This window comes from Mycobacterium attenuatum, from assembly GCF_900566085.1.
GTDB classification, from domain to species: domain Bacteria; phylum Actinomycetota; class Actinomycetes; order Mycobacteriales; family Mycobacteriaceae; genus Mycobacterium; species Mycobacterium attenuatum.
Genome location: NZ_UPHT01000026.1, coordinates 1 through 52,987, shown reverse-complemented (window position 1 = coordinate 52,987; position 52,987 = coordinate 1). Strand labels below are relative to the sequence as shown.

Sequence of the window (52,987 nt, the reverse complement as noted above, 5' to 3'; positions counted from 1 at the left end):
TGTCTCGCCCACTATCCGGCGGCTGACCAAACCCTCCTGGCCAACTTCGCCGCCCCTGGCTAGGTTGACCGCACATACACCCACGGCTTTCACAGCAAAACACGCTGAGCGCGCACCCCCGTGCACCCAGGTCGTCGAGCGTGCGCTCAGGGCGCACGAGCGTGCACCGAGGCAGCCGAGCGTGCCATCAGGACGGCCCAATCACGAATACTCCACCCTGCATGCACCCTCAAAGCCGCCACCGCACACTCGATACGGCGGCATCACAGCCCACCCGGTGCGGACGTGAGACATGCCCGGACACCCATCGCCGAAGAGAAGATACGGCGCCTGAAAACGCAAGTGGCCATCACTGACCAGCAGCTCCAAGTCACCGTGAATTTCGAGGAGGTGGGAAAACCGCATGCCCGTAGACCGGTGCGACCACACCCTAGGTCGGCTCGGCGAGCACCCGCATGCGCGGGCGGGGGCCAGAACCCAGCCTGGCACCAGCCGACATCGGCCGATTCATCGGTAACGGTTAAGTTGTCGACAGGACGAGCACGGCTCAGCGGACACCACCCGAAGGATCGTCGGGAACAACATGCGAGTTGACGGGCGCGACATCGCCGTTTCCGGCGGCTTGCTGCCCCCGGTAATCCGGCGCACGAACGACATCATCCGGCTCACCCTGGCGGCGATATTCCTGCCCGCGGTGATCGCGAGTTCACTGTTCACCCGCCCCCAGTGGATCGCGCTGGAGAAGTCCATCTCCGAGATCGTCGGCGTGCTGTCGCCGACCCAGTCGGATCTGGTGTACCTGGTCTACGGCATCGCGATTCTGGCGTTACCGTTCATGATCCTCATCGGCCTGATCGTCTCCCGCCAATGGAAGCTGCTGGGCGCCTACGCGGCCGCCGCCTTCATGGCCTTTCTGCCGTTGTCGATCAACAGCAACCGCATCGCGGCACCCCGTTGGCACTTCGACCTGTCGGAAAAGCTCACCACGCTGCCGGCCCAGTTCCTCGACGACCCGCGGTGGATCGCCATGCTCGCGGCGGTGCTCACCGTCTCGGGACCGTGGCTGCCCGCCCGGTGGCGACATTGGTGGTGGGCGCTGCTATTGGCGTTCGTGCCGATCCACCTCGTCATCAGTGCCATCGTGCCGGCAAGATCGCTGCTCGGATTGGCGGTCGGATGGTTCGTCGGCGCCCTAGTGGTTCTGGTCGTCGGCACTCCCGCGCTCGAGGTGCCGCTGGACGGAGCGGTGCGCGCGCTGTCCAAACGCGGATTTGTCGTCGCCATGCTCACAGTCGTCCGGCCGGGCGGACCCGGGCCGCTGGTGCTGTCGGCCACCTCGACGGACCCCGAGTCCCGGGCAGCAGTGGAGTTGTACGGCCCCCATCAACGCAGCGGCGGCGCGCTGCGGCAACTGTGGTGGAAGTTGCGGCTGCGCGGCTCTGAAACCGCGCCCCTGCAGCCTTCCATGCGTCGCGCTGTCGAGCATCGCGCACTGATGGCTATCGCGATCGGGCAAGCGGGCGTTGCCAACACGTCGACGATCGCGCTGGCCGACCTCGACCGCGGTTGGACCTTGTACGCACACCAGCCGGTTCGAGGGATTCCGCTCGACGAGTGGACGAACCAGACTCCGGTTGCCCAGGTGTGGAAATCGCTGCGCACTCTGCACAACCACCAGATCTCCCACGGAGACCTGCGCTGCAATGCGATCACTGTCGACGACGGCACGGTGTTGTTCGGCGGATTCGGCGCCGCCGAATACGGGGCCACCGACGCTCAACTCCAATCCGACATCGCCCACCTTCTGGTGACCACGACGGCACTTTACGACGCGGAGTCCACGGTGGCGGCGGCAATCGAAGCATTCGGCGCCGACACCATCTTGACGGCCTCGCGCCGGCTCACCAAAACCGCAGTGCCCAAGCGGATCCGTGAATCAGTGGCCAACGCCAAGACCGCCATCGCCAACGCCCGCTCGGAGGTCATGCGCCAAACCGGCGCCGACCAGATCGAAACCCAGACGATCACCCGGTTCAGCCGCAGCCAGGTCATCCAGCTGGTGCTCATCGGCGCGCTGGTCTATGTCGCCTACCCGTTCATCAGCACCGTGCCGACCTTCTTCTCTCAGCTCAGACATGCCAACTGGTCGTGGGCGCTGCTGGGCCTGGCGGTGTCGGCGCTGACCTACGTGGGCGCGGCAGCGGCATTGTGGACCTGCGCCGACGGACAGGTGAGCTTCACCAAACTGTCGATTGTCCAGGTGGCCAACACCTTTGCGGCAACCACCACGCCGGCCGGGGTGGGCGGGCTCGCGCTGAGCACCCGCTTCCTGCAGAAGAGCGGCCTGACCGCGTTGCGCGCCACCGCGGCGGTGGCGCTTCAGCAATCGGTCCAAGTGATCGTCCACCTGGCATTGCTGATCCTGTTCAGCGCAGTCGCGGGCACCTCGGCCGACCTCTCCCACTTCGTCCCGACCGCCACCGTGCTGTATCTGATCGGCGGTGTGGCGCTGGGCATCATCGGCACCTTTCTGTTCGTGCCCAACCTGCGACGGTGGCTCTCGACGGAACTGCGCCCCAAGCTCAAGGAGGTGTCAAACGACCTGGCCGCCCTCGCGCGGGAACCGCGACGCTTGGCGATCATTCTGTTGGGTTGTGCCGGAACGACTCTGGGCGCGGCGCTAGCGTTGTGGGCTAGCGTCGAAGCTTTCGGCGGCGGTACGACGTTCGTCACCGTCACCGTGGTGACCATGGTCGGCGGCACCCTCGCCTCGGCCGCGCCGACCCCGGGCGGCGTCGGCGCGGTCGAAGCGGCGCTGATCGGTGGGCTGGCCGCGTTCGGGGTACCGGCGGCCATCGGCGTCCCCTCGGTGCTGCTCTATCGGGTGCTCACCTGCTGGCTGCCGGTCTTCCTCGGCTGGCCGATCATGCGCTGGCTCACCAAGAACGAGATGATCTAGGTGTGTTGCCAACCTCACTACCGCGCGGCGGCTTGGTATCCCCGGATGCCGAATGCGCACGCGCACAGACAAGTTCGCGCAGTGCTGTTCAACCTGCTCCCGCCGCCACCAAGTGCCCCCGCGGTCACCGCGATCGCAAACCCCAGCATCAGCTCCAGCCGATCGGTGACACCATGTACGCCCGCCACCGACAACAGGGCACCGGTGCGAATCCAGCATTGTCACCCGGTAACTGCCGGGCGGCGGCCCTGGCAAGGACGAGCCGAATCGCGATGAGATGCTTTGTGCGGCTGACCGGTCCCGCTTGCTTATTCGGAAGACTCCACTTCCATGACGACGACGAGCACCACCGATCTCCGGCTGCTTTCACCCACTGTGGTGGTCAGATACACCAGGTAGTACTCGTCGGGCACCGCCTGTGACACCTTGATCGCCACATTCACCGACGCCGCCCCGTCGTCGGTGAACCGCCCGGACACCGGCGCCACGGTGATTCCATCAACCATGGACATGCCGGTAATGGTGTAGTCGCCGGCGCCTTCGATCATTTGTTGCGCGTCGAGGGTGACGGTTCCCGTCGTCCCCGGCGCGATCGCGACGACAGGACGCGGAACATTAACCGTCACTGCCGAACTGCCCGCGCCGAACGATGGCGGCGCGGCGGACGGCGCGGCGCCCCAGACCTTGTTGGGTTTGGCAGCAAGCGAGAATGCGACGTCTCCGCCGGTGTGGATGATCGATTCCGGCAGAAACGTCTTGTCGGTGGGCCGCCCGTCGATGGTCATGCCGTTGATGTACTTCATTCGGCCGGGCGCCGAAGCTCCGGGCGCGGTGATCCGGATGGATCTGCCTGCCGGAAGCGCGATTACGGCGCGATCGAACAACGGTGTGTTCACGGTGAGAATCGATGTTCCCGGAGTGCTCGGATACAGCCCGAGCGACGCCCAGACGTACCAACTGGACATCGCGCCGAGGTCGTCGTTGCCCGGCGCCCCGTCGGGTGTGGCCGAGAACAGCCCGCGGACCCGGTCGACGGTGCGCTGCGTCTTCCACGGTTGCCCGATGTAGTTGTACAGCCACGGCACCCCGAAACTCGGTTCGTTACCGGCCCACAGGTAGGGCTGGTTGGGGCCCACGTTCAGCTTCTTGGTGAAGCGGTCAAGGCGGTCGGCCACCGCCTTCCGCCCACCCAGGGCGGTTACCAGGCCGGCAACGTTGTGTGGCACCCACCACAGGTATTGCTCGGCGTTGCCCTCGTCGAATCCGTCCTGGCCGAAGCCATCCGGGGTCTCGACGAACCCCGGCCCGTAACGGAAAAAGCCGGTCGGGCTGCGCGGCGAGATGTAGCGGGTGCTGGGGTTGAACAGGTTCTGCCAGTATTGCGCCCGGCTCTGGAAGTCGGCGGCGGTGGCCGTGTCGCCCAGCGCCGCGGCAAACCGCGAGATGGTGAAATCGTCGACCGACCATTCCAGCGTGATCGACGCGCCGGCGATCCGGCCGTCGGTGCGGAACTCCGCCGTCTGGGGTCCGTAGCCCAGCTCCAGGTAGGTGGCGATTCCCGGACGCTCCACATAGCCGCCCAGCCCGGCACCACCCTCGGTCGCGCCCCGCACCATGAAGCGAAGTGCCGTGTCGACATCAAAGTCCTTGCCGCCGAATGTATACAAGCTAACGATCAGCGGCACCACGCTGTCCCCGGTCATCATGCCTGTTGCCGAATTCGCCAGTGCCCAGCGCGGATACGACCCGCTCTGCTCGGCATCGTTGACCAGCGATTGCGCCATGTCGCCGGCGCGCTCGGGAAACAACAGACCCTGCAGGGCCGCCAAACTGCGGTAGGTGTCCCAGTCGGAGAAGTTGGCGTATTGGGTATGTCCTTGGGCAACAGTGTGGATGAGACCGTCGAACCCGATGTAGCGACCGTCCGCGTCATTGAATGTGTTGGGGTGCAACAGTGACCGATATAGGCATGTATAAAAGGTCGTCACATCACCGGAATCGCGCCCGGCCACCGCGATGCGCGACAGGGCTTTGTTCCATTCGGCGGCTGCGGCCGTGCGAACGTTGTCGAAGCTCGCGCCGCCCTCGGCGGCGAGATTGGCCCGGGCTCCGTCGATGCTCACATAGGAGATCGCGGTCCGCACTTCGAGCACCGAGCCGGCCGGAAAGTCCACGTACGCCCCGCTGTACCGCGATTGCGCGCGGCGGACACCGGCATAGACCGCATAGCCGTCCCAGGTGCCGTAAGAGGTGAACGGCCGGTTGAACTGCATGGCGAAGTACACCGTGTAGGTGTTCTTCTTGCCGCAGAACCCTCCGCTGGTGGCCCAGCCAGTGATGGTGGTGTTGTCCTCGTCGATCGCGATGGCAGCGCGGGAGTTTCCGGCCAGCGACGCCCCCGAGCGCACCCGGAACGACGCCGGACGGCCATCGCGCGGATAGCTGAACCGGCCAAAACCGGTGCGCGTGGTGGCGGTGAGTTCGGCGGTCACCCCCGTGGTGGGGAACCGCACCGTGTAATAGCCGGGCACGCCAAACTCGGTGTCGTCGTGGGCGATCCGCTCCGTAGCGCGCCAGGGTTGCGCGCCGAGAGCAGACGTGGTCGGCAGCATCGAAATGTCCCCGAAGGCAGCGCAACCCACCGAGGCGTGGGTCATGCTGAACCCGGTGGAACGCGAATTCTGGTACTGGTAGCCGGCGTAGGTGCGCGAAGTGTCCGGTGAGTACTGCACCATGCCGAACGGCACGGACGCACCGGGAAAGTTGTTGATCTCCCCGACGATCTCCCCGCCAGATCCGGTGCCGACGAGAGTATCGACGTGGTCGACCGGATTGGCGGTGAAAGCCGGTTCACCGTCATAAGCCGTCGGCGAGGCGGCAAGCAACGGCACGAAAAGACCCAGCACCGCGACGAGCGCCACCACTGCCCGCAGCGACCTCCGTGACCGCATAGCTGTCTATTACTGCACGCAATGGGCTCCCGTGGCTATTTCGAGGCGATTGATACCGGCGACCGGCGGGAGTTTTGCGCCGGGGCAAACGGTATGCGTCAAAGTCGTGCGTCCATACCGGCTGCGTTTCGTGCGGGTTCGGCTAGTCTCAGTGCCGATGTCGCCGGTGCAGGTACCGGGACCCAGATTCGGGAGATGCAATTGATGAAGGACCTGACCGCGGTAATCGCAGTCGTAGCGGTGAGCCTGGCGCTGGCTGGTTGCGGCTCTAAGACCGAAACCAAGACCTCCACGTCGACGTCGTCGACGACGTCGAGCTCCAAGTCGACGACATCTGCGTCCTCGACCAGCCCGACGCCGGGAGCGCAGGCCAAGAAGACCATCGCCGACTATGTCACCGAGAGCCACATCACCGAAACACCGGTCCACCTGGGCGATCCCGGTTCGCCCACCATCAATTTGCCGATGCCCAACGGCTGGCAGACGGCCAACGACAGCAGCACCTCATACGGCGCCATCGTCTACAGCCAGCCCGCCGATCCCAAAGACCCGCCCACCATCTCCGCACTGGTGTCCAAACTCACCGGCAACGTGGACCCGGCGAAGGTCATCGAGTACGCCCCCGGCGAGCTGCAGAACCTGCCCGGGTACCAGGGTTCGGGCAACGGGATCGCATCCACGCTCAGCGGCTTTAACGCCTGGCAGCTGAACGGCACCTACGTCCGCGACGGCAAGACCCGCGCTGTCGCACAGAAGACGGTAGTCATCCCCGGTCAGGACGCCGTTTATGTGCTTCAGCTCAACGCCGACTCGCTGGAAGGTGAACAGGGTCCGTTGATGGATGCGACCAACGTCATCGACGAGCAGACCACGATCACGCAATAGCGCAGGTAACTCAGCCATCGCCCGGCCAACCGGCGGTAGCCGGTTGGCCGGGCGATGGTGCGTCGAGGATCCGGCGGTGGCGGCCCAACCATCCCCGCACCTCGACGATTTGGTGGACCGCGTGCAACAGGACCCGCGGGCCGCTTGTGACAACATGCCGGCTTGCGCCAAATCGGCGGCGGAGGCAGCCCGCGTATCCGCGAAAGTGGTTGGGCGTCAAGTTCATCCAGAGCGCCCGAATGGAAATCACCCAGATTTGAGCTACGGCGAACGCCGTGGGCGCGATTCCGAATCGCGATCAGCTCACGATCTCAGCAGCCGTCGCAAATAGACCAAGTACCGCAATTACGGGCGGGAAAGACTTCACGTTTTCCGCCGTTATCGCCGGCACGCCATTAAGCTGACAGTCGCCTTGAAGACCGTCAGGCGACCGTGATGATAAGTCGATGGGAGGCAGAAATGTCATTTGTGCTCGCGGCGCCGGAGATGGTAACCACGGCAGCACAAGAGTTGGCGGCAATGCATTCCACATTGGGTGAGGCGAGCGCGTCCGCCGCCGGCCCGACGACGGCATTGCTGGCTGCGGCCGAGGACGAGGTATCGACCGGGATTGCGGCGCTGTTCGGCGCCTTCGGCCGGGAGTATCAATTAATCAGCTCGCAAGTGCAGGCATTTCATGAGCAATTCGTCAATTTGTTGACCGCGAGCGCCGTCGCCTACCAAAGCACCGAGGCTGCCAACGCAGGGCAAATTCTGGTTAACGCGGTGAATACGCCCGCCGAGGCACTACTCGGGCAGCCGCTGATCGCAACCGGCACCGGAGCGGCCGCTGCATCCAGCGCTATGACCGGCTCGCTCATCACGGACACCGCCACCAGCCTGCAAACCATCGCCAACACCTGGACCAACAAGACGGCACCTGCCCTATATCAGGCAGTCAGCCGCTACCCGCAGCTGATCTCCACGTCGCTGGCGACCGGAAACCCGCTGCCATTGTTGGCCCTACCCGTGCAGCTTGCGCAGAGTGGCAACGCGTTGTATCAGGCCTTCACGAGCCCGATATCGCTGTCGACGGCGTCTGTGAGTATGTCGGGCCTTTCACTCGGCTTTGATCTCGGTGTGCCGGAACTGCTGGCAATCAATGCTTTAGGAGCACCGGTCAACGCAGCGATGGCGGCGGGGACCAGCGCCACCTCGTTCATGGGCGCGTTGTCCGCGGGGAACGTCGCGGGAGCTACCAGCGCGCTCTTCGGCGCCCCCCACGATATCGTCAACGCCTTCCTCAACGGCCACCAGGCGCTGTCGATGCAGTTACCCCTGCCGGGACTGACCGTGACGGCCAACATTGCGGTAAGTGGACTTCTCGGTCCGCTGGAACCGTTTACCGCGACGGTGACCCTGCCAGCTCTCCCGCTGCTCAACACCCTGACCGTCACCGGCCCGCGCCTCGGCGGCCTCGTTCCCACCTTGGTGGAATACGTGCCGGAACTGCTTGTGACCGCACTGGGTCCTTAATCCGCTGCGACGCTTGACTTCTCGTCGCTTTCTGTGCTGCGCAAGAAGCCTGCGATTCTCACCCGCGGCGAGATTACGGGCGGCACGTTTCGCTGCCACCGCTCATGTCGCCGCCAACGGACCCAGCCACCGGCGAAGTGCCGGCAGATCCTGGCGAACTCCCCCGAGAAGCGCTGATTGCCCTACGGTATTGGCATGACAGAACAGAGGTATGCGGTAGACGTCGGGCACCCGCCTTCGGCCCTTCTTCGTGCCGTCAACCCAGTACTTGGCTTCCTGCTGGGCACTCCGCTGGCGGGCCCACTGCGCACACAGCTGATGGTGCTGAATTTCACGGGGCGAAAGACGGGACGGCAGTTCTCACTTCCATTGAGCGCCCATGTGATCGACGGCGACCTGTACGCGCTGACCGGCGCCGGGTGGAAGCAGAACTTCCGCGGCGGCGCCCCCGCGCAGGTGGTCTACGGCGGTAAGACGACCGCCATGCGGGGCGAACTCATCCGGGACCGCGAGGTGGTATCCGATCTTTTCCTACGCTGCGCCCAGTCCTACGGCCCCAAACGCGCCCAACGGATGATGGGGTTGAAATTCCGTGAGCCCCGCATCCCAACCCTCGACGAGTTCACCGAGGCGGTCGACCGGCTGAAGCTGGTAGCGGTCAAATTGACTCCGGCCAGCTAGTACGGAATCAGTTGGGCGCCAGTGTCTTCGGTGTCAGGTCGCTGTCGGTTCAGCGGGCATCGCCGGACAGCTGGTCGAGCAGCTGTTCGACGAGGGCGGCCATTCTCGCGTGATGTGATCTGGCCCAGTAGATCCGCCCGCAATCCCGACAACGCCTGAACTGGTCGTAGTAGCGCCGGGTCAGCGGCTCGAGGCGGCCCAGCACCTCGTCTTTGGAGACGGTGGCCAACATGCCATTACAGCGCAGACAGCGGGTGAACGGCGCCAGCCGCTGCCGCAGATTCAAGCGGCGTATCACCTCGAGCGCCTGTTCCCCGGGATGCTGCGAGTGGACGAACAGCCCGGGGTGATCGCGCGGCGCTTCAGCAGCCCGCGGTCGCGGGTGAGCAAAATCCGCTGCCCGCCCAGGCTGATGCCAACCAGCGCCGGGTCGTCGGCGGCGCTCGACCACCACACATCCAGGCCGAGCAACCGCAGCAACCACGCGAGCCGGCCCAGGTTCACGTCGACCACGAATCGCGGATGACGTAACGGCACCGGACGCAGCCTCGTCGTCGACTCGATATCCAGGAATCGACGAAGTCGTTGAGTTCCGCGTAGGCCCGCACGTCCACATAACCGACCACTGCTGCCGTTCTACCGCACCGCGACCTCCGGCAGCACGGCCAGAGTCGCAGGTTCGACGACGAGCTCACGGCCTTCGGTGTCCGTGCCGCGTGCCCGGTGTTCAATACCGGAGTGCGATTCCGGTCGACAGGTCCGCCATGGTGACGGTGCTGCTGGGCGGTGACGTCATGCTCGGCCGGGGTGTCGATCAGATCCTGACCCGGCCCGGTCAACCGGAACTACGTGAGCGCTACCTGCGCGATGCGCGCGGGTACGTGCGCCTGGCCGAGCGGGCCAACGGACCGATTCCACGTCCCGTGGAGTGGCGATGGCCCTGGGGCGAGGCGCTGGAGGTCCTCGACAATGCCTGCGTCGACGTGCGTTTGGTCAATCTGGAGACGACGATCACCACCGGCAATGAGTTCGCGCACGGCAAGCCCGTGTGCTACCGGATGCACCCGGAGAACCTGCCGGCGCTGACGGCGCTGCGGCCGGATGTGTGCGCGCTGGCCAACAACCACATCCTGGATTTCGGCTACCCGGGCCTGACCGACACCGTCGCAGCCCTTACCGCGGTGGGTATTCGAGCCGCCGGGGCAGGACCAGACTTGACCGCCGCACGCCGTCCGGTGACGGTGGCGGTCCGCGATGGGCACCGGGTGATCATCGGCTCGGTGGCGACCCCGTCCAGTGGTGTCCCCGAATCCTGGGCCGCACAACGCGATCGGCCCGGGGTGTGGTTGGTTCGGGATCCCGCGCAGCGCGAGGCCGCTGACGACGTCGCCGCACAGGTACTGGCCGGCAAGGGCGACCACGACCTTGCCATCGTCTCCGTGCATTGGGGATCCAATTGGGGCTACGCGGTCGAGCCAAGTGAGATCGCGTTCGCGCACCGGTTGATCGAAGCCGGCGTCGACGTCGTTCACGGACACTCCTCGCACCATCCCCGGCCCATCGAGATTTATCGCGGCAAGCCGATCCTGTACGGGTGCGGTGATGTCATCGACGATTACGAAGGCATCGGCGGGCACGAGTCGTTCCGCGGCCACCTCAGGCTGCTGTATGTGGCATCAACCGATCCCGCCACCGCCGAATTGATGTCGCTGCGTATGATTCCGCTGCGGGTGCGCCGGATGCGACTCGAGCGCGCCGCCGCAACCGACGCGGAATGGTTGCGCAGGACCATCGAGCACGTCAGCCGGCGCTTCGGAATTCGGGTGGCGGCTTGCGCTGACGACCTACTCGAAGTTTCGCCGCGCAGCAATACCGTTACGACAGAAGACCTCAGCTAGGAGCCCCATGAGAGTCGGCATACCGACCGAGACGAAGAACAACGAGTTCCGGGTGGCCATCACCCCGGCCGGCGTCAGAGAGCTGGTCCGTCGCGGCCATCAGGTCACCATCCAAACCGGCGCCGGTGAGGGGTCGTCTATTCCCGACACCGACTACGTCGCTGCCGGTGCCGAGATCGCCCGCAGCGCCGAACAAGTGTGGGCCGACGCCGAGCTGCTGCTGAAGGTCAAGGAGCCCATCGACATTGAGTATGGGCTGCTGCGCCGCGGGCAGGTCCTGTTCACCTATCTGCACCTCGCCGCGTCGTTGCCGTGCACCGAAGCGCTGCTGCGTTCGGGGGTGACATCGATCGCCTACGAGACCGTCCAGACTGTCGAGGGCGAGCTGCCGTTGCTGGCCCCGATGAGTGAGGTCGCCGGCCGGCTGGGCACCCAGGTTGGGGCCTACCATCTGATGAAGCCGGCCGGCGGCCGCGGCATCCTGATGGGCGGAGTGCCCGGCACCGGGCCGGCCGACGTCGTAGTGATCGGCGCCGGCACCGTGGGCTACAACGCGGCACGAGTGGCCAGCGGGATGGGCGCCCATGTGACCGTGCTGGACGTGAATATCGAACGGCTGCGCCAGCTCGACGCCGAGTTCGGCGGCCGGATCCGCACCCGCTACTCGACCGGTCTCGAGCTCGAGGGTGCGGTCAAGCGGGCCGACCTGGTGATCGGCGCGGTCTTGGTGCCCGGGCACAAGGCGCCCAGGCTGGTATCGAATTCGCTTGTGGCGCAGATGAAACCGGGAGCGGTGTTACTCGACATCTCCATCGACCAAGGCGGCTGCTTCGAGGATTCCCGGCCCACCACTCACGACCAACCCACCTTTCACGTGCACGACACCGTGTTCTACTGCGTGGCCAACATGCCCGGCGCGGTGCCACGGACATCCACCTTCGCATTGACCAACGCCACCATGCCCTATGTGCTCAAGCTCGCGGACCAGGGCTGGCGGGCCGCATGTCAGTCCGACATGGCGCTGGCTAACGGCCTTTCCACCCACGAGGGTTTGCTGCTCAGCGACGAAGTGGGCGCCGACCTGGACCTGCCGTTCACCGATCCGGTGCCGCTCTTGAAGTAACCGACCGTGACGAATTCAGCCGATAGAAGCCGGCGGTGTCCTTGGGCCCATGTTGATAGGCCTTACGACCCTGCCGGTCCCGGGGCCGACCTCGCGAGTATCAACAGCATCGCAGACAAGGGAGCCCACGGTGGAACTACCACAAATCGACCACGCGCGGGGTGCTCGCCGCGGTGGCCAGCGAAGGCTCGGCGCCGCCGAGGGCGTCCTGGTTGCCCTGCGCCATTGCAGCCTAGACGAGGCCTTCACCGACATCGTGCACACAGCCAAGCAGCACAACGTGGCGCCGATGGAATTGGCTCACGCGCTGGTGGCGATCGCCGAGAACGACGCGACGTACGACCTTGACGACGCCGTCGTCGCCGCCGTGAGCCGCGCCTGGGGCGACCTGTTGGCCAGGGGCGGGCACGACAGGTACGGCGAACCCGCGCCGCAATCGCACTAGCCAGACTTGTCGGGCGCCAACGATGAACGGCGTCGATCGGGTTCCCGCCCTGGGGCGTTGGTGTTGCCAGTGATGAGCAAGGGATAACCGGCAGCGATGGCCATCCGCCAGCACATCTCGGCCCTGTTCGCAGACCCGTTCGAAGTGGCGATCGCGCAGGCCTACTCGTCCCTCGGAAAGTCAGGCCCAACGGCCCTAGAACGGCGCGATCGGCGTGCCTAGATTTCAGACTGCCGCAACGTCGAAAACCCGAGCGTTGCCGAAGCTACAGCTACGGCAGGAACACCATGACCATCGCCAAAGACCCCAAGAAGGCGGCGACCAAAAAGACCGCCAACGCCGTAAAGCCTTCTGCAGTAACAACGGCCGCGCCGCACCCAGTAGCCGCGAAGGCGGGGCGAAAGGCAGTGGCGAAGACAGCGGCGGAACGCGGGACCCGGATTCTGGTCCTTACCGACGACCCCCGCAGAAGCGTCGTGATCGTGCCCGGTTGCCACATCGATTCCATGCGCCCCGAAGACAACGCGTACTTCTTCGAGGACGGCGATGCGTTGATCGGGATGGTCGTCGAGGGCGGCACGGTCGAGTATCAGGCCGCTGACCGGACCTATGTTGTGCGCCTCACCGACGGAAGGCATCGGGCTGCGTCACCGCGGTTAGCAGATCAATGATGAAGTGCGCGGCCCAGATTTGCGGCACATTCGAGGGTGTACCCGCCTACGCCCCATAAGCCGGCGCGTTCCACTTCACCGGGACGGCGCCGCGATGTCCAGGGATGCCCAGCCCCGGTAGCGGGCATCGATGAGTGTGCAGCTATGCGCGAAGCACCCATGAGGCGGGCTGGCGGTCATCGGTCGCCCGGGAGTTAGCTCCCGCCAATATCGCGGCCGCGTTGCGCACATTCGACAAGCGCAGGTCTGTGAGACATGTGGTGAGACAGTTGTTGCGTGACACACATGATGATACAGTCGTCTCATCGATGACACATGTGGTGACACAATTGTCTCGCCTTGAGCGGAGGGTGCGGTGGGCGTTAACCAGATCGTGGCGGATGTACTGCCGCCAACCGTCCATGCAACAGCCGGCATAGCAAAGTTCGCCAGACTCGCCGAGACCCAGCGTGACGGACCATATACCTGGTGGACGGCATTTGTAACGGTGACCGCCGGATATCGCCAACTCACCCCAGCGAATTGTCACAACAACGGTTGCCACGAGCATTGGTACCTCAACCGCGGACGGGACGATGTCGCGGAGAACATCTGAGAAGGGCCGAACCCGCGGACCGGCGAGCGGTTATCGCAGCCACCCCTTCCGGCGGGATTGTGCCGGCCATGGGGTGGCACGTTCAGCCCCGTGCCGATCCCTTTTCCCTGCCGCTCACGGGGCTTCGCCCGTAGGTCGGCTTGACCTGTCCTGGTCAACGTTGGTCTTGGGGCTCCCGGCAAGGGGTGGTTACCGTGACCGGTGCGCAGGTGCCCTCGGGGACGGCGAGGTCGACAAACTGTCCGGTGGGGCCGAGCATCACCAGCCGAGGCCAGTTGGCGCTGAGAAAGGTTGGATCAGCCACGACGAGACGGCGATGCTGTTGATGGCGCGGGCCTGATCCGAGGGCACACCGTCGGCGGGGACGGCGGTAGCCGTCGCCAGGATGGCCGCCCGGTTTGGCTCCGATGAGCGGCTCGCGCCGATGGTTCGCTGCCGCATCAGCGCAGGGGTCGGAAAACCTCAAGCCAAGGGACCTAATTCCATTCCGCTAAGCGCTTCATCGCGACACACTCTGCACATGAGGCTATGTGACGAGGTGGCGGAACCGCTTGATTGCGCGCGGGACGACTTTGCCTCGGTGGCGGTGCGTGCCGCCGGGAATCGCAAAAGGATGACCACACAAGGAGGGGACAGGACATATGCGAACCGTCTACCATGAACAACTCGCGGAGTTGGCTGATCAGCTGGGCAGGCTATGCGGTGTGACCGCGGTGGCGATGCAGCGTGCAACCCATGCGCTGCTGCGAGCCGACGACACCGCGGCGGAGGAGGTCATCAACGACCACGACCAGGTCGTGGCGCTGCGAAAACATGCCGAAGAGAACGCCTTCGCCCTGGTGGCCCTGCAACAACCGGTCGCCGGCGAGTTGCGTCGAATAGTCGGCTCCATCCAGATTGCCGCCGACCTGGACCGGATGGGCGCGTTGGCGGTACACGTCGCCAAGATCGTTCGCCGCCGACTGCCAAACCACGTGCTGCCCAACGAAGTTGAGCATCACTTTGCCGAAATGGGCCGGGTTGCGGTGGAATTGGCGCGTTGCGCACAAGAAGTCTTGATGACCCGCAATGCCGACAAGGCCGCCTACATCCGCCAGCAAGACGACGAAATGGATGAGCTGCATCGACAGCTCCTCACCACGCTGATGGACCGCGCCTGGAAGCACGGGGTCCCGGCCGCTGTCGATATCGCTTTGCTGGGCCGCTTCTACGAGCGCTTCGCCGACCACGCCGTCGAGATCGGCCGGCGGGTGGTCTTCGAAGCGACCGGTGCCGTTCTGCCCGAACAGGAAATCGGGACGTATTAGGCCCTTAGCCCGCCGGGGTGATCAACCCGTAGTGACCGTCGTAGCGGTGATACAAGACGCTCGCACGACCCTGGGCGGCGTCGATGAAGAACAGGAACGGCAGCCCGAGCAGGCCCAGCCGCTCGGTGGCCTCGTCGAGGCTCAGACACGGCGCCGGTTGCGAGCTGATGGTCAGGTCGAGTTCGAACGGACTGAGCTGATCCGCGGGAACGGGCGCTACCAGTGCGAGGCGGTAGCCCGTCGGACCACCACGGTAGAGGACGCCCGCGGTCGCGGTGGACTTCTCGGTGAACAGGTGAAAGTCGTAGTCGAGCATGTTCATTTCGAGCGCGGCCTCATCGACCGCGCACGGTGCCATGGTGAATGACTTGCGCCGGATGACGCGGCGTTCGTCGGCGGGACGGGGAAAGTGGCTCGGCCGCTGGCTGGGTTCGGAAACGTGGCGCCACTCGTGCGAACCGGCTGCCGGTTCGCACGAGTGGCGCCACGTTTCCGAACCCAGCCAGCGGCCGAGCCACTTTCCCCGTCCCGCCGTGACTCCCAATGTTCGGCGATCCGTTCCAGCCGATGGCGCAACCGCGATTCGAGCAAGTCGATCGCCTCCTGCGCGGTTTCCCCCTGAGCTTGGGCCCGCACCAGCCGGCCGTCGACGTCGAGGTTGCCCTGCGCGACGACGGGCTGCTCTACCGCCGGATCGCGATGTTCGGTAATCCGAACACGGGCGTGCAGCACCGGCCGGTGCGCGAGACGCCCGAGCTGGCCGATCTTGGTGCGTGCGTAATCGACCGCGCCGGGAAGCTCGCCGCGCGTGGTCACGTCGACCTCGATAGCTGGTGGCAATTCTGTTTCGTGGCGCATGATCTCTTACTACGCCGCGAATCTGTGTGCGGGCCAGGGCCAAAGGTCACCGCGCAGCCGGCGCAACGTCAGAATTCGCACGATCGCCCGGCACAGCCGCCGCTGAACCCGCTGTCGACGCGAGCCAATACCGGTTCCGGCGCGGCGTAGGACAACACCTGCCCTTCCCGGCTGCCATAGCGATAGACAGTGATGCCCTTGACCTTGGCCTGCCACGCTGCGAGATAGACGGCCCGGATGTCGTCGACCGTTGCGGCGGCCGGCAGATTGACCGTCTTGGATACCGCCGCGTCGACGTGGCGCTGCACCGCGGCCTGCATGCGCAGGTGCCACTGCGGCGCAATCTCGGTCGCGGTCGGAAACGCTGCACGCACCTCGGCAGGCAGCCGGGGATAGCCGCGCACTCCGCCGCGCTGGGCGATCTCGGCGACCAGTTCGTCACGGTAGAAGCCCCGATCACGGGCCAGCCGGTCGAAGCACGGGTTGACCTCCAGCAGCTGCCTGCCGACGATGGCGCGGGTGAAGGCGATGGCGAACATCGGTTCGATCCCGGCGGTGGTGCCGGCGATCAGTGAAATGGTGCCGGTCGGGGCGACCGAGGTGACCTGCGCGTTGCGCCGCGGACCAAACCGGACCAACCGGCTCTCGGCGAACGCTGGGAATGAACCCCGGTCTTCTGCCAGCCGCCTCGACGCCAGGTGCGCGTGCCGCTGGATGCGGCGCATGACCTGGCCAGCCAGCCGCACACCCTCGGTACTGTCATATGGAATGCCCAGTGTGGCAAGCAGTTCCGCCAAACCCATGACCCCCAGCCCGATCTTGCGGGTGGCGCGGGCTGCCTCGGCAAGCTCCGGAAAGGGATAGCGGCTGACATCGATGACGTCGTCGAGGAACCGCACCCCGACTTCGGTGACCGCCCCGAGCCGGTCCCAGTCGACGTGGCCATTGGTGATCATCCGGGCCAGGTTGATCGAGCCGAGGTTGCAGGACTCGTTCGGCAGCAGCGGTACCTCTCCGCACGGATTGGTCGCCTCGATCCGGCCGCGCGCCGGCACCGGATTCGCCCGATTGATCGTGTCGAGAAACACCAGCCCGGGGTCGCCGCAGGCGTGCGCGGCGTGGCAGATCGCGTCGAACAGTTCGGCCGCGGGCATGCGTGCGGCCGTCTGGCCGGTGCGCGGGTTGACCAGTCGGTGTGTGCCGCCGCGTTCGACGGCGCGCAGGAATGCGTCGCCGACGGCCACCGACAGGTTGAAATGCGTGAGCTGACTGGTTGATTCGGTCTTGGCGGTAATGAAGCCGCAGATATCGGGGTGGGACGCATCGAGCACTGCCATGCAGGCGCCGCGGCGCCGACCGCCCATCGAGACGACACCGGCGGCGGTGTCGTACAGCCGCAGAAACGACACCGGCCCGCTGGCCGCGCCGCCGGTGCTGGCCACCCGGTCCCCGGCGGGCCGTATGCGGCTGAACGTGTATCCGGTGCCGCCGCCGGCCCGCTGCACCTCGGCGGCCTTTCCCAGGGACGCAAAGATCGACCGCAACGAGTCTTCAACCGGCAGAACGAAACAGCCGGCGAGCAGCCCCAGGTCGGTGCCGGCGTTCATCAGGGTGGGCGAATTCGGCAGGAACTCGAGGTTGCGCAACACCGTGGCAAACCGCTCGGCCCACTGCGCCGACGAACCGGTCCGATACTCGTCCTCGGCGGCGGCGACACAACGCGCCGCGCGATCCATCATCTCGCCCGTCGACTCGATGGGCCGGCCGTGCGCGTCGCACAGCAGATAGCGTTCCCTCAACACCGTCACCGCCGCCAAACTCAGCTTCAGCTCGTCGCGAACCCCTAGCAAGGCCTTGCCCGCGCGCAGTTCGGCGCGCCGTCGCCGGTAGATGATGTAGGCGCGGGCGACGTCGTCGAGACCTGCCTCGCCCAGCCGCGCCTCGACGAAATCCTGGATGCGTTCGACGGGTGCGGTTCGGGGACCTAATGTTTCGGCGACTGCCCTCGCTATGGTGGCCGGCATGTCGGGGTCGTCGTAAGCCACCTCACGGGCGGCCCGCGCCACCGCGGCTTCGATCCGCGCGATATCGAACGGCACTACAGTTCCGTCTCGACGCCGCGCTTGTGCAGGCCATCGGGCCGCCATGGCCGAGTCCACTGCCCATACTGCCTACGTGCGCTTAGCGTGCAGAATCGCCGACTGTATTGCCCCGAACCGATTCCGGGCGCGCTCGTCGGCCGCCCGCTGCTCGACTGCGGTGACCACGACGGCGTCCGGACCGGGAACCACCGTCGACACGTGATCGGTGTCGAGCCATCGCACGACATACGGCGGTGAACCATCGGCTGAGTGCACTTCGGTGATCAGCCCGCGCTGGTCCGGTCGATCGATCGTGGCGCCCTTGATCACCAGCCAGTCTCCGACATTTGCCCTCATCAACGTCCCCTTATCTGTGTTGAGGACCCCGTAAAGGTGAGTCCGTACGGTCATTTCTTGCGTTGTTGGCCTGATCGTCACCCGTGCTAGCGGCGGTGGACCGCAATCGGGGTCAAGGTGGAGCGCCCGCAAGCGCAGCGAGGACGGACGACCTTGACGCCGGCGAGGGTTCGCCGCATGCTGACACCCGGGTCGACGAGGCGAAAATGTTGTGACTCAAGTCATGTGAGATTCCTCCTGTACTGCCGAGGAGAGTGTGTCACGCGGCGTGTGATAACAGCGGCGCAAGATCTGTGCTCGACGGCCAGGGTCGGGTTCATACGGTTGTGACCGTCATGTTTGGCCGCCAGCGTGTGGTAATCGGCGTAATCAGGAGAACTGCGCCGAACCGCGCACTTGGCCGCTTCAACCGCTGCCCACCGCAACTCGGGCGAGCCTTGGCGCGACAGGTGCCCCGGTTCGCGTTTACGGTCCGAGGAGTAGACGGTGACATCGAGCCTGGCGAAGCGCACCAGCTGATCCGAGCTGGAAAACCGGCGCGCATCACCATCCCCGGCCCACATGATCGCCGCGCACAACCAGCCGATGCCGTAATGGGCCTGCAGCGCCCGACACCTCGGCTGGCGGCGCGCGAAACTCTCCAATTGCATTCGCAGCGGATCGATCTCGATAGTCAGTTCTTCGATGCGCCGTAATGCGGTGTCCACACACTGGCGCCCGGCCGCCGACAACTGCGCGCCCGCGAGCGCCTCGCGGCCCGCTTCGGATAACAACGCCTTCACCGGTGGACGACCCTGATGCAACAAGTGGGCGTGGATCCGCTGCTGCCAGCCCCGCCGCTCCTCCATCAACGCGCAGTACAACCGGCCCAGCGTGCGGATCTCCACTACATGCGCGGGCGGGACCCACGACTTCGGGAACCCGCCCGCCAACTGCAGCGTGCGCACCAGCCGCGCATCAGCGAGGTCGGTCTTCGCGCGCTTCTTCGGCCCCCGCAACGCCGCGATCTCGGCCAGATCCCCCAAATGCACCCCCAGACCGACCGCCGCCAGCTCCTCGCTGACATACCGCCACCCCGTGCAGCCCTCGAGCACGAACTCGCCATCCCCATCCGGGCAATGCTCAGCCAGCCAACCCCGCAACGTTTTCCGTGTCGCCGGCCGGGTCTGACCCCAGTGCACCAACCCGTCGTTATCCAGGTAATCGAAGGTGATCTGCTGCCGATGCACGTCCAACCCGCCTACGATTGTCATCGGGACCTCCTCGAGTTCCTAAAAAATTTCTCTGACGCCCATATAACGAGCGTCTGAGCCGAGGGGGTCCTGCCAACATGTCATCTTTTTTTGCCCAGGTTCAATCGTCCGCTCATCCAGCGCGCCTGCGGAAGGGCAGTAGGCCACCAGCTTGGTTGCCCAAAAGTCCCTTTAAGGCCTACACCGCCGCCTTTAACGAGACGGCGGTTCGGTCGCGGCTGGGTCGAGGCATCTCGCGGCATTCACTGCAATCGCCGTCGTCGTCCAGTTCCCGGGCCTTCGTCGCGTTGGTCGGGCGGGCCGATGTCAATCGCGACTTCCTGCCAGTACGACGGACTGTAGAGATGAATATCGTTGCCGCTGAGCACCTTGAGCACGCCGCCGGTGCGCACTTCATAGGTGGCGCCGTCCGGAAACTCGGCATCGTCGTGCTCACACGCTGAATACGGCGCCCGGTGGATCGGCCAAGACGGCCGAGCGTCCGTATGTCGAAGCGGTGCTGCAATCACCGGGAGGTCCATTGCCATCGTGGTGTCAGTCACACCGCGCCGAAAAAACCTGACTGGCCAACGCCCTTGTTGAAAGCGCCCGAGCTCATACTGCCCGTGTTCCAGAGGCCCGAACTAGCTGTGCCGCTGTTAGCGAACCCTGCATTGGATTGGCCGCCAAAATTGAAGAAGCCTTGGTTGAGAACGCCGTCGCCCCCGTTGGCGAAGCCCACCAAGCCGTAGCCGGTGCCGCTGTTGAAGAAACCGATCACGGTATTGCCGCTGCCAAAGTTCAACACGCCCACCTGCGGATTGCCGCTCCCTAGGTTCAACACACCAACTTGGTAGGCGCCGTCGCCGATGTTTAAAAAGCCTGCTGCATTGCCACCGCTGCTGGCGTTGAAAAAGCCGCTGTTATCGAAGGAGCCGCTCTGCAGGCGAGAGCTGGCGACACCGGAGTTGAATATGCCTGTGTTGAAGAAGCCCGAATTATTCGTGCCAATATTCCCGTAGCCCGAGTTGCCGGTGTGACTGGCCGTGTTGCCAATGCCCGTGGTGATATTGCCGGCGTTCGAAAAACCGGTGTTGATGTCACCCGAGTTCGACCACCCAGTGTTGGCGATACCAGAGTTCCAGAAACCCGTGTTTAACTCACCCGAGTTGCCGAAGCCGGTGCTGCCACCCCCCTGCGGGGTCCCGCCTGAATTGGCCCAACCGGCGTTGACGTCGCCCGAGTTGGCAATGCCGGCATTGAGCAATCCGGCGTTGAAATAGCCAACGTTTAAGTTACCCGCGTTGGATGCACCTACGTTGAATTGTCCCGTATTAAAATGGCCCACGTTGCCGGGGCCCGGGTTCCCCAAGCCCACATTCTGATAGCCGGGGTTCAATACACCGGTGTTGTTATCGCCGGAATTCAGCCAGCCAGTGTTGGTATTACCGGTGTTGCCGATGCCGGTATCCACATCGCCCGCGTTGAGGGCACCCCAGCTTCCGTTGCCGGTGTTGAACAAGCCGGTGTTGTGACTGCCGGTGTTGAAAATACCGATATTGTCGACGCCAGAGTTACCGAAGCCAATGTTTCCACTACCCGAGTTCAGCGCGGGATTTATGCCAATCTGGCCGTGGCCGGTGAGCCCGATGCCGATATTGCCTATGCCGGTATTGCCGAAGCCGATGTTGCCGGTGCCGGTGTTGCCGAATCCCCAGTTTCCGGTCCCGTCGTTGCCCAAACCGACGTTCCAACCACTGGTGTTGGAGTTCAGCCCGCCAATGCCAATCTGGTTGTCCCCGTATAGGCCGATGCCGATGTTGTGGTTGCCACGATTGCCGAAGCCGATGTTGTCGGAGCCCGCGTTGCTCACTCCGAAATTATTTTGACCGCCATTCGCAAGGCCGCGGTTATAGGCACCGTAATTGCCAACTCCGATGTTGTCGTTGCCGTCGTTGCCGACACCGAGGTTGCCCCGGCCGGTGGTGAGGGAGTGCCCGTTGCCGAGCCCGATGTTCCCGTCGCCGTTGTTACCGCTGCCGAAGTTGAGAGAGCCCCTGTTGCCGAAGCCCAGATTTCCAAAACCGTTGTCGGAACCGAGAGTTCGATGGTTGCCGCCGCCGATGTTTGCATTGCCTTGGTTTCCGCTGCCCAAGTTGAAATCGCCGGTGTTGCCGTTGCCTATGTTGCCGCTGCCGATGTTTCCGATGCCCAGATTGAGACCGGCCAAGCTGTTGAGCCCCGCCAAGTTTTGCAGCCCCGGTTGCCACGGCGTCAGCTGCGCGACCGCCGCCGACGCCGCGCTGTAATAGCCCGTCATCACGGCCGCATTCTGTGCCCACATCTCCAAGTACTCGCTCTCGAGAGCTGCGATCGCCGGGGCGTTGAAGCCGAACAGATTCAACTTGATCGCTGACGCCAGCGCAGACCGGTTAGCCGCCACCAGCAATGGGTGCACCGTGGCCGCCTGCGCCGCCTCAAACGCCCCGGCCACGGACTTGGCGCAACCGGCTGCTCCGACGGCGCGGACCGCGGCCTGATGCAGCATTCCCGAATACAGTGCAGCAGCGTCTGCCATCGCCGCAGACGCCGCGCCCTGCCACGCTCCGCCGGCCAGCCCCGAGGTCAGCGACGAGAACGAGGTCGCCGCCGAGCCAAGGTCGTTGGCCAACTCATCCCAGGCCGCGGCCGCGGCCAGCATCGGAGCCGAGCCCACACCGGTAAAGATCCGACCCGAATTGATCTCGGGCGGCAACACCGAGAAATTCATCTACCGCTCCCGTCCGCGCACCTTCCCGGCGTACGATGCCCGTCAACACTAATGTTCGGCGGCGAAATTGTCCTGAACTTTGACAAATCCCCGCAATTTCGAAAATCGGTTGCTCTGGCACAGAACCGGCGCATCTCCGTCGAAAGGCCTCAACCAGGGCCCGCCCCCGCCCCGGCATGGGTCCGGCTGACCAGCGGCAGTTGGTAGCCGGCGTCGCGCGCCGCATTTCGCACCGCCTGCCCGACGGCCGCTACCCGGTCATCAGGCACCAGGGCGATGACACAGCCGCCGAAACCGCCGCCGGTCATCCGAGCGCCCAGCGCTCCGCTGCGCACCGCGGTGTCGGCGATCACATCGAGGTGGTCGGTGGTGATGGCGAAGTCGTCGCGCATGGACGCGTGCGAAGCGGTGAGGATGCGACCGGCCTCGGAAAAATTCGAATCACGAAGCGTGGCAACAAAATCCAGCACCCGCTGGTTCTCGGTGAGCACATGTCGGGCGCGCCGGGCATCGACCGGGTCACCGATCACGGCCAGCGATGAGACATCGTCGACGTCGCGCAACGACGCAACGCCCAAAGCCGCGGCTGCCCGCTCACACGATGCGCGCCGCTGAGCGTATTCGCCGCCGGCGTGCCGGTGCCGGGCCCGGGAGTCGATCAGCAGCAGCGCGACTCCCCGAGCGGCGGGGTCGAACGGCACCGGCCGCACGGAGAGGTCGCGGAAGTCGATCAGCAGCGCCGTCGACGGTGCCCCAAACAATGCCGCCAACTGGTCCAGCAAACCCGTTGGGGCGCCTACGTATTCGTTCTCGGCGCGCTGAGCCAGCCTGGCCTGCTCGATCCGGTCGATGCGGATATCCGCGGCGGACAGGATCGCGCCCAGCACCGCGCATTCCAATGCCGCCGACGACGACAGCCCGGAGCCGATCTGGACATCGCTGGTGATCGACATCGCGCCGCCGGGCACCGGGCGGCCGGCGGCGCGCAGCGCCCATATCACCCCGGCGACATAGCCGGCCCAGCCGCTGACCCCGCCGGGCACGGTGTCCAGCGGTATGCACACCGGCGCGTCCATGCGGTCGCTGCGCACCGTGACCGCGTCGCTGCCGTCGGGTGTGAACGTCGCCATCGTGCGCTGCGGCAGCGCGATCGGCAACGCCCAGCCGAGGTTGTAGTCGGTGTGCTCGCCGATCAGGTTGATCCGCCCCGGCGCGGCGTAGCGGACCGTCACGCCAGATCTCGCAGCCGCTCGGCCACGCTTTCCGGCGTCACGTCGCTGATGAAGGCGTCCATGGCCGACTCGGAGCCCGCGAGGTATTTCAGCGCGGTAGCGCTGCGGCGGATTGACATCAACTCGACGTGAAAGTAGCCCTCCGGCTGCGTGTCGCTGTATTGATGCAGTGCCGAAATGTATGGCAGCGGGCTGGAATACATGCGGTCAAAGCGCCGCAGCACATCGAGATAGAGCTGTGTGAACCCGTCCAGTTCGGCGGCGTCGAGTTCGATGAGGTTGGACACCAACCGATTCGGGTAGATATGCACCTCCACCGGCCACCGCGCGGCGAACGGCACGAACGCCGTAAAGAGCTCGTTGCAGGCGATAACACGACTGCTGTCGGCCACCTCACGGTCCAGCAGGTCACTAAAGAGGTTGGTGCCGTGACGATTTCGATGTTCGCGTGCCTGATGCAGCATGATCGCCGTCCGCGGGGTCGGATACGGGTAGCCGTAAATCTGACCGTGCGGATGGGTCAGCGTCACGCCGATCTCCTCGCCGCGGTTCTCGAAGCAGAACACCTGCTCGATGCCCGGCTGAGCGAGAAGGTCGGCGGTGCGATGCCGCCACGCCTCGACGACAAGGCGGGCATGCGGCGGCTCCAGGCCGGCGAACGACCCGGTGTGGTTGGCCGAGAAGCAGATCACCTCGCAGCGGCCATGGCCCGGCGCCGAGGTGAAGGGGGTGCCGGCCGGTGACAGCCCGCCGGCGCCGGACAGGCTGGGGAACCGGTTCTCGAAGACCACGACGTCGTAGTCGCTGGCCGGCACCTCGCTGGTCAGCCCCGTCGGTCCCGGACACAGCGGGCACTCATCGGGCGGCGGCTTGTAGGTGCGGTCTTGGCGCAATGCCGCGATGATCACCCACTGCCCGGTTGACCGGTCGAAACGCAACTGCGAGTGCTGACCGTCGCGCGGCGGCAGCGGCCGGCGATCGGGCACCGGCTCCGCGCGGTGACCCGGCAAGGCGAAAAACAAGATGTCACGACCATCGGCCAGCTTCGCCCGCGTCGGCGCCGTCACGATTCGAACAGTACCCAGCCCCGACAACGAAAGCATCGATCGGCTGCGGGTACCCGCGCAGATTCAGCGAGCGCCGCGGTGCCGTTGCGGTGAGTTCATCAGCCACTCCCGAAGCGACGATCAATTCACCACTGCCGGCGTGCTGCTGCATCCGCGCGCCGGCGTTGACCGGATCACCCAGGGCGGTGAAGTCGACCACCGCGCCGCCGACGTTGCCCACATATGCGACGCCCGCATTGACCGCCACACCCAACTGCAGCCACGGTCCCCCGTCGGCGCCGTAACCGACCGCTTTGAGCAGCTCGGCCCCCGCCTGGACCGCGCGGCGCCGGTATTGCGGGCCGCTGATACCGCGGACGAAGAACGCCATGACTTCGTCGCCGATGAGCTTGTCGATCACCGCATCATGGCGCAGCAGGGTCTGGGTGGCTGCCGCATAGAAGCGGTTCAGGATCGCGGCGAAGTCCGTGGCGACGCCGCGCCGGCCCAGCGCCGTGGACCCGCGGATGTCGGCGAACAGGACCGCGACGTCGACCTCCGCGCCGCCGGCGGGCAGCGCATCACAGCACCGGCCGCACAGGGTGGGGTTCTTGCGCGACGGACTGAACCCCGCGGCGGCCAAGACCCGCCCGGCCGGCCCGCCGAATGGGTTGTTGCAGACCTTGCAGCGCGGCGCCGACGGCAGGTAGCGAAACACCCGTCGCGCCCGCACCAACGGCGCATGCCCTTCAGTAAGCACCCTTTCCCATCGATGATGCGAATCCGGGGAACCGGATCCGGGTGCGACGTCGACCATTGTCATAGGGACATAGTTGAGCTTCGGCGCGTTGAACGCATGGGGCAACTGCCTCAATCGGCTGGTGGCGACGGGCGCCTGTGGTCCGCGTCGCGCTGCGCGGCAGAATCGATGCATGCGGATAGCGATCAACGGCGCCGGCATCGCGGGAGTCGCCCTCGCGCACTGGCTGCACCGCATCGGCCACACTCCCACGGTGATCGAGCAGGCGCCACGATTCCGGACCGGCGGCTACCTGATCGACTTTTGGGGTGTCGGCTATCAGGTGGCCAAGCGGATGGGCATCGAAGAGGCGGTCCGTGCCGCCGGATACCAGGTTGAGTGCCTACGCTCGGTCGGCCCCGGCGCAGAGATCAAAGCCGACGTGAACGTCGCCGTTTTTCGACGGATGTTCGGCGCGGATCTCATCAGCCTGCCTCGGGGCGACCTGGCAGCCGCTATGTATGCCACCGTCGAGAGCAAGGTCGAAACGATCTTCGGCGACAGCATCACCACGGTCGATCAGCATGACGACGGCGTCCGCCTGACCTTCCAATCCAGTGCCGCAAGGGATTTCGACCTGGTCATCGGCGCTGACGGACTGCACTCCAACGTGCGTCGGCTGGTCTTCGGCCCTGAGCAATCCTACGAGCATTACCTCGGCTGCAAGGTTGCGGCGTGGGTCGTGGACGGCTACCGGCCCCGCGACGAACTCAGCTACGTTACCTACAACACCCCCGGGCGACAGGTAGGTCGCTTCGCGTTGCGCGGCGACCGCACCATGTTCGTGTTCATCTTCCGGGCTGCCCGCGATCGCGTTGATGAGACGCCAAAAGATCAGTTGCGCAACGAGTTCAGCGAGTGCGGCTGGGAATGCCCGCAGATCCTGGCCACGCTCGACGAGGTCGACGACCTCTACTTCGATGTCGTGAGTCAGATCCGAATGGAAAGCTGGTCGCGCGACCGGGTTTTGCTGATCGGCGATGCGGCCGGGTGCATCTCGCTGCTCGGCGGCGAGGGCACCGGCCTGGCTATCACCGAGGCCTATGTACTGGCCGGAGAACTCGCGCGGGCTGGGGGCGACCACCAGCGCGCCTTCAACGTCTACGAGCAGCGGCTGCGCCCGTTCGTCACGGGGAAGCAAGCCGGCGCAGCCAGACTCATCGGGTTCTTCGTTACGCGAACCAGATTCGGCCTATGGTTTCGCAACGTGGCGATGCGCGCGGTGAACTTCCGACCGCTCGGCACGCTGTTGGCCGGCAGCGTGCGCGACGACTTCGAATTGCCTGACTACGGTATCTAGTGGCGCTGCTAGGGTTGTCGCTGACCGTTAAGTGATTGGGGCAGTAGCCGTTCGACACTGCAGAGTGGTTGGCGTTGGTGCAGCGCTGTGAAAAGGTGCGCCGACGCCTTCCGGTGGCTGAGCACACGCGATCCCGGTAACCCGCACGCCTTCCCACGCATAGCAGGTCAGCGGTGAACTACGTTGCAAAGCAACGCTACCCAAGTGGATTTAGCTCGCATTGCTCACGCCGCTGGCGCCGTGAGTCGCCGGCAGGGCCGCTGCGCCCGGTCCGGGCGATACCTCGTTGATCGCCCGGACGCGGATATGCGCGCCTCGATGCGGCACCACAATGACGTGCTTGAGCTTCTGCCGTTCGCTGGGCTCAGTGGTGGTTGTCAACTCGACCCGTCGCAAGATCTCCCGCAGGACCACGCGCAGCTCGACCATGGCGAAGGTAGCGCCGAGGCAACGCCGGTTGCCGCCGCCGAAAGGGAACCACGTGGCCGGACCCAAAGTCGCGCCGAGCATACGATCGGGATCGAACCGGTCGGGTTCGGGATACGACGTGGCGCTGGCGTGCACCAGACCGATCCCCGGAGCAACCATGGTTCGCGCGGGCAGTCGATAACCGGCCAAGTCCACCGGCTTGGTCAGGACCCGGCCCACATCGAACACCACGGAGCGGATCCGCAGCGTCTCCTTTGCCAGCGCATCCAGATACTCGTCGCCGCCCGGATCACCCGCCGCGCTGGCGTGGGCTGCCCGCACTGCGTTGGCCAGCACGGCGGGATGGCGGGTCAGCCGCTCGAGCGCCCAGGACAACGCGGTCGCCGTGGTGTCGTGCCCGGCCACCAGCAACGTCATCAACTGGTCACGAAGCTCGGCGTCGGTCAGCGAAGCGGTGTCGTGGCCTGCGGCGCGCACCAGCATGGCCAGGGCGTCCGTGCGCGTCGTCAGGTCGGGATCGACACGTCGATCGTCGATTTCGGCGTAGAGCAGTTGGTCGGCTTCTGCGATGCGCCGGCGGAGCCTGCGCCAACCACGGTGGCGCAGCAACTCCGGCTTGACCAATGCCAGCGAGTCCCACGGCCCCACACGAAGCAGCCGGGGCATGACATCGCGCAGCGCAGCCAGCCGGGCCGGGTCGCTGGCACCGACGACTGTTCGCAGGATCACCTCCAGGGTGATCTCGGACATCTTGGGCGCCACCGCGAAGTCGCGTCCCACCGGCCAGGTGGCAATGTTCGCCGCGACGATCTCGGCCATCAGCTCGGCCTGCTGCGCAACGGCGTCGCGATGAAATGGCGGCAGCATCATGCGGCGACGATCCCGGTGCAGGTCGTCGTCGATCACCAACAGGGAGCTGTCGCCGAGCAGCCCCCGCAAAATCGAATTCGCCTCGCCGGCATGAAAGACGCTCGGGTCACCACTGAACACCGTCTTGATATCGGCCGGGGCAGCCAAGTAGACGATCGTCCCCACACCGGCGACCCGCAAGGTGAAGGCGGCGCCGTAACGGCGGTGACACGCGGCCACAAAATGCGATCCGCGAGTCAGCATCATCAGCGCCTGTACCCAGCGGGGCAGCCGGGGTCCGCGCGGCAGGATCGGGGGCGCCGTCTTGCCTATCGACATAATCCGATCGTCGGCGCAACGGGGCCTGGGGTCAACGCCTTTGGCGGGTGGTTGTGCGGCTTGGCCTGTCGCGCCTGCCGCTCAGGGGCTTGCCTTGCATGTCCTCACCCCCGGCGGTGAGCGCCAGCGCGATCATTACGTCGGCGTAGGTGATGAACAGCCCCATCCAGTACGCCCACTTCATCATGGGATCCGGCTGCGACACGAAAAACATGACCAGGAAAATCGGCCCGACAATGCCGAACACGAACATCATTAGCTGAATGACGACGTAGCGCCGAAAGGTTGCCACTCTGCAAACTCCCATCCTGCTGGGTGGCGAGGTCGGCTTACCTTACCGCGATTGCCCGGGTGACCGGTCGTCCTCCGAGTCTTCCTGTGCCCGAGCATCTTTCTGCCGGGCGGCGGTCGCAGCCGGCGAATGCTCGAGGTAGTCCATCGCCATCTGCGTCGACGCCTCGGTGCTCGGGTGATGGCTGGGCCGCAGGTAGCGGATCGGCACCGTCACCAGAATCCGCCACGGCCCCGGCACCTTGTACTGGCGGGCGGCCCGCAACCAGTCCCGCCAGCGCCACGTCGCGTCGGTGGTGGGGTCGTTGGCCATCAGGTAACGGGCTCCGGCAATCCACCACGACACGAACAGCGGGGCGGTCATCAACATCGAGACCGCTCTGATCAGGTAGTTTCCGCAGATATTCTGGTAGACGTCATACACCAACGCTCGGTGCTCGATCTCCTCGGCTCCGTGCCAGCGCAACAGGTCCAGCATGACCGGATCCGTTCCGGCGTAGTCCAGACCTCGATTTTGGATCACCCACTGACCGAGCACCGCCGTGAAGTGTTCCAGCGCCGCCACGTCGGCCAGCCGGCGGTAAAGCCACCACCGTTGTAGTGGCTTGGGCCAGTTGGTGCGCTGGTTTCCCAGTTTGGCCAGCCATTTTTCCAGCCGCTGGGTGTAGGGCTTGGTGTCAATGCCTTGTTCGGCGAGGTGGTCGAGGACGACCTGGTGCGCCCAGGCGTGCCAGGACTCCTGCTGGATGAACGGTTTGATCGCGGCTTTGAGCTCGGGATCGTCGACCATGGGCGCCGCCTCGTCGACGACCCGGATGAACCATCGTTCGCCCGCCGGAAGCAACAAGTGCAGCTCGTTGAGCATGTGCGTGCTGAACGGATCGCCGGGAACCCAATGCAATGGGGTATCCGACCAGTCGAAACGAACCTTGCGTCGGTACGCCGGATATCCGTCGTGCCGCGTCTCCTCGACAGCAGTCATCAGCTACTCCTCCCGCCTAGCCGAGGCACGTCGCGTGCCAGCACCGGAGCGGCTGCCCGCCGGGCTCGAACGTCGCTGCCGTCACGGCAGAGCGGGCGGCCCTGGTGACCGCATCCGGATATACCCGCGGAAACCGAAGGTGAAACTTTCCCTTCCCGATGTCTCTGACGAGGTGGCTGTGCCAATTTCGCCAGATAATGAATCAGCTTGACGCACAATCTATTACGATGACACGGCAGCGCCCAGTTCGTGGTCCGCCACGCGCGTGCGATCGATGCGCGCGGGTTGTTTCTGTCCAATCGTCGGGTCGGTCAGCCGGTGCTCTGCAGCAGACCGGGTTCGCTTCTCTTCGCATGGGCCGTTCGGCGACGCACCCGCCACCCGAACATCAGGAGCCATGAGACGGCGACGAGCGTGAAGACGGCTCTTGCGACCAGACCAGACCACCCGGGCGGATACAGGACCCCTGTGAGGTAGTGCGCGATGAAACCGTCCGGCGACAGCGGCGCCATCCCGGCATGCGCTCTGCCCCATCGCTCAAGGGCTGTCAGCGGACAGTTGAGGTGTACGGCCAAGCTCACCATCGACCACCCCACCGCCAACGCGTGACAGGCAATCGTCCGCGGCCATCGCAACGCGACGAACCCGCCGGCCACCAGATAGGCCAGGTAGGCAAAGTGGACGGCAATGGCCGCGACGACTACGGCGCTGTACACCAGCGAACCTTGCGGTCTGCGGTCAACACGTGCACCCTTCCGTCGCGCATCCGAGGGCCGCTTACCACGGTAGATCGCATGCCCGCCGATTTCACCGGGGTTGCCCGGCTTGCGGTACGGCGTCGCGGCTCGCCCGGCGCCGGGCAGTCAGCGATTTCCCTGACTCAACAACTGGCCAACGGGGTAACCGGTTGGCGTGACGAGAAGCGCCCAGCGTCTCGATGAGCAATCCGGCCGGTCCGGCCGCGAGCCCATATGCCGCTGGCGGTTGTCCACACATTCATGTCCACGGTGTCCGGCCGGCTTCCGGATCCGGCCGCACAGCTGGCCCAGCAGTAGTACCAGCAGTAGTACCAGCAGTAGTAAAGGAGCAGTTCGTGACACTCTCAAAGTCCCCGTCGACGGTGGTCATCACCGGAGCCAGCGCCGGCGTCGGGCGTGCCGCCGCCCGAGAATTCGGTAAGCATGGCGCCCGGGTAGCACTGCTGGCCCGCGGTCAAGCCGGGCTGGACGCGGCCGCCGCAGAGGTGGAGCAAGCCGGCGGGCAGGCGCTGGCCATACCGACCGATGTCGCCAGCTACGACGAAGTCGAGGCCGCGGCCGAACGGGTGGAGGACCGATTCGGAGCGATCGACGTCTGGGTCAACGTGGCGTTCACTTCGGTGTTCGCCCCGTTCTACGAGATCACTCCCGACGAATACCGACGCGCGACGGACGTGACCTACCTGGGTTTCGTCTGGGGCACCATGGCGGCATTGCGCCGGATGCGGCCCCGCGATCACGGCACGATCGTTCAGGTCGGGTCCGCCCTGAGCCACCGTTCGATACCGCTGCAGTCGGTCTACTGCGGGGCCAAACACGCGATCAACGGCTTCACCGAGTCACTGCGCACCGAGTTGCTGCATGACAACAGCAACGTCCACGTAACCGTCGTCCAGATGCCGGCACTGAACACTCCGCAGTTCTCCTGGGTGTTGTCCCGGCTGCCGCGACAGCCGCAACCGGTACCACCGATTTACCAACCGGAGGTCGCCGCGCGCGCGGTCTACTATGCGGCTAACCATCCCAAGCACAAGGAATACTGGGTGGGCGCCAGTACCACCGCCACGCTGTTGGGCCAGCGACTTTTTCCGGCCCTACTCGACCGCTATCTGGCCCGCAACGGCTACTCGTCACAGCAAACCGACCGACCCAACACTCAAGCCGCCAACCTGTGGCAGCCCGCAGACGACGGGGACGGCAAAGATTACGGCGCACATGGGGAATTCGACGACCGCTCGCACGCGGTCAGCGCTCAGTGGTGGCTGCGCGAGAACGCCAAGCCGTTGGCGGTAGCTGCCGGTGCGGTACTGGCCGGTATCGCCGGCGTGGCCGCTGGTCACTGATTGCTGACCAGGCTGCGCCACGACCGGCGCCGAGCCGATCGGCAATACAGCGGTTTTGGATCGGCTGCCCTGGGTAAACGTTGGACGATCACCCGCCAGACACCCGGCAACCGGGAGAGCGAACCATCGCCGATGCTGTCGACCAGGACGTGCTTTTTGACCGGCCCCCTCGCACCTGTCGGCCGGTATCCGCTTGTCTGGAACCGGGCGTCATCTCGGGCGTCATCTCGGCCGCACCGCGCCGAACTCGAGAACGTCGGATACCGCGGGCTCAATGCACAGACATCGCCGGCTTGGCATCATCCGGCAAGAGTGCCGGCAATTGCCGACCGTATTTGCCCAGCCACGATGCCCATCCAAATCCGATCATGGTGCCGCCAACCTGGTTGACGGCGATCGCATGGGTCGCCTTGGTGTCGGGATTCGTCTCGGCGGCCATCATTTTCATCGACGTCTACGTCCGCGGGTATCGGCAGCGCATGGGCATCATGGAAGCCGTCTGGCCGACTACCGCGCTGTACTTCGGACCGGCGGCAGTGTGGATGTATTGGCGGCACGGGCGACCGAACAGCCAACGGTGGCTTGGTCGACACGAGCTTGAGCGGCCGCCCGATAAACCGAAGTGGGCCACCACCGCCATCGGGGTCAGCCACTGCGGTGCGGGATGCACGCTCGGCGACATCATTGCCGAATTCTTGGTGTTCGCTCTGGATGTGGAGTTGCTGGGGCGTGCCCTGTTGCCGGAGTATATCGGCGACTATGTGGCCGCGCTGGCGTTGGGAATCTTGTTCCAGTACTACGCGATTGCTCCAATGCGCGGACTGGGGTTCCGCGAAGGCATGGTGGCTGCGGCCAAGGCTGACGTCTTGTCGCTGACCGCATTCGAGGTGGGCCTGTTCGGCTGGATGGCCGTGATGGCGTTCGTGTTGTTTCCGGCTTCGCCGTTGCATCCCGACACCGCCGCGTACTGGTTTCTGATGCAGATAGGCATGATCATCGGGTTCGCGACGGCATGGCCGGCCAACGTCTGGTTGATTCGGCGCGGAATCAAGGAAGCTATGTAACGCCCGCGCATTTCGATCACCGAATGGAGTTTGAGTGAGCCTCGTCCTGGCGTTCGGCCTGGTACTCCTCATCAGTGTGTCACTGTCGGGCGTCGCGGCCCGCACGGTGCTGTCGAGCGCGCTGATGTTCCTCGTCGCCGGCGCCCTACTCGGGCCGGGGATCTTCGCGTGGGACAACATCGGCCCGAATGATCCGCTCGTCGCCACGCTTGCCGACGTCGCGCTGTTCACCGTGTTGTTCACCGACGGCCAGCGGGCCAATCTGCAAGAGCTACGCGAAAATTGGTCGCTGTCTGGACGCGCACTGGGTGTGGCCATGCCATTGACGATGATCGGGATCGCAATCCCGGCGCATTTTCTTGCGGGCCTGAACTGGCCCACCGCATTCTTGGTCGGGGCCATCCTGTCCCCCACCGATCCCGTCTTCGCGGCGGCCATCGTCGGGCGCTCTGATATCCCGCAACGGTTGCGCCGACTGCTCAATGTGGAGTCCGGCTTGAACGACGGCCTGGCCCTGCCCTTCGTGATGATCTTTCTGGCCACCGCCCGCGGTTCCGCATCCGAACTGTCGAAGGTCGGCGTAGAACTCGTGCTCGGGCTGGCACTCGGCGTCGGGGTGGCGGCCGGTGCGGCGTGGGCTTGGCGCACGAAGATACTGACCGCCGAGCCCCATCTGCAGCCTCTGGGTCCCCTTGCGATCGGCGTGGTGGTGTACGCCGGCTGTCACCTCACACATGCCAACCCCTACCTGGCGGCCTTCGCCGCCGGGTCGACGCTGGCCACAATGGACCACGTCGCAGCTGAGGAGTTTCAACGCTTCGGTGATCTGCTGTCGGAAGTCACCAAGTTTGCCGCGTTGATCGTCTTCGGCGCGTTGCTCACCCCTCAGCGTCTCTCGGGATTAAGTTGGCGCGCTTGGGTTTTCGCGGTGGTCGTTATCGCCGCAATCCGGCCAGCCGCGATGTTGCTGTCACTTGTGCGAACCCGCCTCACCGGACAAGAGCGACTGACCGCGGCGTGGTTCGGGCCGAAAGGCTTCGCCTCCGTCGTCTACGTGCTGCTGGCGCTACAGGTGGGAATAGCAGACAGAGAGCTCGTTTTCGACGTCGTCGCAGTCACCATTGCCCTGTCGATCGTGCTGCACTCGTCCACCGACGTGCCGATAGCGAAGATGTTGCGTGTCGAACCGCCTGACGAGTTGCCGGGCTGCCGCGACCAGGCTCCGGCTCAAGAGGCGGGGGCGACTGCAGGCTGAAACGGCAAGTTGGCGCCTCATCTACGACGACTGGCACCGCCCCCAAAACAACCCCAGGTAAAGAGTTAAGATTATTAATCTAACTGATGACCTGCCTTGAGGAGGCGATTGCCGTGGTCGCTCTCAAGATGCTGCTGGCAGGCGCGTTCGCCGCCGGGGTGGTGGTGGCGAGCGAGCCGATGGCACAGGCCGATCCGCCGACGCCAGGCCAGACGCAGTACGTCAGCGATGGCGAAGACGATCGGCCCTGCCCCGACGGTGGCTGCCAGCGGCAGCGCCGGGCAACCAAGCCACCTCGCGGTGTCATGGGGTGCGTCAGGGGTGCCTGCGTTCCCCGCCGCGTTCGCCCATAACCCAGCGAATTGCCGTTAGCTCGAATTGCCCTTCCCTGCAATTGTTTTCGTGTCCACGCTGCTGGTGTGTCAACAGCAGGGCATGGCTGCTAACCTAGCCGGCTATGGGTGCCTTGGATGGACGCGTGGCCTTCATCACCGGTGGGGCTCGAGGGCAGGGACGTGCACACGCCTTGGCCCTGGCGGCCGAAGGCGCGGACATCGTCATCGGCGATGTGCCCGCGCCGATGACGAACCTGAGCTATCCGCTTGGCACCGAGGAGGAGCTGCACGATACGGCCAAGCGAGTCGAAGAGCTGGGCCGGCGGTGCCTGCCGATCACCCTCGATGTTCGCGACCCCGGCCAAGTCAGCGCCGCGGTGCAGCAGACGCTCGACGACCTGGGCAGCCTGGACATCGCGGTGGCCAATGCCGGCGTCGTCAGCACCGGGCCGTTGGATGAAGTCAGCGATCAGGTGTGGCAGCAGCTGGTGGACACCAATTTGACCGGTACGTTTCATACTCTGCGGGCGGCCATTCCGGTGATGCGGCGCCAGCGCTACGGCCGGATCGTGGTGACATCCTCGATGGGCGGGCGAATGGGCATCCCCGAACTCGCCGCATACAACGCCACCAAATGGGGTGTCATCGGACTGGCCAAGTCGGTGGCGCTGGAGGTCGCCAAAGAAGGCATCACCATCAACGTCGTCTGTCCGACCACCACCCAGACACCGATGGTGCAACCGACCGGAAGTGACGGCGTTCCCGACGATTTGGTGCGCCGCATGATGAGGGCCAACCCGATACCGCTGCCGTGGCTACAGCCCGAGGATGTCAGTCGTGGAGTGGTCTACCTGGTCACCGACCCCGGGGTTATCACCGGCAGCGTCTTGGAGATCGGCCTCGGCGGCAGCGCCCGCATCCACTGACGTGGCGTTGTCAGCGGCCGGTAGGCAACCCGTTCGGGTCTGACCTAGCCACGTTGGGCGCGGCAGCCGCCATGACCCGTCTTCGTCATACCGGTGTTGCCGCGAGTCAAGTCCCACCGGGCCTACCGGGATAGTGCCGAAAGTCCTTGGGACAGGGGCTGCGTGGATCGCGCTCGGCGACACGGGCCGTAACGCTGCCGCACCTGGTGACGCCAGTGCGCTGCGCCCCATGGCGCGCGGTGATGACCTGCATCCTGCCCGCTGAGGACTTCGGTCCCTAGCGACCGGCACCGGGTGGGCCAAGACTGAATTGAAATGTCCGTGCAGCGGCGACTTGGCCTGCGTCCGTCACCGAGAGGTAGTGAAAGATGACATGAATCGCGAGGCGTGCAAGTTTTTCTCCGGGTCGTTCGCTGCGCTCGCCTACGTCCACGCCGCGTATGCGGTGGCGACCTCTCGCGGGATCGTCGACGAGCCGGTCTTCCTGGGCAGAACGTTGGGCATCGGACATATGTGGGCTGAGGCCGGTGTCTACGCTGCGGTCAGCCTGGCACTCGGGCATGCCGGCTGGATTGCTAAACCTCAACTGCCGCAATATGAATCGCCAATGACCAACATCGACCGTTCGCAGCTCGTGACATATTGACCCATGGCGAAGTCCGGTGAATCAGCCCGGCTGCTGCTCAACCAGCTAGCAGACGAACGCAGCCGACGCGTCGTCCTGGTATCGCACTGCCTTTTGAACGAGAACACCCGCTACGCCGGCGGTGCTACCCGCCCCGGGGCGGTGACCGAGGTGGTCGACGAATTGATCACCGCACGCGTCGGTATCCACCAGCTGCCCTGCCCCGAACAGCTGGCGTGGGGCGGCGTGCTCAAACGCCACACCCTGCGGCTCTACCACTCCAAGGGCGGACCGCTGTATGCAGTGCGCGGCGCGTTGCTGAGCGCATTCATCGTGTGGACCAAGGTCGTCTACCGGCAGCTGGCCCGGCGGGTCGTGCGTCAAGTGGCCGATTACCACCGGGCCGGGATCACGGTCGCCGGCATCGTCGGAATCGGCGCCTCACCTTCCTGCGGAGTGAGTACCACCCTTGATATGCGTGCTTCCCTGGAGGTGGTGGCCGCCTGCCCGGCGGCCGCTCTCACCCGAGACGTCATGAACGAGCAGGCCGTTCTGGGCTGCCGGCGCTGCGGGCCGGGCTTGTTCATCAATGCGCTCGACCGCGAGCTGACCCGCCGCCGACTGACCCTGCCCGCGTTCGAACACGACCTCGCCGCCGAACTACGCGGCCAACGCCAAGCGGTGCTCGCCACGCCGGCGCCGAGAACACTGGGTACTGCGGCAGCGGCCGCAGCTAAGGGTCATTAGGTCAACCCGCCCCGGAAGGCTCACTGCGCCAGGCCGGCGATCCGCTTGACCAGTTTTTCGGTGAGCGCCGGACGGTCCAGGGTTCCCAATTGCCGAAGACGGGCGCGGCTGGGCTTCTCGAGCGTGGCCATGCCGTGCATGCCCACCCAGAGCAGGAAGGTATCCTCGTGCGGATCCGCGCTGGTCGACAAACCGGCCGCGACGCAGTCCCGCAAGGCGTCTTCGATGCGAACGAAGATGCTGATGGCTTGCGGGGCAAAGCCGTTGGCCGCGGTCATGAATCGGTAGCGCGACCGATATGCCCACCCGTACCGGACGTACGCCAGGCATCCGGACACGAGCCGCGCGTGCGGTGTTTGTTCCTTCGACATGGTCTTGGCCACCGTCGCGTCGAGGTCGGCGAAGCTGCGCTCCAGGACGGCGTCGAGAATGTGCCCGAGATCGCGGAAATGCGGGTAGATCGACGGGGCGCTGATTCCGGCTTGGCGGGCTATGCCACGCAGGGTCACCGATGCGGGATCCTCAGCGGCATCGACCAATGCGCTCGCGGCGACGACGATGCTGTCGCGCAGCTTCTCGCCCTCCCCGCGCCGGTTCCGGCCACGCGGCACCTCGCTCATACCTTGACCCGCTTTCCATCTTCGTCAGGGCAGTTGCGCCGAAAGTCTAACGGTCGTAAGCTAACGGACGTTATGCTAACGCCTGTTAGTTTACGTCTGTTAGACGATTCGATATTGCGAGAGGCCCGCCGCGTGAACCCCCACACCAGCTCGACCCCGCCCGAGATCGTCGGACTCGAACCGTTCGACGAGGCCGATCGCGCTGCCATCACCCGGACACTGACCCGGCTCTTCGCCGGGTTCTCCCACCGCGATGCCGCCCTGTTGGCCGACGTCTATACCGACGACGCGGATTGGATCAACGCCTTCGGCACGGTGCGACGGGGCTGTGCGCACATCACGGCTTACCTGCGGGGCCTGTTCGCCGACAAGAACTTCAACGACGGACGCATCGTCGCCGGCCCCGGGTGCACGGTGCGCCGGCTGGGCCGAGACCATGCACTGATCCACGCGCACCTGCAGATCGAAGGCCAGGGACTCGTCGCAGGGGGGGCCATCGCCCTGCGGGACAACCACTCCATTCGGGTGGTCTCACGGCAGGCCGACAACTCCTGGCGCATCGTCTCGGAGATGTTCATGGACGTCCGCCAAGACCACAGCTACGTCAACCACTCCTGAAGGAACCGAGCTATGTACATCGCGGTAGTGCTCCTGCAGACACTGGTGCTGCCACTGATCAGTGGCGGCATCCAGCTTGCGGTGACCGGCGGCAACCCCGCCGTCGTTTTTGGCCTGTGGTGGGCGTTCTGGGGGGTCGGCGCCCGGCTACTCGTGGCAGGCGTCAGTCAACTCGCCAACCCGGGGCGCACCGCACGGGGAATTCTCGGAATCGAGGACGCCGGCGCCGAGCAAGTGGTGCACGAACTCGGCTATGCCAACCTCAGCATGGGTCTCGTCGGCCTCGTGAGTCCGTTCACCGGGGGCTGGGGAATTCTCGGCGCCGTAACGGGCGCGGTGTACCTCGGCTTTGCGGGCCTGCGCCACGTCGCCAAGCGGCGAAAGAACGCCGACGAGACCGTTGCGACCTGGACCGACCTCTTGGTCTTCGTCATGGTGACGGTGGGCGCCGTCGCCATCATCGTGTCGTCGCGCTCAAACACCTTTTGACCTGCTGAAGTAAATGGTGGCAGGTACAGGATTCGAACCTGTGAAGCTTTCGCGACGGATTTACAGTCCGCTCCCATTGGCCGCTCGGGCAACCTGCCGCCTAGCAGGTTACAACGACCGGGTAGACAAAGCACAAAAGGGCTATCGCAAGAAGGGACGGACCGTATGGCGGATTCATCGTTCGACATCGTCAGCAAGGTTGACCGGCAGGAAGTCGACAACGCGCTCAACCAGGCCGCCAAGGAGCTGGCCACCCGATTCGACTTCCGCGGCACCGACACCAAGATCGCGTGGAAGGGCGAGGAGGCCGTCGAACTGACCTCGTCCACCGAGGAGCGCGTCAAGGCCGCCGTCGACGTCTTCAAGGAAAAGCTGATCCGCCGCGACATCTCGATGAAGGCCTTCGATGCCGGCGAGCCGCAGGCCTCCGGCAAGACCTACAAAGTCACCGGCGCCATCCAGCAGGGCATCAACAGCGAGAACGCGAAAAAGATCACCAAGCTGATTCGTGACGAGGGACCCAAGACCGTCAAGACCCAGATCCAGGGCGACGAGATTCGCGTCACCAGCAAGAAACGCGACGACCTGCAGGCCGTGATCGCGATGCTGAAGAACGCAGACCTTGAGGTTGCGCTGCAATTCGTCAACTACCGGTAAGCCCAAGCCGCATCGAGCGTGACGTCGCGGCGTGGATCAGACGCCTTGGATTCAAGCGGTAACGTCATGCTCGTTGCGCGTTCGATTCATGCAGTATCCTGAAACTGCATGAATCGAACGCAGGAGCCGTGTGCATGACCCCCGTCAAGACCCTCGACGAGCTGACGGCCGCAGACCAGCGTCTTCGCGAGAGTGCTCAGGCGGTGGGCGCCGCCCTGTCGTCGGTCGCGGTGTACACCGAGCCGGCGGTTGCGCGCGCGGTGCAGGCCGAACAGAATCTGTACGCCCGAATCGAGGCCGAGTTTGGCTTGCTGACCAGCACCGAGGCCGGCAAGCGGATGGGCTCGCGATCCAGCGCGCCGCGCAATCTGGCCACCACCGCACACCGCAACAAGGCGCTGGTCGCCATCCGGCGCGGCAACTACCTGGCCTACCCGGGGTTTCAATTCGGGGCGGACGGCAAGCCCCTGACCGCCATCGAGCGCTTGCGTGACGTCGCGGAGACCAACGGCTGGTCGGAGACCGGACTGGTGCAGTGGCTGTGCGCACCCACCACCTACCTGAACGGAGACCGCCCGGTGGATCACCTGCCCACCGAACCCGACCGGGTTCTCGCGGTAGCCGCGGAGGCCATGGCCGTGTCTTGGTAAGGCGGCCACCGGACCCGTTAGCGCCTGCCACCGCGATCCTGCCGGCCGGGCAGCTGCTCTACCGCGTGCTGTCGTCGTCACGCACCGCCACCGACTTCAACCCCGGTATCGGCGCGCCGACGCGGTTCGGCTTCTTCGGCAAGCCGGTGGTGCCGATCATGTACGCCGCCGAGACCGAAGACGCGGCCATCGCCGAGACGCTGCTGCACGACATCCCGGTGTCGGGCGGCGTGCTCCCCTACGACCAATACGCCGACAAGGTGCTGGTCCGGTTGAAAGTGACCCGCCGGCTGCAGGTCGGGGTGCTGCACGGCACCGGCCTGCGCCGTCTGAAGGTGACCGCCGCCGAGCTCACGTCCAGCCCGGCGTCCAGCTACGCCAGCACGGTGTTGTGGGCCGAGGCGGCCCATGATGCCGGCCTGGACGGGCTGGTGTGGATGTCCCGGCAATGCAATGACGCCAAGGCGTACGTGTTCTTCGGCGACCGGTGCGCGGGTGCTGTGACGCAGGATCCCACCCATGCCCGGATATTCGCCGGCCCGGCCGACCAGATCTGGCTCATCGAGCGCTGCGCGCCCCTGCACGTCGACGTGCTCATGCGACCTGCCTGAGATACCGCCTGCTGGCCCGACCAACCGGTCGGTGCCTACTCTGGTGAGCAATACCCGAATTCAAGCGAGGTTTGGCATGACCGTGAGCCCACGAGAAGCCATCGACACGGCCTACTTCGACATCGTCATCGTCGGCGCCGGGATATCCGGCATCGGAGCGGCCTACCGGCTGCTGCAACGCAACCCCGGACTGAGCTACGCGATCCTGGAGCGGCGCGAGCGGATCGGCGGCACCTGGGACCTGTTCCGGTACCCGGGGGTGCGCTCCGACAGCAGCATCTTCACATTGAGCTTTCCCTACGAGCCGTGGACCCGGAAGGAAGGCGTGGCCGACGGCGAGCACATCCGCGAGTACCTGACCACGACCGCCCACAAGTACGGCATCGACCGCCACATCCGGTTCGGCAGTTATGTCCTGGCAGCAGACTGGGATTCGGCCGCTGACACCTGGACAGTCACCTTCGAGCAGGGCGGCGTCACACAGCAATGCCGCAGCCGGTTCGTGTTCTTCGGCAGTGGTTACTACAACTACGACCAGGGCTACACCCCCGACTTCCCCGGCGTCGAGCAGTTCGGCGGCACCGTCGTGCATCCGCAGCACTGGCCCGAAGACCTGGACTACACCGGCAAGAAGGTCGTGGTGATCGGCAGCGGGGCCACGGCCGTCACGCTGATCCCGTCGATGGCCGAAAAAGCCGCCAAGGTGACCATGCTGCAGCGCTCGCCCACTTATCTCATCTCGGCGTCCAAGTACGGCAGGTTCGCCGCTGCGGCTCGTAAATTGCTGCCCCGCAAGGCTTCTCATTTGGCCATTCGGATGTACAACGCACTGCTGGAGGCAGTGCTGTGGTTTTTGTCCCGCAAGACGCCGCGGTTCATGAAGTGGCTGCTGCGGCGCACGGCGATCAAGAACCTGCCCGCCGGCTACGACGTCGACACCCACTTCAAGCCCAGCTACAACCCGTGGGACCAACGGCTGTGCCTGATTCCCGACGCCGACCTCTACACCGCCATCGCCGACGGGCACGCCGACGTCGTCACCGACCACATCGACCATTTCGACGCCACCGGCATCGCGCTCGAGTCCGGCGAACACCTCGATGCCGACATCGTCGTCACCGCTACCGGCCTGCAGCTGCAGGCCCTGGGCGGCGTCAAGATCAGTCTGAACGGGACCGAGATCAATCCCTGCGACCGCTTCGTCTACAAGGCACACATGCTCGAGGACGTGCCCAACCTGTTCTGGTGCGTGGGTTATACGAATGCGTCCTGGACGTTGCGCGCCGACATGACTGCGCGGGCGACGGCAAAGCTGTTGGCGCACATGGCCGCTCACGGCTATACCCACGCCTACCCGCACCGCGGCGACGAGCCGATGACCGAAAAGCCCTCCTGGGACATTCAGGCCGGCTATGTGCTGCGTTCACTGCACGCACTGCCCCGGTCAGGCACCAAACGGCCGTGGAACGTGCGGCAGAACTACTTCGCCGACGCCATCGACTACCGGTTCGACCGCATCGAGGAGGCGATGGTGTTCGGCCGTGCCGCCGACCGCGCCGCAGTAGCCGGCTGACGGCAGGTTACCGGGCTAAGCCAGTCGCGCCGATTCGCCGACCAGGATTCTCTTGCCGCAGTTGGGGCAGAACTTCTCCGCCGGGTGGTGCGCTGCTCCGCAATTGGCACAGAAGTGCGGCCCGCCGGACGGAGCCGGAACCAGGCCCAGCGGCCGGACCGTGCCGGTTGCCTCCGACGGCGGCGCATCCGACGCGGCTTCGGCTTCGGCTATGGCTTCGGCTTCGGCTATGGCTTCGGCTTCGGCTTCGGCTTCGGCTTCGGCTTCGGCTTCGGACGCGGTGCGACGCTGCCGCCGGCCGCGCAGCACCGTGAGGGTCACCCAGCCGCCCACCGAGAGCATCAGCAGGACGCCGCTTACCGTGTACCACACCGGCTTCGAGCGAAGAAACACCGGCGCGTCACCGTACTGCTGACGTAGGTTGGCCGCGCTTGTCTTCAGATCGGCCAGCCCGGGATAGTCGGGTGACAGCGCCAGAGTCTGGTCGAAATCGTAGATCGCGTCGGTGTAGTGGCCGGAGTAGTAGTGGTCGAGCCCCTGGCGGTAGTACAGGTCGGCGGGTCCGAGGATCGGCTTGACAGCCTTGGCGTTCAGTAGCGCCGCGAGACTGTCTGCTGGCGAAATGAAGTTGAACGGCTGCGGCTCGCCCACCGGGCCGAAGCTGTTCACGCCGATCACCTTGCCGCTGAGTTCGATGGTCGGCCCGCCGCTCATGCCCTCGGCGATGGCGGCGTCGATCTCATAGATCGGACTCGATTCCATGGTCGACTTCTTGCTCACCTTGCCGCTCTTGTTCGTCGGATCCAGCGACATGCCGGTGACCCGTTGAGTCGTCTCGGGGAAACCCACCGCCAGAACCGGTGCGCCGATGCTGACGTCGGCATCGGTGCCGAGCTCGGATGACGGCAGGTTGTGCTTTTGCACCCTGAGCAGCGCGACGTCTCCCTTGCCCATCGGCCGGAAGTCCACGACGGTGGCGGGAAGCTTCTCGACGAGCTTGATCCCGGTTCCGTATCCCAACATGAGGTTGATCTCGGGCCCCCGATCGGGGGTCTGGCCTTCGACCTTCGCGTTCTTTGTCAGCCAGTCCAGCGTTGCGGCGGGGTTCTGGCCCGCGGGCGAGTCGGGAAACTGCGTCATGAACTCGCTGGAGGCACGCTTGAGGATCAGCTGCTTGGCCGTCTCGGGATCAACACAGTGACCTGCGGTCGCCACCCAGCCGTCTGGGTTGACGACAAAGCCGGTGCAGGTCCATGTCGCCGTGAAGGGCATACCCGGACCTGTACCGAACAGGGACAATATCTGGCCGTCGGGCAGCCGGACCTGGCCGTGGGCCTGGACCGCAAGGTACATGACGGCCGGCCGGATGATCGCCGCCGCTCGTTGTTCCGGGTTGGCCTGCGGGCGGCCGCCGTTGGCCGACGCGATACCGGGTGACCCGACCAGAAACGCGAAAGCGGCCCCGATCAGCAGTACGAACGCCCGGACGCTACAAGCGGGTAGCCACCTCGTGTGCGGCCGGCTCGCTCGTCGCGACATGATTCCTCCTCGGATAAGGCAGCTACCTCCACCATCCCGGCGTGGTCGTCTTCTCGGGTAGGGACCGAAGTCCCATGCTCTGAGGTCGTTGGTTTCGACTTCGTCTCGCGGCCGCGGGCGACGAGCAACCGCTGTGAAATGTCCGGTCACCGCAATAGGCTGACCCCCATGTCAGCTGCTAAGCGCGAACCCAAAGTCGTTGTCCTCGGTGGCGGTTCCTGGGGAACCACAGTGGCGTCCATCTGTGCACGGCGAGTGCCGACGTTGCAGTGGGTGCGCTCGGAGGCGACCGCAAGCGACATCAACGACAATCACCGCAATAGCCGCTATCTGGGCAACGACGTGGTGCTCAGCGAGACCCTGCGGGCCACCACCGATTTCGCCGAAGCCGCCAACAGCGCCGACGTCGTCGTGATGGGAGTGCCCTCGCACGGATTCCGGGGTGTTCTTACCGAGCTGAGCAAGGAAATGCGGCCCTGGGTCCCGGTGGTGTCCCTGGTCAAAGGCCTCGAGCAGGGCACCAACATGCGGATGTCGCAGATCATCGAGGAGATCCTGCCCGGCCATCCGGCCGGCATCCTTGCCGGTCCGAACATCGCCCGCGAAGTCGCCGAGGGCTATGCGGCCGCGGCGGTGCTGGCCATGCCCGATCAACATCTGGCCACGCAGCTGGCCGCATTTTTCCGGACCCGGCGCTTCCGCGTGTACACCACCGACGACGTCATCGGCGTCGAGATGGCCGGGGCGCTTAAGAATGTGTTCGCCATCGCGGCCGGCATGGGCTACTCGCTGGGCATCGGTGAGAACACTCGTGCGCTGGTCATCGCCCGCTCGTTGCGCGAAATGACCAAACTCGGTGTCGCGATGGGGGGCGACACCGAGACATTCCCCGGTTTGGCCGGCCTCGGCGACCTGATCGTCACCTGCACCAGCCAGCGCAGCCGTAACCGGCACGTCGGCGAACAACTGGGCGCGGGCAAGCCCATCGACGAGATCATCGCGTCGATGAACCAGGTAGCCGAGGGCGTCAAGGCGGCCAGTGTGGTCATGGAGTTCGCCAACGAATACGGGCTGAACATGCCCATCGCTCGCGAGGTCGACGCCGTGATCAACCACGGCTCCTCCGTCGAACAGGCCTATCGGGGCCTGATGCTCGACGAGCCCGGTCACGAGGTGCACGGCTCAGGGTTCTAATGCATGGCGTTCTCCATAGTCAGCGCCGATCGCTCCCCGAAATCTGCGTTCGGTATGCGCGCTGCGCGCCAGCTTGACCCCTGTTTAGCTGCCCGAATACTGTCATGTGCAGAGGCGAGCGTATGCAGAATGCCTTCAGCCGAATGTATTCGCCGGTGCGCCAACGAGTTACGAGTAGGTGACCAAGGTAGTGCGGGGCACGGTGTCGGAACGTCCCCGCAATGCCCAGACAGGGGAATTACCGATGCAGCCCACCGAACCACACCGCAGCCAGGCCCCGGACAAGGGCCCGCCAGTGTCGCGACTGCAATCCATTCTCCGGCACGACCTGCCCTCGTCGCTGGTGGTCTTTTTGATCGCGCTGCCGCTGTCGGTGGGGATCGCAATCGCTTCGGACGCACCGGTGCTCTCGGGCCTGATTTCGGCAGTCGTCGGAGGAATCGTCCTCGGATTCATCGGTGGGTCGCCGTTGTCGGTGAGCGGTCCGGCGAACGGGTTGATGGTTGTTACCGCCGGTTTGGTCGCCCAGTTCGGGTGGCGGGCGACGTGCCTGATCACCGTGGCCGCCGGTGTCCTGCAGCTCATCTTGGGACTCAGCCGGATTGCTCGAGCGGTACTGGCGATCTCGCCGGTCGTCGTGCACGCGATGCTGGCCGGCATCGGCATCACGATCGCACTGCAACAAACGCACGTCCTGCTGGGCGGAGAGTCGCACAGCACATCGTGGGAAAACGTGGTTCAGCTACCGGGACAAATCATCGGCGCGCACAAGCCCGGAATGTTTTTGGGCGTCTTGGTGATCGCCATCATGGTGGCCTGGCGCTGGGCTCCGGCCAAATTGGCCCCCATTCCAGGTCCGCTGGTCGCCATCGTGGTAGCAACCACCATCTCCGTGGTGTTCCCGTTCGACTTGGCCAGGATCACACTCACCGGGTCGCCGCTGGCCGCGTTCCAGCTACCGGCCCTTCCTGAGGGAAGGTGGGGAGCCTTCGCGGTCAGCGTGCTCACTGTTGCCTTCATCGCCACCGTTGAGAGCCTGCTGGCGTCGGTGTCGATTGACAGGATGCATCCCGGGGCTCCCACCAACTTCAACCGCGAGCTGACCGGACAGGGCGTAGCAAACATCACCTCCGGGATGATCGGCGGCCTTCCGATTGCCGCCGCCATCGTCCGTAGCTCGGCGAATGTGCAAGCGGGCGCCAAGAGCCGCGCCTCGACGATCATGCATAGCGTCTGGATTCTCGTCTTCACGCTGTTTTTTGCCGGGCTGATCCAGCAGATCCCCGCCGCCGCACTTGCCGGCCTGCTCGTTTTCGTCGGGATCAGGCTGCTGCAGCCCGCCCATATCGAAACCGCCATGCGAAACGGGGACCTGGCCGTCTATCTGGTGACCGTCGTCGGTGTCGTATTCCTCAATCTCATGCAGGGCGTGCTGATCGGACTCTCCCTGGCCATCGCGCTGACCGCATGGCGGGTGATGTGGTTCAGGATCCACGCCCGGGCCGCCGGTGACGAATGGCACGTGGTCGTTGAAGGGGCGGCCACCTTCCTCTCGCTGCCGCGGCTGACCGAGGTGTTGGCGTCCCTCCCCACAGACAAGACGGTCAATCTCACCATGTCGGTGATCTACCTCGATCACGCCGCGCACCAGGCGATTGCCGATTGGCAGCACCGGCATCAGGCGGCCGGAGGGGTGGTGCACATCCATGGTGGCGTCCATACCGGCCACCGCGCTCGGCGGGCGATGGACGACCTCGTTGACGCCGAAGGACCCGAAACGGCGCCATAGCGAGCGAGTTTAGAGCGACTCCCGGATTATCGCCGGCTGGTGCCAGGCCAATGCATTCGGACTTGGGAGCATCGGCGCGGCGAAGAAAATTTGCGTTCTCTATGCAGCTAAAGCATGCGGTTGACCCTGGCTCAGCCGGCAAAATACCGTCGAACTCCGTAGCCAACGGGCGCCTGCCTCAAACATTGGAGTTTGGGTCGATTTAACTGCCTTGGGTACCAACACTTTACGACGACGTTACGTAATTCGGGGCGGGATCATCGGAACGTCCCCGCGGAAACGAGGGAGCTACCGATGCGGCACATCAAATACCTCCGCAAGCCGTACCCTGACCGCAGTGATCAGGCTGACCCGAGCAGCCAACCCGATTCGCGCCACGTGGCGCAGTCACGAACCGATCGAGTTCGATCGGTCATCCGCCACGACCTGCCGTCTTCGCTTGTCGTCTTCCTGGTCGCGCTGCCGTTGTCTTTGGGCATCGCCATCGCATCCGATGCGCCGGTACTCGCAGGTCTGATTGCCGCGATTGTCGGCGGAATCGTCGGCGGAGCTATCGGCGGATCACCGCTACAGGTCAGTGGGCCTGCCGCCGGGCTGACTGTCGTGGTCGCCGATCTAATCGCTCAATTCGGCTGGGGATTAACCTGTTTCATCACCGTGATCGCAGGGTTTATGCAAATATTGTTGGGGCTCAGTCGTGTTGCCCGCGCCGCCCTGGCTATCTCGCCTGTGGTCGTGCATGCGATGCTTGCCGGCATCGGGATCACCATCGCGCTGCAACAAACGCACGTGCTGCTCGGCGGCGAGTCCCATAGTTCGGCCTGGGACAACGTCGTTGAGCTGCCTGCACAGATCCTCGGCGCCCACAAGCCCGGAGTGATACTGGGCCTACTGGTGATCACCATCATGGTCGCCTGGCGCTGGGCCCCGGCAAAGGCAGCCGCCGTTCCCGGTCCGTTGGTCGCCATCGTGGCAGTCACCGTCGTCTCGGTGGCGTTTCCCTTTCACGTATCCCGGATCGCGCTCGAGGGCTCACTGCTGGATGCACTGCAACTGCCGGCAATTCCGCACGGAAACTGGGGAGCCGTCGCCATCGGGGTCATCACGGTCACACTTATCACCAGTGTCCAGAGTCTGCTGACGGCGGTCGCGACGGACAGGATGCACAGTGGCCCGCGCTCCGAACTCGACCGCGAGTTGATCGGGCAGGGCGCCTCGAACATGGTGTCGGGAGCGATCGGCGGTCTGCCCATCGCCGGCGTCATCGTCCGCACGTCCGCAAATATCAAGGCAGGCGCCAAGACTCGCGCATCGACGATCTTGCACGGATTCTGGGTGATGCTGTTTGCGCTTCCGTTCGCAGGACTCATCGAACTGATTCCCACTGCAGCGCTGGCCGGACTACTGATCGTCATCGGAATTCAGCTACTACAGCCCGCGCACATCGAAACCGCCGTCAAAACCGGCGATTTCGCCATCTACCTGGTAACCATTGTCGCCGTCGTATTCCTCAATCTCCTGCATGGCGTGATGATCGGGCTTGTTCTGGCCATCGCGATGACTGGATGGCGGGTGATACGGGCCAAGATAGAAGCTCACCCGATTGGCGACGAATGGCGTGTGGTCGTCGAGGGTACCTGCACCTTCCTCGCGCTGCCCCGTCTGACGCAGGTGCTGGCTGATATCCCGGAACGCACCACCGTCACACTTCACATCGCGGTCAACTACCTCGACCACGCAGCGCACCAAGCGATTACGGACTGGCAGCGTCAACACCACGCCACCGGGGGAAACGTACACGTCAATGGCGGCCTTATGAGGGGCCATTCGTCTCGAAAGGTGCCGCTAATCGAAGAGAAAACGTCCGACGCCGCCGCCTGATTGACGACCTCCCAACTTCTGAACTGTCCATTGATTCATCGAAACACGTTATTCGGCAGCCTCAATGGCTAGGCAGACGTAAAGCCCCGGTCAGGTCGTGATCAGAAGGGTTGCGCTATAAGTGTGTTCGCTCAGTGCGCCGGCGCTCCCCGGCGCACCCGCGCAAGGCAGACTCGCGCTGATCGACAGCGTCTGCCCCGCCGGATATGGGATGTCGATGCGGATACCTCCATGTTCGTCGTATTCGGGACACCGTTGATGCCGGATTGGCAGCATAGGCGCTCGCGGTCCGGCATTCACCCGGGTCCGCTTCGGACTCACCGAAGCAATAGGCGGCGAGTCTGATGGTGCTCGCGCGAGCGTATTCAAAAAGGTCCACATGGTACCCACCTCCGCAATTGGCTCTCCGCGGAAATAGCAATTCAGAAGGCAGACATGGCGCTCACACGAAATTGGGTTTCCGGGGAAACAGGGCTCTGCCGGGTGATAGTGCGGGCGCTATCACGATGAGAACCCTTATCCCCGCGCCATCGCCTCCAAGCGGCGGATCCGGTCCTCGATCGGCGGATGCGTCGAGAACAGCGACCCGATCCGCTCGCCCGCCCGGAAGGGGTTGGCGATCATCAGGTGCGCCTGGCTGGCCAGTTGCGGCTCCGGCGGCAACGGCGCCATCTGCACGCCACCGGAGATCTTGCGCAACGCCGACGCAAGGGCCAGCGGGTCGCCGGTGAGGACGGCGCCCGATTCGTCGGCCTGGTATTCGCGGGACCGCGACACCGCCAACCGCACCACCGTCGCGGCGACCGGGCCCAGTAGCGAAACCAGAAGCAACGCAAAAGGATTGCTGTTTTCCCGGTTGCCGCCGAACATGCCCATCCACATGGCCATGTTGGCCAGGGCGGTGATCACGCCGGCCAGCGCGCCGGCCACGCAGGAGATGAGGATGTCGCGGTTGTAGACGTGCGACAGCTCATGGCCCAGCACGGCGCGCAGCTCCCGCTCGTTGAGGATCTGCAGGATGCCAGTGGTGCAGCACACCGCGGCGTTGCGGGGGTTACGGCCGGTGGCGAACGCGTTGGGGGCCGCGGTGTCGCTGATGTACAGCCGCGGCATTGGCTGATGGGCGGCGGTGGCCAGCTCGCGCACGATCCGGTACATCGCCGGCGCCTGCAGCTCCGACACCGGCTGCGCATGCATGGCCCGCAACGCCAGCTTGTCGCTGTTGAAGTAGACGTAGACGTTCATGCCCACGGCGAACAAAACCGCCAGCCACATTGCCGTCGTGCCGAACAGCCGGCCGACGAACACGATTATCGCTGACATAACGACCAACAACAGGAACGTCTTCAGCCTGTTGGCGTGCGGATGCCAGGTCATCAGTCTGTGTCCTCCTACGAACACCTCGGCTTAGCGATTACTGCTGACTCAACGTCCGGAAGGGTCCGTTGGGTTCCGCGGGGCCGATAATCTCCGCCAGGTTAGAAGTCCGCCGCGGCCGCCGTTACCGCCATTGCCGCCGGCGGCGCCGCCGGCCCCACCGTGGCCGAACAGTCCAGCCGCGCCGCCGTTGCCCCACAGCCCGCCGGCGGCGCCGCCGCTTTGTCCGGTCCCGTTGAGTCCGTTGACGCCGTTGCCGATCATCGGACGTCCGAGGAGCCATTCGCTGTCGGCGTTGGCGGTGTTGATCGCATCATGGGCGGCGTTGTCGATCTCGGTGGCCCAGTATTTCTCGGTACCGCCGTTGGGCAGGTCGACAAACTGCTGATGCAGCCATTCGTAGTCGCGGCTCAAGGCCTGCCAGATTAGGCCGTGAGCGGTCAGTAAAGCTGTCATCGCACTCGATACTTCATCAGCGCCGGCGGGTAGTAGCCCGGTGGTCGGGATGACCGCAGCAGCGCTGGCTTCGCTAAACACCGATCCGATGGCAGCTAAATCGGTCGCCGCATATTCCAAAGCGTGCGGCGCAATCCTCACCTATGACATAGCTGATCCTCCTGGGGTCTACCAACGTCGTTGCTGTGCAACGGATGTGCACTGCTGTGGATGGTTATCCGATCTCGACTTGGGTGATCGAGCCGTATTGGTTAGCCAGCGTCGGCGCGCTAGCGCCGAAACACCGCCGCCATCTGCCAACAGGGCGATTGGCGACATCAAGCGATTGAAATTGTCAGTCAATAAGCAATTTCAATATTTCACCGTATCCTCGGTCGTTTCCTTGATGGCTGCTGAGATCATGTGGTGGTCTTAATTTTCGGGCGGGACGGGCGGGACGGTCGGGGCGATCGCCGCGCGCCGTGCAGTGTCGCCGGCTCCCGGGTCCCGGGACTGACTAATCTTCTTTTTTGGGCTTGGACGCACAGCGGCATCCGTGGGTAAGAGGACGACTCGGACACGGTTGACGGCGGTGGCGGAAAGTCGCAGTGGGAAATGGAAAGCCGCCCGTCAGGGTCGGCGCTGATGCGCGGCAACAGCACACCTGTAGTGGGGAACCGTTGCCGGGTGCGCGCCTGCTGGTCCTGGATCAGCATCGCCAGTTCGTCGTCGATGGGTACCACCGCATCACGGCCCATCTTGTGGTTGCGGTAGCGCAAGGAGACCGCGCCCTGCGGGTCGCACCGCTGCCTCAGCGCCGTCGAAACGGACACTGTGGGACACCACGATCACCAAAGATCCTGGCGGCTAGTTTTCGCGCCGCGTATGCCCGTCGGAAACCTTGCCGACAATATGGCCTGACACCGTGGTCGCGTGCGCGTTGCGATTATCGCCGAGTCATTTCTGCCCAACGTCAACGGCGTCAGCAACTCGGTGCTGCACATACTCGAGCATCTGCGCCGCACCGGTCGTGAGGCCCTCGTCATCGCCCCGGACAACCCGCCCGGCGAGCCGCGCGCCGACCGGCTGCATGACGGTCTGCGGGTCCACCGGGTGCCGGCCCGGATGTTCCCCAAGGTAACCACGCTGCCACTGGGTGTGCCGACCCCCCGGATGCTTCGGGTGCTGCGCGGCTTCGACCCGGACGTGGTGCATCTGGCGTCACCGGCGCTGCTCGGCTATGGGGGGTTGCACGCGGCCCGCCGTCTCGGTGCGCCCACGGTCGCGGTATTCCAGACCGACGTACCGGGGTTCGCCGCCAGCTACGGCATTCCGCTGGCGTCACGGGCCGCCTGGGTCTGGTTTCGCCACCTGCACAGCCTTGCCGACCGTACCCTCGCGCCGTCTACGACAACCATGGAAGACCTTGCCGCCCAAGGTATTCCGCGAGTTCACCGATGGGCACGCGGAGTCGACCTGCTGCGGTTCGTGCCGTCCGCCCGCGACGAGGCGCTGCGCCGGCACTGGTCGCCCGACGGTAGGCCGATTGTCGGTTTTGTCGGCCGCCTAGCCCCAGAGAAGCATGTCGAGCGGCTCGCGTCGCTGAGCGCCTCCGGCGCGGTGCGGCTGGTCATCGTCGGCGCCGGAGTCGACCGCCGCAAACTCGAATCGGCAATGCCCACAGCACTTTTCACCGGGTCTCTGCACGGTGACGAGCTCGCGCGGGCATATGCCAGCATGGACGTCTTCGTGCATCCCGGCGAACACGAGACGTTCTGCCAGGTCGTGCAGGAAGCGCTGGCGTCGGGGCTGCCGGTGATCGCCCCCGACGCCGGCGGCCCCCGCGACCTGGTTGTTCCCTACCGCACCGGGTTGCTGCTGCCGGTCGCCGAGTTCGAGGCCCGGTTGCCGGCCGCAGTCGCCCACCTGGTCTGCGAACGCAACCGCTATGCACTCGCGGCCCGGCGCAGCGTGCTGGGGCGGGGTTGGCCGGTGCTCTGCGACGAGTTGCTGGGCCACTACGAAGCGGTGCTGTCGCCGGCTGCGCGAGCGCGTGATTCGGTGTGGCGAATGCGCCGCGCCTAAGGCACTCTTCAGTTTCGACGGTCGGTGTCCTTCTCGTGTCGCGGCATTGGGCGCCTGGTTGCTCAATTTGCCGATGCGCAACCCGGCACGGCGATAGCATCGGCGTGTTCGGGGCCGGCGAGGAGGATCGGCGTGGTGTCGTATGTGATTGCCGTACCACAGCTGGTGACAGCCGCCGCAACGGATTTGGCTGACATTGGTTCGGTCATCGGTTCGGCCAACGCCGCAGCGGCCGCTCCGACAACGGCGTTGGCGGCCGCGGGCGCCGACGAGGTTTCTGCGGCTATCGCGGCCCTGTTTGCTGCGCACGCCCAGGACTATCAGGCGCTGAGCGCGCGGCTGGCGGCGTTTCATGGCCAATTCGTCCAGGCCGCGACGGCTGCCGGGAATGCCTATACGGCTGCTGAAGCCGCTAACGTCTCCCCCCTGCAAGTCCTCGAGCAGCAGGTACTGGGTGTGATCAATGCGCCCACGCAGCTGCTATTGGGACGCCCCCTGATCGGTGACGGCGCTAATGGGACGCCCGGGACCGGGGAAAACGGCGCGGCCGGCGGGCTGCTTTTCGGCAACGGCGGCAATGGCGGATCCGGCGGCGGTACCCATCCCGGTGGCGGCAACGGCGGCGACGCCGGGTTGTTCGGTTCGGGTGGCAACGGTGGGCTGGGTGCGCCGGGTGCGCCCGGGGGCAATGGTGGTAGCGGCGGGTTTTTGTACGGCGCCGGTGGGGCAGGTGGCGCCGGTGGCAACGCCATCATGGCTGGCCAGAACGGCGGGGCGGGTGGCACTGGGGGATCGGCCTGGTTCTTCGGTCAGGGCGGGTC

The 52,987-nt window shown here is 65.1% G+C and carries 47 protein-coding genes, 1 tRNA gene and 2 pseudogenes; 28 read left to right on the top strand and 22 right to left on the bottom strand.

Going from position 1 to position 52,987, the window contains the following annotated elements:
* The first annotated feature begins 583 nt into the window (after positions 1-583).
* Positions 584-2,959 carry a flippase-like domain-containing protein gene (locus EET13_RS04400; protein ID WP_122441149.1) on the top strand — a complete coding sequence of 792 codons (2,376 nt, stop codon included), beginning with the start codon at positions 584-586 and terminating at the stop codon, positions 2,957-2,959.
* Between the two features lie 308 nt (positions 2,960-3,267).
* On the opposite strand, the gene EET13_RS04395 is transcribed toward EET13_RS04400, so the two are convergent.
* Positions 3,268-5,910 (bottom strand): GH92 family glycosyl hydrolase, encoded by a 2,643-nt coding sequence (locus EET13_RS04395; RefSeq protein WP_122441148.1) that lies wholly within the window; start codon positions 5,908-5,910, stop codon positions 3,268-3,270.
* A 204-nt stretch (positions 5,911-6,114) separates the two neighbouring features.
* Here EET13_RS04395 and lpqN point away from each other — a divergent pair, with 204 nt between their 5' ends.
* The 3 genes from lpqN to EET13_RS04380 all read left to right on the top strand — a co-directional run bounded on the left by lpqN (position 6,115) and on the right by EET13_RS04380 (position 8,991).
* Positions 6,115-6,795, top strand: coding sequence for an envelope biogenesis lipoprotein LpqN (gene lpqN, locus EET13_RS04390; protein ID WP_122441157.1), 681 nt, complete (start codon positions 6,115-6,117; stop codon positions 6,793-6,795).
* A gap of 435 nt (positions 6,796-7,230) precedes the next feature.
* On the top strand, positions 7,231-8,310 hold the full coding sequence (locus tag EET13_RS04385) for a PE family protein (protein ID WP_244603760.1): 1,080 nt from the start codon (positions 7,231-7,233) through the stop codon (positions 8,308-8,310).
* Positions 8,311-8,505: 195 nt separating this feature from the next.
* Positions 8,506-8,991, top strand: coding sequence for a hypothetical protein (locus EET13_RS04380; RefSeq protein ID WP_122441146.1), 486 nt, complete (start codon positions 8,506-8,508; stop codon positions 8,989-8,991).
* Between the two features lie 49 nt (positions 8,992-9,040).
* Here EET13_RS04380 and EET13_RS04375 read toward each other — a convergent pair.
* Positions 9,041-9,561: pseudogene (locus EET13_RS04375) on the bottom strand (Mut7-C RNAse domain-containing protein); the annotation flags it as partial.
* Positions 9,562-9,755: 194 nt separating this feature from the next.
* Here EET13_RS04375 and EET13_RS04370 point away from each other — a divergent pair.
* From EET13_RS04370 to EET13_RS04355, 4 genes are all read left to right on the top strand, one after another.
* Complete coding sequence (locus EET13_RS04370; protein WP_122441156.1) at positions 9,756-10,889, top strand: CapA family protein; 1,134 nt, start codon at positions 9,756-9,758, stop codon at positions 10,887-10,889.
* Between the two features lie 7 nt (positions 10,890-10,896).
* Positions 10,897-12,012 (top strand): alanine dehydrogenase, encoded by a 1,116-nt coding sequence (ald, locus tag EET13_RS04365; RefSeq protein WP_122441145.1) that lies wholly within the window; start codon positions 10,897-10,899, stop codon positions 12,010-12,012.
* A 130-nt stretch (positions 12,013-12,142) separates the two neighbouring features.
* The gene (locus EET13_RS04360) at positions 12,143-12,457 is read left to right on the top strand and encodes an ANTAR domain-containing protein (RefSeq protein WP_168990672.1); all 315 of its coding nucleotides are present in this window, start codon (positions 12,143-12,145) and stop codon (positions 12,455-12,457) included.
* Between the two features lie 287 nt (positions 12,458-12,744).
* Positions 12,745-13,128 (top strand): hypothetical protein, encoded by a 384-nt coding sequence (locus EET13_RS04355; protein WP_425293631.1) that lies wholly within the window; start codon positions 12,745-12,747, stop codon positions 13,126-13,128.
* A 749-nt stretch (positions 13,129-13,877) separates the two neighbouring features.
* Here the strand turns inward: EET13_RS04355 and EET13_RS30185 are convergent.
* Positions 13,878-14,027 (bottom strand): hypothetical protein, encoded by a 150-nt coding sequence (locus EET13_RS30185; RefSeq protein ID WP_168990671.1) that lies wholly within the window; start codon positions 14,025-14,027, stop codon positions 13,878-13,880.
* A gap of 337 nt (positions 14,028-14,364) precedes the next feature.
* Between EET13_RS30185 and phoU the strand changes: the two genes are divergently transcribed.
* Positions 14,365-15,030, top strand: a complete 666-nt coding sequence (phoU, locus tag EET13_RS04345) for a phosphate signaling complex protein PhoU (protein ID WP_122441142.1) — start codon at positions 14,365-14,367, stop codon at positions 15,028-15,030.
* Positions 15,031-15,034: 4 nt separating this feature from the next.
* Here the strand turns inward: phoU and EET13_RS04340 are convergent.
* The 9 genes and pseudogenes from EET13_RS04340 to EET13_RS04300 all read right to left on the bottom strand — a co-directional run bounded on the left by EET13_RS04340 (position 15,035) and on the right by EET13_RS04300 (position 25,429).
* A pseudogene (locus EET13_RS04340) lies at positions 15,035-15,888 on the bottom strand (ribosome hibernation promotion factor).
* A 68-nt stretch (positions 15,889-15,956) separates the two neighbouring features.
* Positions 15,957-18,035: an adenosylcobalamin-dependent ribonucleoside-diphosphate reductase gene (locus EET13_RS04335; protein WP_122441154.1), complete on the bottom strand. Its 2,079-nt coding sequence runs from the start codon at positions 18,033-18,035 to the stop codon at positions 15,957-15,959.
* Positions 18,036-18,059: 24 nt separating this feature from the next.
* Complete coding sequence (locus tag EET13_RS04330; RefSeq protein ID WP_122441141.1) at positions 18,060-18,326, bottom strand: DUF1918 domain-containing protein; 267 nt, start codon at positions 18,324-18,326, stop codon at positions 18,060-18,062.
* A 221-nt stretch (positions 18,327-18,547) separates the two neighbouring features.
* Positions 18,548-19,579 (bottom strand): transposase, encoded by a 1,032-nt coding sequence (locus EET13_RS04325; protein ID WP_244603759.1) that lies wholly within the window; start codon positions 19,577-19,579, stop codon positions 18,548-18,550.
* A gap of 242 nt (positions 19,580-19,821) precedes the next feature.
* Positions 19,822-20,121: a hypothetical protein gene (locus EET13_RS04320; RefSeq protein WP_244603758.1), complete on the bottom strand. Its 300-nt coding sequence runs from the start codon at positions 20,119-20,121 to the stop codon at positions 19,822-19,824.
* Positions 20,118-22,328, bottom strand: a complete 2,211-nt coding sequence (locus tag EET13_RS04315) for a PPE family protein (protein ID WP_122441140.1) — start codon at positions 22,326-22,328, stop codon at positions 20,118-20,120. The genes EET13_RS04320 and EET13_RS04315 overlap by 4 nt, the downstream gene beginning before the upstream one ends.
* 149 nt (positions 22,329-22,477) lie before the next feature.
* A complete protein-coding gene (locus EET13_RS04310) occupies positions 22,478-23,560 on the bottom strand; it encodes a galactokinase (protein ID WP_122441139.1) in 1,083 nt (360 codons plus the stop codon).
* Positions 23,557-24,663 carry a galactose-1-phosphate uridylyltransferase gene (gene galT, locus EET13_RS04305; RefSeq protein WP_122441138.1) on the bottom strand — a complete coding sequence of 369 codons (1,107 nt, stop codon included), beginning with the start codon at positions 24,661-24,663 and terminating at the stop codon, positions 23,557-23,559. Before galT ends, EET13_RS04310 begins: the two co-directional genes overlap by 4 nt.
* Positions 24,587-25,429 (bottom strand): adenylate/guanylate cyclase domain-containing protein, encoded by an 843-nt coding sequence (locus EET13_RS04300; RefSeq protein WP_122441152.1) that lies wholly within the window; start codon positions 25,427-25,429, stop codon positions 24,587-24,589. Before EET13_RS04300 ends, galT begins: the two co-directional genes overlap by 77 nt.
* A 109-nt stretch (positions 25,430-25,538) precedes the next feature.
* On the opposite strand from EET13_RS04300, the gene EET13_RS04295 reads away from it, so the two are divergent.
* Positions 25,539-26,705, top strand: coding sequence for an FAD-binding domain (locus tag EET13_RS04295; RefSeq protein ID WP_122441137.1), 1,167 nt, complete (start codon positions 25,539-25,541; stop codon positions 26,703-26,705).
* A 210-nt stretch (positions 26,706-26,915) separates the two neighbouring features.
* Here the strand turns inward: EET13_RS04295 and EET13_RS04290 are convergent, their stop codons facing one another.
* From EET13_RS04290 to EET13_RS04275, 4 genes are all read right to left on the bottom strand, one after another.
* Complete coding sequence (locus tag EET13_RS04290) at positions 26,916-28,322, bottom strand: cytochrome P450 (protein ID WP_122441136.1); 1,407 nt, start codon at positions 28,320-28,322, stop codon at positions 26,916-26,918.
* Between the two features lie 31 nt (positions 28,323-28,353).
* Positions 28,354-28,578, bottom strand: coding sequence for a hypothetical protein (locus EET13_RS04285; protein ID WP_244603757.1), 225 nt, complete (start codon positions 28,576-28,578; stop codon positions 28,354-28,356).
* A 78-nt stretch (positions 28,579-28,656) separates the two neighbouring features.
* Positions 28,657-29,595 carry a metal-dependent hydrolase gene (locus EET13_RS04280; RefSeq protein WP_122441135.1) on the bottom strand — a complete coding sequence of 313 codons (939 nt, stop codon included), beginning with the start codon at positions 29,593-29,595 and terminating at the stop codon, positions 28,657-28,659.
* Positions 29,596-29,906: 311 nt separating this feature from the next.
* A complete protein-coding gene (locus tag EET13_RS04275; protein ID WP_122441134.1) occupies positions 29,907-30,311 on the bottom strand; it encodes a DUF2784 domain-containing protein in 405 nt (134 codons plus the stop codon).
* A gap of 377 nt (positions 30,312-30,688) precedes the next feature.
* Here EET13_RS04275 and EET13_RS04270 point away from each other — a divergent pair, with 377 nt between their 5' ends.
* The 6 genes from EET13_RS04270 (at position 30,689) to EET13_RS04240 (ending at position 36,648) form a co-directional block, all read left to right on the top strand.
* Complete coding sequence (locus EET13_RS04270) at positions 30,689-31,696, top strand: SDR family oxidoreductase (protein ID WP_244603756.1); 1,008 nt, start codon at positions 30,689-30,691, stop codon at positions 31,694-31,696.
* A 368-nt stretch (positions 31,697-32,064) separates the two neighbouring features.
* Positions 32,065-32,760 (top strand): DUF4396 domain-containing protein, encoded by a 696-nt coding sequence (locus tag EET13_RS04265; protein ID WP_122441132.1) that lies wholly within the window; start codon positions 32,065-32,067, stop codon positions 32,758-32,760.
* Positions 32,761-32,794: 34 nt separating this feature from the next.
* A complete protein-coding gene (locus EET13_RS04260; protein ID WP_122441131.1) occupies positions 32,795-34,015 on the top strand; it encodes a cation:proton antiporter in 1,221 nt (406 codons plus the stop codon).
* Positions 34,016-34,472: 457 nt separating this feature from the next.
* Positions 34,473-35,276 (top strand): mycofactocin-coupled SDR family oxidoreductase, encoded by an 804-nt coding sequence (locus EET13_RS04250; protein WP_122441129.1) that lies wholly within the window; start codon positions 34,473-34,475, stop codon positions 35,274-35,276.
* A gap of 361 nt (positions 35,277-35,637) precedes the next feature.
* The gene (locus EET13_RS04245) at positions 35,638-35,922 is read left to right on the top strand and encodes a hypothetical protein (protein WP_244603755.1); all 285 of its coding nucleotides are present in this window, start codon (positions 35,638-35,640) and stop codon (positions 35,920-35,922) included.
* 3 nt (positions 35,923-35,925) lie between these two features.
* Positions 35,926-36,648, top strand: coding sequence for a 2-thiouracil desulfurase family protein (locus EET13_RS04240; RefSeq protein WP_122441127.1), 723 nt, complete (start codon positions 35,926-35,928; stop codon positions 36,646-36,648).
* Positions 36,649-36,668: 20 nt separating this feature from the next.
* Here the strand turns inward: EET13_RS04240 and EET13_RS04235 are convergent, their stop codons facing one another.
* The gene (locus tag EET13_RS04235; protein ID WP_122441126.1) at positions 36,669-37,268 is read right to left on the bottom strand and encodes a TetR/AcrR family transcriptional regulator; all 600 of its coding nucleotides are present in this window, start codon (positions 37,266-37,268) and stop codon (positions 36,669-36,671) included.
* Positions 37,269-37,400: 132 nt separating this feature from the next.
* Between EET13_RS04235 and EET13_RS30180 the strand changes: the two genes are divergently transcribed.
* Both EET13_RS30180 and EET13_RS04225 read left to right on the top strand, forming a co-directional pair.
* Positions 37,401-37,886 carry a YybH family protein gene (locus EET13_RS30180; protein ID WP_168990670.1) on the top strand — a complete coding sequence of 162 codons (486 nt, stop codon included), beginning with the start codon at positions 37,401-37,403 and terminating at the stop codon, positions 37,884-37,886.
* A gap of 12 nt (positions 37,887-37,898) precedes the next feature.
* Positions 37,899-38,375 carry a DUF6790 family protein gene (locus EET13_RS04225; protein WP_122441125.1) on the top strand — a complete coding sequence of 159 codons (477 nt, stop codon included), beginning with the start codon at positions 37,899-37,901 and terminating at the stop codon, positions 38,373-38,375.
* Positions 38,376-38,389: 14 nt separating this feature from the next.
* Here the strand turns inward: EET13_RS04225 and EET13_RS04220 are convergent.
* Positions 38,390-38,473 (bottom strand) — tRNA-Tyr (locus EET13_RS04220).
* Between the two features lie 67 nt (positions 38,474-38,540).
* Here EET13_RS04220 and EET13_RS04215 point away from each other — a divergent pair.
* The 4 genes from EET13_RS04215 to EET13_RS04205 all read left to right on the top strand — a co-directional run bounded on the left by EET13_RS04215 (position 38,541) and on the right by EET13_RS04205 (position 41,866).
* Positions 38,541-39,032: a YajQ family cyclic di-GMP-binding protein gene (locus EET13_RS04215; RefSeq protein WP_122441124.1), complete on the top strand. Its 492-nt coding sequence runs from the start codon at positions 38,541-38,543 to the stop codon at positions 39,030-39,032.
* Between the two features lie 134 nt (positions 39,033-39,166).
* Entirely contained in the window at positions 39,167-39,682 is a 516-nt protein-coding gene (locus EET13_RS30175; protein WP_168990669.1) for a hypothetical protein, read from the top strand.
* Positions 39,676-40,293, top strand: a complete 618-nt coding sequence (locus tag EET13_RS04210; RefSeq protein ID WP_168990668.1) for an RES family NAD+ phosphorylase — start codon at positions 39,676-39,678, stop codon at positions 40,291-40,293. The genes EET13_RS30175 and EET13_RS04210 overlap by 7 nt, the downstream gene beginning before the upstream one ends.
* Before the next feature lie 76 nt (positions 40,294-40,369).
* Positions 40,370-41,866 carry a flavin-containing monooxygenase gene (locus EET13_RS04205; protein WP_122441122.1) on the top strand — a complete coding sequence of 499 codons (1,497 nt, stop codon included), beginning with the start codon at positions 40,370-40,372 and terminating at the stop codon, positions 41,864-41,866.
* 15 nt (positions 41,867-41,881) lie between these two features.
* Here the strand turns inward: EET13_RS04205 and EET13_RS32225 are convergent, their stop codons facing one another.
* Positions 41,882-43,405: a trypsin-like peptidase domain-containing protein gene (locus EET13_RS32225; RefSeq protein WP_122441121.1), complete on the bottom strand. Its 1,524-nt coding sequence runs from the start codon at positions 43,403-43,405 to the stop codon at positions 41,882-41,884.
* Between the two features lie 168 nt (positions 43,406-43,573).
* On the opposite strand from EET13_RS32225, the gene EET13_RS04195 reads away from it, so the two are divergent.
* The 3 genes from EET13_RS04195 (at position 43,574) to EET13_RS04185 (ending at position 48,269) form a co-directional block, all read left to right on the top strand.
* Complete coding sequence (locus EET13_RS04195; protein ID WP_122441120.1) at positions 43,574-44,599, top strand: NAD(P)H-dependent glycerol-3-phosphate dehydrogenase; 1,026 nt, start codon at positions 43,574-43,576, stop codon at positions 44,597-44,599.
* 244 nt (positions 44,600-44,843) lie between these two features.
* Positions 44,844-46,388: a SulP family inorganic anion transporter gene (locus tag EET13_RS04190; RefSeq protein ID WP_122441119.1), complete on the top strand. Its 1,545-nt coding sequence runs from the start codon at positions 44,844-44,846 to the stop codon at positions 46,386-46,388.
* Between the two features lie 294 nt (positions 46,389-46,682).
* Entirely contained in the window at positions 46,683-48,269 is a 1,587-nt protein-coding gene (locus EET13_RS04185) for a SulP family inorganic anion transporter (protein ID WP_122441118.1), read from the top strand.
* Positions 48,270-48,785: 516 nt separating this feature from the next.
* On the opposite strand, the gene htpX is transcribed toward EET13_RS04185, so the two are convergent.
* Entirely contained in the window at positions 48,786-49,646 is an 861-nt protein-coding gene (htpX, locus tag EET13_RS04180) for a zinc metalloprotease HtpX (protein ID WP_122441117.1), read from the bottom strand.
* 48 nt (positions 49,647-49,694) lie between these two features.
* Positions 49,695-50,183: a PE family protein gene (locus tag EET13_RS04175; RefSeq protein WP_244603754.1), complete on the bottom strand. Its 489-nt coding sequence runs from the start codon at positions 50,181-50,183 to the stop codon at positions 49,695-49,697.
* Between EET13_RS04175 and EET13_RS30170 the strand changes: the two genes are divergently transcribed.
* Positions 50,152-50,517, top strand: coding sequence for a hypothetical protein (locus EET13_RS30170; protein WP_168991227.1), 366 nt, complete (start codon positions 50,152-50,154; stop codon positions 50,515-50,517). The two genes, EET13_RS04175 and EET13_RS30170, sit on opposite strands and share 32 nt — an antisense overlap.
* On the opposite strand, the gene EET13_RS30835 is transcribed toward EET13_RS30170, so the two are convergent.
* The gene (locus EET13_RS30835) at positions 50,501-50,914 is read right to left on the bottom strand and encodes a hypothetical protein (protein ID WP_211186345.1); all 414 of its coding nucleotides are present in this window, start codon (positions 50,912-50,914) and stop codon (positions 50,501-50,503) included. The genes EET13_RS30170 and EET13_RS30835 overlap by 17 nt on opposite strands.
* Before the next feature lie 100 nt (positions 50,915-51,014).
* Between EET13_RS30835 and EET13_RS04165 the strand changes: the two genes are divergently transcribed.
* Both EET13_RS04165 and EET13_RS04160 read left to right on the top strand, forming a co-directional pair.
* The gene (locus EET13_RS04165) at positions 51,015-52,166 is read left to right on the top strand and encodes a glycosyltransferase family 4 protein (RefSeq protein WP_122441115.1); all 1,152 of its coding nucleotides are present in this window, start codon (positions 51,015-51,017) and stop codon (positions 52,164-52,166) included.
* A 135-nt stretch (positions 52,167-52,301) separates the two neighbouring features.
* Positions 52,302-52,987: PE family protein (locus EET13_RS04160; protein WP_136623100.1), on the top strand; the 686-nt coding region annotated here is incomplete at its 3' end.

What these genes read in the sequence shown, in the direction of transcription:
- EET13_RS04400 (WP_122441149.1), top strand. Translation starts at nt 584, where the DNA reads ATGCGAGTTGACGGGCGCGACATCGCCGTTTCCGGCGGCTTGCTGCCC.
- EET13_RS04395 (WP_122441148.1), bottom strand. Translation starts at nt 5,910, where the DNA reads ATGCGGTCACGGAGGTCGCTGCGGGCAGTGGTGGCGCTCGTCGCGGTG.
- lpqN (WP_122441157.1), top strand. Translation starts at nt 6,115, where the DNA reads ATGAAGGACCTGACCGCGGTAATCGCAGTCGTAGCGGTGAGCCTGGCG.
- EET13_RS04385 (WP_244603760.1), top strand. Translation starts at nt 7,231, where the DNA reads ATGATAAGTCGATGGGAGGCAGAAATGTCATTTGTGCTCGCGGCGCCG.
- EET13_RS04380 (WP_122441146.1), top strand. Translation starts at nt 8,506, where the DNA reads ATGACAGAACAGAGGTATGCGGTAGACGTCGGGCACCCGCCTTCGGCC.
- EET13_RS04370 (WP_122441156.1), top strand. Translation starts at nt 9,756, where the DNA reads ATGGTGACGGTGCTGCTGGGCGGTGACGTCATGCTCGGCCGGGGTGTC.
- ald (WP_122441145.1), top strand. Translation starts at nt 10,897, where the DNA reads ATGAGAGTCGGCATACCGACCGAGACGAAGAACAACGAGTTCCGGGTG.
- EET13_RS04355 (WP_425293631.1), top strand. Translation starts at nt 12,745, where the DNA reads ATGACCATCGCCAAAGACCCCAAGAAGGCGGCGACCAAAAAGACCGCC.
- phoU (WP_122441142.1), top strand. Translation starts at nt 14,365, where the DNA reads ATGCGAACCGTCTACCATGAACAACTCGCGGAGTTGGCTGATCAGCTG.
- EET13_RS04335 (WP_122441154.1), bottom strand. Translation starts at nt 18,035, where the DNA reads ATGGCGGCCCGATGGCCTGCACAAGCGCGGCGTCGAGACGGAACTGTA.
- EET13_RS04330 (WP_122441141.1), bottom strand. Translation starts at nt 18,326, where the DNA reads ATGAGGGCAAATGTCGGAGACTGGCTGGTGATCAAGGGCGCCACGATC.
- EET13_RS04325 (WP_244603759.1), bottom strand. Translation starts at nt 19,579, where the DNA reads ATGACAATCGTAGGCGGGTTGGACGTGCATCGGCAGCAGATCACCTTC.
- EET13_RS04315 (WP_122441140.1), bottom strand. Translation starts at nt 22,328, where the DNA reads ATGAATTTCTCGGTGTTGCCGCCCGAGATCAATTCGGGTCGGATCTTT.
- galT (WP_122441138.1), bottom strand. Translation starts at nt 24,663, where the DNA reads ATGCTTTCGTTGTCGGGGCTGGGTACTGTTCGAATCGTGACGGCGCCG.
- EET13_RS04300 (WP_122441152.1), bottom strand. Translation starts at nt 25,429, where the DNA reads ATGACAATGGTCGACGTCGCACCCGGATCCGGTTCCCCGGATTCGCAT.
- EET13_RS04295 (WP_122441137.1), top strand. Translation starts at nt 25,539, where the DNA reads ATGCGGATAGCGATCAACGGCGCCGGCATCGCGGGAGTCGCCCTCGCG.
- EET13_RS04290 (WP_122441136.1), bottom strand. Translation starts at nt 28,322, where the DNA reads ATGTCGATAGGCAAGACGGCGCCCCCGATCCTGCCGCGCGGACCCCGG.
- EET13_RS04285 (WP_244603757.1), bottom strand. Translation starts at nt 28,578, where the DNA reads ATGATGTTCGTGTTCGGCATTGTCGGGCCGATTTTCCTGGTCATGTTT.
- EET13_RS04280 (WP_122441135.1), bottom strand. Translation starts at nt 29,595, where the DNA reads ATGACTGCTGTCGAGGAGACGCGGCACGACGGATATCCGGCGTACCGA.
- EET13_RS04265 (WP_122441132.1), top strand. Translation starts at nt 32,065, where the DNA reads ATGGTGCCGCCAACCTGGTTGACGGCGATCGCATGGGTCGCCTTGGTG.
- EET13_RS04250 (WP_122441129.1), top strand. Translation starts at nt 34,473, where the DNA reads ATGGGTGCCTTGGATGGACGCGTGGCCTTCATCACCGGTGGGGCTCGA.
- EET13_RS04240 (WP_122441127.1), top strand. Translation starts at nt 35,926, where the DNA reads ATGGCGAAGTCCGGTGAATCAGCCCGGCTGCTGCTCAACCAGCTAGCA.
- EET13_RS04235 (WP_122441126.1), bottom strand. Translation starts at nt 37,268, where the DNA reads ATGAGCGAGGTGCCGCGTGGCCGGAACCGGCGCGGGGAGGGCGAGAAG.
- EET13_RS04225 (WP_122441125.1), top strand. Translation starts at nt 37,899, where the DNA reads ATGTACATCGCGGTAGTGCTCCTGCAGACACTGGTGCTGCCACTGATC.
- EET13_RS04215 (WP_122441124.1), top strand. Translation starts at nt 38,541, where the DNA reads ATGGCGGATTCATCGTTCGACATCGTCAGCAAGGTTGACCGGCAGGAA.
- EET13_RS30175 (WP_168990669.1), top strand. Translation starts at nt 39,167, where the DNA reads ATGACCCCCGTCAAGACCCTCGACGAGCTGACGGCCGCAGACCAGCGT.
- EET13_RS04205 (WP_122441122.1), top strand. Translation starts at nt 40,370, where the DNA reads ATGACCGTGAGCCCACGAGAAGCCATCGACACGGCCTACTTCGACATC.
- EET13_RS32225 (WP_122441121.1), bottom strand. Translation starts at nt 43,405, where the DNA reads ATGTCGCGACGAGCGAGCCGGCCGCACACGAGGTGGCTACCCGCTTGT.
- EET13_RS04195 (WP_122441120.1), top strand. Translation starts at nt 43,574, where the DNA reads ATGTCAGCTGCTAAGCGCGAACCCAAAGTCGTTGTCCTCGGTGGCGGT.
- EET13_RS04190 (WP_122441119.1), top strand. Translation starts at nt 44,844, where the DNA reads ATGCAGCCCACCGAACCACACCGCAGCCAGGCCCCGGACAAGGGCCCG.
- EET13_RS04185 (WP_122441118.1), top strand. Translation starts at nt 46,683, where the DNA reads ATGCGGCACATCAAATACCTCCGCAAGCCGTACCCTGACCGCAGTGAT.
- htpX (WP_122441117.1), bottom strand. Translation starts at nt 49,646, where the DNA reads ATGACCTGGCATCCGCACGCCAACAGGCTGAAGACGTTCCTGTTGTTG.
- EET13_RS30170 (WP_168991227.1), top strand. Translation starts at nt 50,152, where the DNA reads ATGACCGCAGCAGCGCTGGCTTCGCTAAACACCGATCCGATGGCAGCT.